Source organism: Bacillus sp. AFS053548, from assembly GCF_002575105.1.
Classification (GTDB): Bacteria; Bacillota; Bacilli; order Bacillales; family Bacillaceae_G; genus Gottfriedia.
Map to the genome: position 1 here is coordinate 1 of NZ_NUHI01000085.1, position 57,671 is coordinate 57,671.

At 31.0% G+C, this 57,671-nt stretch carries 57 protein-coding genes and 2 other RNA genes (1 of these 59 running past the window's edge); 16 read left to right on the forward strand and 43 right to left on the reverse strand.

What is annotated here, in order from left to right; all coding sequences use genetic code 11:
* Positions 1 to 249 precede the first annotated feature (249 nt).
* Complete coding sequence (locus CN946_RS21755) at positions 250 to 1,884, reverse strand: peptide ABC transporter substrate-binding protein (RefSeq protein ID WP_098862956.1); 1,635 nt, start codon at positions 1,882 to 1,884, stop codon at positions 250 to 252.
* 388 nt (positions 1,885 to 2,272) lie between these two features.
* Between CN946_RS21755 and pssA the strand changes: the two genes are divergently transcribed.
* Both pssA and CN946_RS21765 read left to right on the forward strand, forming a co-directional pair.
* Entirely contained in the window at positions 2,273 to 3,007 is a 735-nt protein-coding gene (gene pssA, locus CN946_RS21760; RefSeq protein ID WP_098428987.1) for a CDP-diacylglycerol--serine O-phosphatidyltransferase, read from the forward strand.
* 312 nt (positions 3,008 to 3,319) lie between these two features.
* Positions 3,320 to 4,258: a metal ABC transporter substrate-binding protein gene (locus CN946_RS21765; RefSeq protein ID WP_098862957.1), complete on the forward strand. Its 939-nt coding sequence runs from the start codon at positions 3,320 to 3,322 to the stop codon at positions 4,256 to 4,258.
* Positions 4,259 to 4,294: 36 nt separating this feature from the next.
* Here CN946_RS21765 and CN946_RS21770 read toward each other — a convergent pair whose 3' ends face one another.
* The gene (locus tag CN946_RS21770) at positions 4,295 to 5,578 is read right to left on the reverse strand and encodes an MDR family MFS transporter (RefSeq protein ID WP_098862958.1); all 1,284 of its coding nucleotides are present in this window, start codon (positions 5,576 to 5,578) and stop codon (positions 4,295 to 4,297) included.
* Between the two features lie 202 nt (positions 5,579 to 5,780).
* Here CN946_RS21770 and CN946_RS21775 point away from each other — a divergent pair, with 202 nt between their 5' ends.
* A complete protein-coding gene (locus CN946_RS21775) occupies positions 5,781 to 6,830 on the forward strand; it encodes a YkvI family membrane protein (RefSeq protein WP_098862959.1) in 1,050 nt (349 codons plus the stop codon).
* On the opposite strand, the gene CN946_RS21780 is transcribed toward CN946_RS21775, so the two are convergent.
* The 4 genes from CN946_RS21780 to CN946_RS21795 form a co-directional block, all read right to left on the reverse strand.
* Positions 6,827 to 7,195 carry a DUF3979 family protein gene (locus CN946_RS21780; protein WP_098862960.1) on the reverse strand — a complete coding sequence of 123 codons (369 nt, stop codon included), beginning with the start codon at positions 7,193 to 7,195 and terminating at the stop codon, positions 6,827 to 6,829. The genes CN946_RS21775 and CN946_RS21780 overlap by 4 nt on opposite strands.
* 137 nt (positions 7,196 to 7,332) lie before the next feature.
* Positions 7,333 to 7,710 (reverse strand): hypothetical protein, encoded by a 378-nt coding sequence (locus CN946_RS21785; RefSeq protein WP_069031962.1) that lies wholly within the window; start codon positions 7,708 to 7,710, stop codon positions 7,333 to 7,335.
* A gap of 81 nt (positions 7,711 to 7,791) precedes the next feature.
* Positions 7,792 to 9,957, reverse strand: coding sequence for a DNA topoisomerase III (locus tag CN946_RS21790; protein ID WP_098862961.1), 2,166 nt, complete (start codon positions 9,955 to 9,957; stop codon positions 7,792 to 7,794).
* A 166-nt stretch (positions 9,958 to 10,123) separates the two neighbouring features.
* On the reverse strand, positions 10,124 to 10,348 hold the full coding sequence (locus CN946_RS21795) for a hypothetical protein (RefSeq protein WP_098862962.1): 225 nt from the start codon (positions 10,346 to 10,348) through the stop codon (positions 10,124 to 10,126).
* A 307-nt stretch (positions 10,349 to 10,655) separates the two neighbouring features.
* On the opposite strand from CN946_RS21795, the gene cspD reads away from it, so the two are divergent.
* Both cspD and CN946_RS21805 read left to right on the forward strand, forming a co-directional pair.
* On the forward strand, positions 10,656 to 10,853 hold the full coding sequence (gene cspD, locus CN946_RS21800) for a cold-shock protein CspD (RefSeq protein ID WP_056466512.1): 198 nt from the start codon (positions 10,656 to 10,658) through the stop codon (positions 10,851 to 10,853).
* A gap of 156 nt (positions 10,854 to 11,009) precedes the next feature.
* Entirely contained in the window at positions 11,010 to 11,255 is a 246-nt protein-coding gene (locus CN946_RS21805; RefSeq protein ID WP_098429803.1) for a DUF2564 family protein, read from the forward strand.
* 617 nt (positions 11,256 to 11,872) lie between these two features.
* Here the strand turns inward: CN946_RS21805 and CN946_RS21810 are convergent.
* A complete protein-coding gene (locus tag CN946_RS21810) occupies positions 11,873 to 12,058 on the reverse strand; it encodes a zinc-finger domain-containing protein (protein ID WP_098862963.1) in 186 nt (61 codons plus the stop codon).
* 16 nt (positions 12,059 to 12,074) lie between these two features.
* A complete protein-coding gene (locus CN946_RS21815; protein ID WP_098862964.1) occupies positions 12,075 to 12,731 on the reverse strand; it encodes a reverse transcriptase-like protein in 657 nt (218 codons plus the stop codon).
* A gap of 120 nt (positions 12,732 to 12,851) precedes the next feature.
* On the opposite strand from CN946_RS21815, the gene CN946_RS21820 reads away from it, so the two are divergent.
* Both CN946_RS21820 and CN946_RS21825 read left to right on the forward strand, forming a co-directional pair.
* On the forward strand, positions 12,852 to 13,232 hold the full coding sequence (locus CN946_RS21820; protein ID WP_098429800.1) for a reverse transcriptase-like protein: 381 nt from the start codon (positions 12,852 to 12,854) through the stop codon (positions 13,230 to 13,232).
* A gap of 16 nt (positions 13,233 to 13,248) precedes the next feature.
* Complete coding sequence (locus CN946_RS21825; RefSeq protein WP_176547411.1) at positions 13,249 to 14,184, forward strand: DMT family transporter; 936 nt, start codon at positions 13,249 to 13,251, stop codon at positions 14,182 to 14,184.
* Between the two features lie 7 nt (positions 14,185 to 14,191).
* Here the strand turns inward: CN946_RS21825 and ssrS are convergent.
* The 6 genes from ssrS to CN946_RS21855 form a co-directional block, all read right to left on the reverse strand.
* Positions 14,192 to 14,374, reverse strand: a non-coding RNA gene (gene ssrS, locus CN946_RS21830) — 6S RNA.
* Between the two features lie 48 nt (positions 14,375 to 14,422).
* On the reverse strand, positions 14,423 to 15,259 hold the full coding sequence (locus tag CN946_RS21835; protein ID WP_286134022.1) for a sulfurtransferase: 837 nt from the start codon (positions 15,257 to 15,259) through the stop codon (positions 14,423 to 14,425).
* A 20-nt stretch (positions 15,260 to 15,279) separates the two neighbouring features.
* Entirely contained in the window at positions 15,280 to 18,876 is a 3,597-nt protein-coding gene (locus CN946_RS21840; protein WP_098862966.1) for a dynamin family protein, read from the reverse strand.
* Between the two features lie 288 nt (positions 18,877 to 19,164).
* Positions 19,165 to 19,668: an isoprenylcysteine carboxyl methyltransferase family protein gene (locus tag CN946_RS21845; protein WP_098863003.1), complete on the reverse strand. Its 504-nt coding sequence runs from the start codon at positions 19,666 to 19,668 to the stop codon at positions 19,165 to 19,167.
* On the reverse strand, positions 19,668 to 20,759 hold the full coding sequence (locus CN946_RS21850) for a type III polyketide synthase (RefSeq protein ID WP_098862967.1): 1,092 nt from the start codon (positions 20,757 to 20,759) through the stop codon (positions 19,668 to 19,670). Before CN946_RS21850 ends, CN946_RS21845 begins: the two co-directional genes overlap by 1 nt.
* Before the next feature lie 291 nt (positions 20,760 to 21,050).
* Entirely contained in the window at positions 21,051 to 22,580 is a 1,530-nt protein-coding gene (locus tag CN946_RS21855) for a carboxypeptidase M32 (RefSeq protein WP_098862968.1), read from the reverse strand.
* Positions 22,581 to 22,804: 224 nt separating this feature from the next.
* Between CN946_RS21855 and CN946_RS21860 the strand changes: the two genes are divergently transcribed.
* Entirely contained in the window at positions 22,805 to 23,116 is a 312-nt protein-coding gene (locus CN946_RS21860; protein WP_025671541.1) for an ArsR/SmtB family transcription factor, read from the forward strand.
* Positions 23,117 to 23,246: 130 nt separating this feature from the next.
* The gene (locus CN946_RS21865; RefSeq protein ID WP_098862969.1) at positions 23,247 to 23,765 is read left to right on the forward strand and encodes an SRPBCC family protein; all 519 of its coding nucleotides are present in this window, start codon (positions 23,247 to 23,249) and stop codon (positions 23,763 to 23,765) included.
* A 54-nt stretch (positions 23,766 to 23,819) separates the two neighbouring features.
* Here CN946_RS21865 and CN946_RS21870 read toward each other — a convergent pair whose 3' ends face one another.
* The 3 genes from CN946_RS21870 to CN946_RS21880 form a co-directional block, all read right to left on the reverse strand.
* Positions 23,820 to 24,281 (reverse strand): RDD family protein, encoded by a 462-nt coding sequence (locus CN946_RS21870; protein ID WP_098429793.1) that lies wholly within the window; start codon positions 24,279 to 24,281, stop codon positions 23,820 to 23,822.
* A 219-nt stretch (positions 24,282 to 24,500) separates the two neighbouring features.
* Positions 24,501 to 24,704 (reverse strand): aspartyl-phosphate phosphatase Spo0E family protein, encoded by a 204-nt coding sequence (locus CN946_RS21875; RefSeq protein ID WP_069031948.1) that lies wholly within the window; start codon positions 24,702 to 24,704, stop codon positions 24,501 to 24,503.
* Between the two features lie 368 nt (positions 24,705 to 25,072).
* Positions 25,073 to 26,587 carry a carboxypeptidase M32 gene (locus CN946_RS21880; protein ID WP_098862970.1) on the reverse strand — a complete coding sequence of 505 codons (1,515 nt, stop codon included), beginning with the start codon at positions 26,585 to 26,587 and terminating at the stop codon, positions 25,073 to 25,075.
* Positions 26,588 to 26,756: 169 nt separating this feature from the next.
* On the opposite strand from CN946_RS21880, the gene CN946_RS21885 reads away from it, so the two are divergent.
* Positions 26,757 to 27,377, forward strand: a complete 621-nt coding sequence (locus tag CN946_RS21885; RefSeq protein WP_098862971.1) for an NAD(P)-dependent oxidoreductase — start codon at positions 26,757 to 26,759, stop codon at positions 27,375 to 27,377.
* 23 nt (positions 27,378 to 27,400) lie between these two features.
* Here the strand turns inward: CN946_RS21885 and CN946_RS21890 are convergent, their stop codons facing one another.
* Both CN946_RS21890 and CN946_RS21895 read right to left on the reverse strand, forming a co-directional pair.
* Complete coding sequence (locus tag CN946_RS21890; RefSeq protein WP_098862972.1) at positions 27,401 to 29,332, reverse strand: ATP-dependent DNA helicase; 1,932 nt, start codon at positions 29,330 to 29,332, stop codon at positions 27,401 to 27,403.
* 230 nt (positions 29,333 to 29,562) lie between these two features.
* Positions 29,563 to 30,489 (reverse strand): Gfo/Idh/MocA family protein, encoded by a 927-nt coding sequence (locus tag CN946_RS21895; protein ID WP_098862973.1) that lies wholly within the window; start codon positions 30,487 to 30,489, stop codon positions 29,563 to 29,565.
* 171 nt (positions 30,490 to 30,660) lie between these two features.
* On the opposite strand from CN946_RS21895, the gene CN946_RS21900 reads away from it, so the two are divergent.
* Positions 30,661 to 30,879: a hypothetical protein gene (locus CN946_RS21900; protein ID WP_098862974.1), complete on the forward strand. Its 219-nt coding sequence runs from the start codon at positions 30,661 to 30,663 to the stop codon at positions 30,877 to 30,879.
* A gap of 144 nt (positions 30,880 to 31,023) precedes the next feature.
* Here CN946_RS21900 and CN946_RS21905 read toward each other — a convergent pair whose 3' ends face one another.
* From CN946_RS21905 to CN946_RS21920, 4 genes are all read right to left on the reverse strand, one after another.
* Positions 31,024 to 32,175, reverse strand: coding sequence for a THUMP domain-containing class I SAM-dependent RNA methyltransferase (locus CN946_RS21905; protein ID WP_098862975.1), 1,152 nt, complete (start codon positions 32,173 to 32,175; stop codon positions 31,024 to 31,026).
* A gap of 150 nt (positions 32,176 to 32,325) precedes the next feature.
* An RNA gene (gene rnpB / locus CN946_RS21910) (RNase P RNA component class B) lies at positions 32,326 to 32,711 on the reverse strand.
* Between the two features lie 78 nt (positions 32,712 to 32,789).
* Complete coding sequence (gene gpsB / locus CN946_RS21915; protein WP_025671532.1) at positions 32,790 to 33,095, reverse strand: cell division regulator GpsB; 306 nt, start codon at positions 33,093 to 33,095, stop codon at positions 32,790 to 32,792.
* Positions 33,096 to 33,171: 76 nt separating this feature from the next.
* On the reverse strand, positions 33,172 to 33,738 hold the full coding sequence (locus tag CN946_RS21920; protein ID WP_098862976.1) for an SLOG family protein: 567 nt from the start codon (positions 33,736 to 33,738) through the stop codon (positions 33,172 to 33,174).
* A gap of 665 nt (positions 33,739 to 34,403) precedes the next feature.
* On the opposite strand from CN946_RS21920, the gene CN946_RS21925 reads away from it, so the two are divergent.
* On the forward strand, positions 34,404 to 35,132 hold the full coding sequence (locus CN946_RS21925; protein WP_098862977.1) for a GntR family transcriptional regulator: 729 nt from the start codon (positions 34,404 to 34,406) through the stop codon (positions 35,130 to 35,132).
* Positions 35,133 to 35,191: 59 nt separating this feature from the next.
* Here CN946_RS21925 and CN946_RS21930 read toward each other — a convergent pair whose 3' ends face one another.
* Positions 35,192 to 36,034 carry a YppG family protein gene (locus CN946_RS21930; RefSeq protein ID WP_098862978.1) on the reverse strand — a complete coding sequence of 281 codons (843 nt, stop codon included), beginning with the start codon at positions 36,032 to 36,034 and terminating at the stop codon, positions 35,192 to 35,194.
* Between the two features lie 200 nt (positions 36,035 to 36,234).
* Here CN946_RS21930 and yppF point away from each other — a divergent pair, with 200 nt between their 5' ends.
* Positions 36,235 to 36,411, forward strand: a complete 177-nt coding sequence (yppF, locus tag CN946_RS21935) for a YppF family protein (protein ID WP_084006691.1) — start codon at positions 36,235 to 36,237, stop codon at positions 36,409 to 36,411.
* Positions 36,412 to 36,547: 136 nt separating this feature from the next.
* Here yppF and CN946_RS21940 read toward each other — a convergent pair whose 3' ends face one another.
* The gene (locus tag CN946_RS21940; RefSeq protein ID WP_098234187.1) at positions 36,548 to 36,799 is read right to left on the reverse strand and encodes a hypothetical protein; all 252 of its coding nucleotides are present in this window, start codon (positions 36,797 to 36,799) and stop codon (positions 36,548 to 36,550) included.
* Positions 36,800 to 37,358: 559 nt separating this feature from the next.
* Positions 37,359 to 38,366 carry a DUF2515 family protein gene (locus tag CN946_RS21945; protein ID WP_098862979.1) on the reverse strand — a complete coding sequence of 336 codons (1,008 nt, stop codon included), beginning with the start codon at positions 38,364 to 38,366 and terminating at the stop codon, positions 37,359 to 37,361.
* A 94-nt stretch (positions 38,367 to 38,460) separates the two neighbouring features.
* Between CN946_RS21945 and recU the strand changes: the two genes are divergently transcribed.
* Both recU and CN946_RS21955 read left to right on the forward strand, forming a co-directional pair.
* Positions 38,461 to 39,063: a Holliday junction resolvase RecU gene (recU, locus tag CN946_RS21950; RefSeq protein ID WP_098862980.1), complete on the forward strand. Its 603-nt coding sequence runs from the start codon at positions 38,461 to 38,463 to the stop codon at positions 39,061 to 39,063.
* A gap of 50 nt (positions 39,064 to 39,113) precedes the next feature.
* The gene (locus tag CN946_RS21955) at positions 39,114 to 41,816 is read left to right on the forward strand and encodes a transglycosylase domain-containing protein (RefSeq protein ID WP_098862981.1); all 2,703 of its coding nucleotides are present in this window, start codon (positions 39,114 to 39,116) and stop codon (positions 41,814 to 41,816) included.
* 101 nt (positions 41,817 to 41,917) lie between these two features.
* Here the strand turns inward: CN946_RS21955 and CN946_RS21960 are convergent, their stop codons facing one another.
* The 17 genes from CN946_RS21960 to CN946_RS22040 form a co-directional block, all read right to left on the reverse strand.
* The gene (locus tag CN946_RS21960; protein WP_098429782.1) at positions 41,918 to 42,421 is read right to left on the reverse strand and encodes a YpoC family protein; all 504 of its coding nucleotides are present in this window, start codon (positions 42,419 to 42,421) and stop codon (positions 41,918 to 41,920) included.
* Positions 42,411 to 43,073: an endonuclease III gene (gene nth / locus CN946_RS21965; RefSeq protein ID WP_098862982.1), complete on the reverse strand. Its 663-nt coding sequence runs from the start codon at positions 43,071 to 43,073 to the stop codon at positions 42,411 to 42,413. Before nth ends, CN946_RS21960 begins: the two co-directional genes overlap by 11 nt.
* 228 nt (positions 43,074 to 43,301) lie before the next feature.
* On the reverse strand, positions 43,302 to 44,012 hold the full coding sequence (locus tag CN946_RS21970) for a DnaD domain-containing protein (RefSeq protein ID WP_286134023.1): 711 nt from the start codon (positions 44,010 to 44,012) through the stop codon (positions 43,302 to 43,304).
* Positions 44,013 to 44,295: 283 nt separating this feature from the next.
* Entirely contained in the window at positions 44,296 to 45,483 is a 1,188-nt protein-coding gene (locus CN946_RS21975; protein WP_098862984.1) for a pyridoxal phosphate-dependent aminotransferase, read from the reverse strand.
* A gap of 15 nt (positions 45,484 to 45,498) precedes the next feature.
* The gene (locus tag CN946_RS21980; protein WP_098862985.1) at positions 45,499 to 45,963 is read right to left on the reverse strand and encodes a cell wall elongation regulator TseB-like domain-containing protein; all 465 of its coding nucleotides are present in this window, start codon (positions 45,961 to 45,963) and stop codon (positions 45,499 to 45,501) included.
* A gap of 11 nt (positions 45,964 to 45,974) precedes the next feature.
* Positions 45,975 to 46,145: a YpmA family protein gene (locus CN946_RS21985; protein ID WP_082459338.1), complete on the reverse strand. Its 171-nt coding sequence runs from the start codon at positions 46,143 to 46,145 to the stop codon at positions 45,975 to 45,977.
* Positions 46,146 to 46,252: 107 nt separating this feature from the next.
* Positions 46,253 to 49,042 (reverse strand): ATP-dependent DNA helicase DinG, encoded by a 2,790-nt coding sequence (gene dinG / locus CN946_RS21990; protein ID WP_098862986.1) that lies wholly within the window; start codon positions 49,040 to 49,042, stop codon positions 46,253 to 46,255.
* A gap of 198 nt (positions 49,043 to 49,240) precedes the next feature.
* On the reverse strand, positions 49,241 to 49,624 hold the full coding sequence (panD, locus tag CN946_RS21995; RefSeq protein WP_025671415.1) for an aspartate 1-decarboxylase: 384 nt from the start codon (positions 49,622 to 49,624) through the stop codon (positions 49,241 to 49,243).
* A 26-nt stretch (positions 49,625 to 49,650) separates the two neighbouring features.
* A complete protein-coding gene (panC, locus tag CN946_RS22000) occupies positions 49,651 to 50,496 on the reverse strand; it encodes a pantoate--beta-alanine ligase (protein WP_098862987.1) in 846 nt (281 codons plus the stop codon).
* Positions 50,493 to 51,335: a 3-methyl-2-oxobutanoate hydroxymethyltransferase gene (gene panB, locus CN946_RS22005; RefSeq protein ID WP_097978873.1), complete on the reverse strand. Its 843-nt coding sequence runs from the start codon at positions 51,333 to 51,335 to the stop codon at positions 50,493 to 50,495. The genes panC and panB overlap by 4 nt, the downstream gene beginning before the upstream one ends.
* A 379-nt stretch (positions 51,336 to 51,714) precedes the next feature.
* On the reverse strand, positions 51,715 to 52,698 hold the full coding sequence (locus CN946_RS22010; RefSeq protein ID WP_098862988.1) for a biotin--[acetyl-CoA-carboxylase] ligase: 984 nt from the start codon (positions 52,696 to 52,698) through the stop codon (positions 51,715 to 51,717).
* The gene (locus tag CN946_RS22015) at positions 52,683 to 53,876 is read right to left on the reverse strand and encodes a CCA tRNA nucleotidyltransferase (RefSeq protein WP_098862989.1); all 1,194 of its coding nucleotides are present in this window, start codon (positions 53,874 to 53,876) and stop codon (positions 52,683 to 52,685) included. Before CN946_RS22015 ends, CN946_RS22010 begins: the two co-directional genes overlap by 16 nt.
* 1 nt (position 53,877) lies before the next feature.
* A complete protein-coding gene (gene bshA / locus CN946_RS22020) occupies positions 53,878 to 55,008 on the reverse strand; it encodes an N-acetyl-alpha-D-glucosaminyl L-malate synthase BshA (protein ID WP_098862990.1) in 1,131 nt (376 codons plus the stop codon).
* 30 nt (positions 55,009 to 55,038) lie between these two features.
* A complete protein-coding gene (gene bshB1 / locus CN946_RS22025) occupies positions 55,039 to 55,740 on the reverse strand; it encodes a bacillithiol biosynthesis deacetylase BshB1 (RefSeq protein WP_141546963.1) in 702 nt (233 codons plus the stop codon).
* 20 nt (positions 55,741 to 55,760) lie between these two features.
* Complete coding sequence (gene mgsA / locus CN946_RS22030) at positions 55,761 to 56,123, reverse strand: methylglyoxal synthase (RefSeq protein ID WP_098862991.1); 363 nt, start codon at positions 56,121 to 56,123, stop codon at positions 55,761 to 55,763.
* A 15-nt stretch (positions 56,124 to 56,138) separates the two neighbouring features.
* Positions 56,139 to 56,942 carry a 4-hydroxy-tetrahydrodipicolinate reductase gene (gene dapB / locus CN946_RS22035; protein WP_098862992.1) on the reverse strand — a complete coding sequence of 268 codons (804 nt, stop codon included), beginning with the start codon at positions 56,940 to 56,942 and terminating at the stop codon, positions 56,139 to 56,141.
* A 1-nt stretch (position 56,943) separates the two neighbouring features.
* The gene (locus CN946_RS22040) at positions 56,944 to 57,273 is read right to left on the reverse strand and encodes a nucleotide pyrophosphohydrolase (RefSeq protein ID WP_049819716.1); all 330 of its coding nucleotides are present in this window, start codon (positions 57,271 to 57,273) and stop codon (positions 56,944 to 56,946) included.
* A gap of 136 nt (positions 57,274 to 57,409) precedes the next feature.
* On the opposite strand from CN946_RS22040, the gene CN946_RS22045 reads away from it, so the two are divergent.
* Positions 57,410 to 57,671: the start of a YitT family protein gene (locus CN946_RS22045; RefSeq protein WP_098862993.1), read on the forward strand. Its footprint extends 611 nt past the window's final position; only the first 262 of its 873 coding nucleotides appear in the window; the start codon lies at positions 57,410 to 57,412; its stop codon lies off the right edge, out of view.

Below are 57,671 nucleotides of genomic sequence, written 5' to 3' on the forward strand. Positions count from 1 at the left end.
GATTAAAGTTGGACAAATATGTATTTTTTTTAAAAATTTTCAAAAAAAAATCATATTTTAAAATTTAATTTCTGCTATGCAAGTTCAAAACAAAACCATATCCAGCTAAGAAAATAATCATCTGGACAACTTTTAACATTTACTTTTAAACTTTTTCTTATACACAAAAAAAGAAAATAAACCCTTTAGTTTATAACATAAAACTTCCTAAAAAAGAGAAGGGTGATCCCTTCTCCTTTTTGTTTGATATTATTTTTTTTCGTTAGATGCCCATTTGTAAGAGAAATCTCCGCCAAATTTGTGAGCAATAATACCTTTAACTGAATCTTTTTGTAAATATGCACGACCGCGTTGGTAAATTGGTGAAATACCAGCTTCATCCATAATTACTTTTTCAGCTTCAATCATATCATCCCAGCGTTTTTGTGGGTCTGCTTCTTTCTTAGCAGCATTTACAAGCTGATCATACTGTGGATTGTTGTATGCCATTTCATTGAATGGGCTGTTAGATAAGAACATATCAATAAATGTCATTGGATCTGGATAGTCTGGACCCCAACCTGAGAATGAGAAGTCATAATCTAATTTTTTCTCGTTATCAAGTTTAATTTCAAACGGTTGTGGAGCTACCGTAATTTTTAAACCTGGTAAGTTCTTCTCAAGCTCTCCAGCTACATACTCAGCAGCTTTTTTGCGAGTTGTATCATCATAAGAAAGCATTTTTAACTCAAATGTATCTTTACCAAGTTCTTTTTTAGCTTCTGCCCATAATTTTTTAGCTTCTTCGACATTATATTTGTTAAAGTCACCATTATGATCACGGAAATCTTTTGAATCCGGTCCTTTTACCCACTCAGAAGGTACTAACCAGTATGCAGGTTTAGAACCATCATTTAAAATCGTAGATGTAATAGCTTCTTTATCATATGCTAAGTCAAATGCTTTACGAGCATTAGCATTTTTAAAGATTGGTAGTTTTTCATTGAAACGGAAGAATACTAAACGAGCATCTAATTGCGTTTGGTATTCAGGGTCATTTTTATATTTATCAACGTACTCAGAATCAAGCATTACTTTATCAATATCGCCGTTTTCATATAAGTTAACTGCCGAAGAAGTATCTTTAACTACATTGTATTTGATTTCATCTAACTTAACTGAATCCTTGTCCCAATATTTTGGATTCTTCTTTAATGTAAAGCTTTGCTCATGCTTCCATTCACTTAAAGTAAACGGACCATTGTATAATTGAGTATTTGCTTCTAAGCCATATTGATCCCCTTTAGACTCAACCCACTTTTGATTTTCAGGTAAGTATGTCCCAAAAGTAGTTAATTGTAAGAAATAAGGAGTTGGTTGTTCTAGTGTTACTTGTAATGTTTTATCATCTAGTGCTTTCACACCTAATTGGTCTTCTGGCATTTTACCATTGAAAATTGCTTCAGCATTTTTCACATAGTATAAAATGAATGAATATTCAGATGCAGTTTTTGGATCTACAGCACGTTGCCAACCATAAACGAAATCATTAGCAGTTACTGGCTCACCATTTGACCATTGTGTATCACGTAAATGGAATGTATATGTAAGACCATCTTTACTAACTTCAACCGAATCTTTCTTAGCAACTCCGTCTACTACTTCGTCACCCTCTCCTAAACGAAGTAAACCTTCATTTACGTTGTCTAAAACTTCAAATGACATTGAATCAGTAGTTTTTGCTGAATCCATTGAAGGAATCTCAGTAGTTGTAGTTAACCTTAACGTTTGCTTCTTATCCTTCTGTGAGTTAGTTGCTGTTTTTTCTGTGTCTTTGCCACAAGCTGCTAGTACCGTACTTAGTACCAATAAACTTGAAACAGTTGTTGCTAATCTACGCTTCATTAGAGCACCTCCATATATTAGTGATTATTCATTTTATAATTTACTTATTTTTCTGAAAAATCACTTTTTACTTTTTCAATATACTACACATTTTTCAGAAAAAAAAGTATTTTTTTAATATTTAATTTATTTTTTATTAAATTCCCCCAAATTCCTAGTTCAAATATCATAATTTTTATTATTTTTAGTGTAGTGCAATATGATTGTAATACTATTCACATATTTTTTCGGTGCAAAATACGACATTTTTTAAAAGACTTTATGTCGATTCTACAAACATTTTATGAACTTAATTATTAGTTTCCATTATTACTAAATTTTGGGTTATAATATATCTTATTGAATTTGAACATATCTATTTTTTATATCAATTTTAGGAAGTGAATGTATGATAAGAAAAAGTATTCCAAACCTATTTACTCTAGGGAATTTGTATTGTGGGTTTCTATCGATCGGCTTTGCAGCTAAAGGAGAATTTAGAAATGCCGCAATTCTTATTTTAATAGGAATGATGCTCGATAGTATGGACGGTCGAGTTGCTAGAGTTTTAGGAGTCCAATCACAATTAGGAAAAGAACTAGACTCTTTAGCTGATATAGTTACTTTTGGAGTTGCACCTTCCTATTTGGTATATTGTACACAATTTTCAACTGAAGGGATCTTTGGTCTAGGAATTGCTGGTTTATTCCCTCTGTTTGGGGCATACAGATTAGCAAGATTTAATGTTACACCGATTTCAACATCACTAAAATATTTTACTGGAGTACCAATTACAGCAGCTGGTGGTCTTGTTGCCTTCTTAACATTATTTGGAAGTCGTATACCGCAAATAGTCATCATAACAGTTTTTGTTGCATTAGCATTCTTAATGGTTAGTAGAATTAAAATTCCAAGCTTTAAAGATATTCCGATTCCTAAATATGCTACAATTATTACGATTTTTTTAGGATACGCATTATATCTAGTATGGCATGCTAAAAAAGTACAATGGCCATTCTTTATTTATATAGCAATTCCGCTTTATATCTTCTTTATTTTCTTTCAATTTTTCAAAAGTAAAAAGAAACAATCAAGTAATGAAAATAAGAAACCACGTAAATTCCGTTTAAAAAGAAAGTCTTAATAAAAAGTATGTTTTGATGCATTGTTTCTCATCAAAGCATACTTTTTTTATCTATTTATCCTTTAAATCGCATTTTTCTTGCAGATTAATAATTACTGTTCTATAATGACAAAGGATTAAATCGTATTTATTACGATTTTGAATATTTTAAAAAAATATGTACTAAATTGTTTGATAAGAATTATCTTACATTTTTTTTAAAAGTTAAAAAGGAATGATTACGAATTAATTAAAATTTTTTAACTTTATTCGTTTATTAACAACCTCATTATAAAATACTAAAATGATTAACTTTTTTAGGGAGAGAAAAAAATGAAATTTAAAAAATTAGCAATCACGACATTGCTATTAACAAGTGTAGTTCTGTCAGCTTGCAATAAAGACACGCATCAGCAAAGTACTAAAAATAAAAATAAACTAACAATTTATACAACTATTTATCCTTTACAAGATTTTGCTAAAAAAATTGGTGGTAAATACGTTGATGTACATTCCATATACCCTACTGGTGTTGATACTCATGATTTTGAACCAACTTCTAAGCAAATTGTACAAATCGCAAACTCCGATTTATTTGTTTACAATGGTGCAGGTATGGAACCTTTTGCAGATAAAATCAAAGATACACTTAAAAATAATCATGTTGCAATCTTAGAGGCAACTAAAAATATTGAATTAATAAAGTCAAACGAAGAAGAAATTGAGGAAGATGAAGATCATCATGACGTTGATCCACACGTTTGGTTAGATCCATCTCGTGCAAAAATTGAAGCACAAAATATTAGAGATGAATTAGTTAAATTAATGCCAAAAAACAAACAATACTTTGACGCAAATTATGATAAAATTGAAAATCAATTTGATGAACTTGATAACGAATTAAGAAATTTAGTTTTACATTCTGCACGTAAGGATATTGTCGTTTCTCATGCAGCATATGGATATTTGGAACAACATTACGGAATTGAACAAATCCCAATCACAGGACTTTCCCCTTCTCAAGAGCCATCACAGAAGGATTTAAAGAAAGTTGTTGATTTTGTTAAAGAACATCATGTCAAATATATTTTGTTCGAAACGTTTGCTACACCAAAAGTAGCAACAGTTGTAAAAAATGAAACCCATGCTGAAATCTTAAGACTTAACCACCTAGCAACTATTTCAGAAGATGATTTAAAGAAACACAAAGATTATTTCGACTTAATGCAAGAAAATATCGACACGCTAGATAGGACATTAAATAACCGTTAAAAAGAGGACCCAGTTTGATGGGTCCTCTTTTACTACTTATCCTACCTTCATATTATCAGAAAACGGTTCAGGTTTTTTCTTGATTTCTTTAAACATCAATTCAAATAAATATGCTCCTATCAAGGCTAGGATCGAAATTATGCTAAATGTCCATTTATATCCGATTAGCCCGGCTAGTGGAATCGTTAATGGTGCAATCGTTCGTCCGAGTGACCATCTTAAACCTGCTGCCGCGAAATACTGTCCACGTTGATTTTCGGGAGCAATTTTTGCAATAAATGAGTTCTGATTTCCTACAACTAATATCTCACCCAAAGTGAAGAGCGCCATTGCAATAAAAATAACATAGGCTGATAGCGTGAATCCAAACAATAACATAGATAAAGCATAACAAACAGATGATGCAAAAAATAAAAATCTTTCATTAAACTTATTGGCAAATTTCGTTATTAAAACTGTAAATAATGCTACGATTAAACCGTTTTCGGCAATGACCCAGCTAAATAATGTTCCACTATTTGTCTTTAAAGTAAAATCACCAAAACTAAATAATGTTTGAACAGGAATACTTTCTTTTATATAAACCGCTAGTAATAAATCTAATTGAGTAAAAGTTTGAGAGATTAATATACCAGCTGCAACAAATAAGAAAAAAACCTTATCAGTAAAAATTACACGATAATTCTTTACTTGTTTAATTAAAACTTTTGAAATAGACGCTTCTTTTTCTTGTCTAACAGAGTCTGGTAATGACTCCTTTATTAAAAGTAGAATCATAAAAGCGACAATTAAAAAGATCAATGAAGATGTAGTAAATAATAAAAATCTTGCTTTGAAAAATAAAATCCCACCAATAATTGGTCCGATTACTACATTAATATTTATCATCGTATAAAAAACAGCGAAGACTAAGTTTCTTTCATCTTTATCCTCAACTGTATCTGCCACCATAGCCGAACTTGCTGGATTATACAGCATTCCTGTGACACTAATAATTGCAAATCCTAAAAAAGTTAGCCATGGCGAATTTAAAATTGGTGAATTTGCAATTGTTAGCAAAATCATTCCTCCAGCTTGAATGAAAGCTGAAATTACCATCATTCGTTTTCGGCCATACGTATCAGCTAAATATCCTCCGATTAAATTTGCAAATACCCCAACAGCTTGAGAGCACATAAGTAAGATCCCTGCTGTCACTTTACCTAGTTCTTCAGCAAAATAAATTGCTAAAAATGGTAAATACATCCAAAAGAATAGTCCAAAGAAGAACTCAGCAACAAGCCTGATCTTCATATTAAAATTCCATTTAAGTATATTCATGATGTCCGTCCCCCTAACCTTCTCACTTTAACATAATTAAAAAATTGCGTAAATTGAATTTTAATTGGTACTTCCTTCTTCTATGAAATCTATAACAAAAAAAAGCATTTAGTTGATTTGTTTATAAACTTTTACTAAGGGAGCATGTCTATTTTCCTAAAATGTATCATACAATTTAGTACTACATTTAGGAGGACTTCCTATGAAATTCAACTTTAGTAAAGAAGCTCGAAATATAGCCTTTACGTATGTCGGAACAGTGATTGGAGCAGGGTTTGCCACGGGTAAAGAAATTGTAGAGTTCTTTTCAATTAACGGGGTATTTGGTGCAATGGGGATCCTTTTTGCCACTATATTATTTTGTTGGTTTGGAACTAAAATTATGACAATTGCTCATACATATAAATTAAATTCTGCTCAGCAATTTAATGTACTTTTGTTTGGAGAACTCGGAGGAAATATTATTAATGGGCTATTATTCTTTGTTTTAATTGGCGTTACAAGCGTCATGTTGTCTGGTGCTGGAGCTGTATTTAAAACTTACTTACATTTTGATTCATTTATCGGATCATTACTTTTTATTATTTTGACTTTTATGGTTTTAAGAAAAGGGACAAGTGGTTTATTCAGTCTAAATAATACGGTAGTCCCAATTATGTGTGCTTTTATTCTCGCAGTTTTCATAAACTCACATTTACCATTTACGATGCATGAAATAACACTAGACCATATTTTACCTTCTATTAATACGCTTAACTATACAGTGTTTACAAAACCAATAACCTATGTTTGTTTAAATATGGCATTAGCCCAGGCAGTTTTAGTACCCATTGGTTTTGAATGCAAAGAAAAATCTTCTATTGTTCAAGGCGGTGTATTAGGCGGTCTAATATTAGGCACTATTTTATTACTAATTCACCTGAACGTATCAGGTGTAACCAATTTTCAACAATATGAAATTCCAATGGTAGAAGTAATCAAAAAAATCCATCCAATTTTCTATTACTTTTTCCTAATGGTTATTCTAGCTGAAATTTTCACCACACTAGTTGGGAATATATATGGGATGTCTAGACAAATTAATTCATATATCCGATTAAATACAAATTTAGTCGTTATCTTATTATTAATTTGCTGTCTGTTCATTAGCATTATCGGCTATGGTCCATTATTAACATTCCTTTATCCACTTATCGGCTGGATTAGTTTTCTTGTAATCCTAACCTTACTAAAACCTAAAAAATCATCTTAATCGCAATCATCGCAAACTTCATAATATAAACCAAATTCAATGTGTAACTTTGGCTTCCATTGAATCTTAAACATCCTACTTTGCCAACGTTCTAATACAAATTGAATTGAATTTTCATCATGATCGTTTATTAAGATCATTTGATGAACTTGTAGGCTTTTTACTGAGAAGCGATTTTCATTTTCGATATACCAATCAATCGTTAACTCATCGTATTCATTTATAATAAACTTAACATAAGTGCTCGGTTTATCTTTCAGGCTCATCTCGCTAAATATACCTTCGTCAGTCACAATAATCGGATAATCACCTTTATCATCTTTTTCTAATTTTATTTGAAAGGTATTTTCTAAAAAACAAATCATTTTATCACCTTCTAATTTATGATATGTTGATAGTTTAACAAATAAAGACAGGAAAAGACAGGAATATGCCGGTGCATGGATTTTGATTCTTAAATTGAAAAAGGATTACTTCTTATTTAAAAGAGTAATCCTTTTTTTTATTTTCGATTGTATAAAGCTTTATATTTAGACCATGTATTTCTTCTTTCTTTCATTAAACTAATGAATTCCGGTTTACATTCATCCAAATTAGTTAACGCTACAAGTTCGTTATTTTTCCATTTTGTTACAATACCTTCTGTCGTATAAATTAAGTATTGGTATTCTAAGTAACTTCCTAACGTTGATAAGCTTATTTGTTCAAAAATATTTTCTGCAAAACTGTTAGAAAATGATACACATACCGGCCTTGTGCCCACTCGATCCAAGTCAAGGACATGTACAATTTTCCGATTACAGTCTATACATAATGAATAGACGGAAGGAACAATTCCACCAGTTAGAAAAACTTGTTCATTGCTATAGAATTCCTTCACTCTAATCCTCCTATTATCATTGTATATAAGTATATGCAATAAAAAATAGAATTGACTAGTTAAATTACATTATGCCCCACTTTATTTAATGGAATTTTGGATAAACATAATCTTCCCTGATTCATTAAATTTTAAAGAAGCCTCAAATTCTTTACCATCCTTTGAAAATCCTTTAATAACTTCTGTAGTCTCACCGTTTAATAACTGCTTCATTAATGCCTTTGTAATTGTTTTTCCTAATATTTTTTTTGAAATTGTAACTCCACATTTTGTTTTTTGGAATTGATCACAACCATAAAATGAACCTTTATCGATCATTTTACCATCGCATTTAATACATTTTCCAACACTAGTTGATTTTTTCTTCGGCCCAAACTTAGAATTTTGCATTTCTTCAATTTTAAACTCTGAAAAATTCCATATCTTCTCGTTTTCATATGCATCAAGAATTATTTTTTCAGTTAATTTTTTTGTTTGTTCCATAAACTCAAGACTACTTGCTTTTCCTTCACCAATTTCACTTAATCTCTGTTCCCATTTTGCAGTCATTTCAGGTGAAGTTAAAATATTTTCCCCTAGAGCATAAATTATAAGCTTCCCCTTATCCGTAGCGAAAACTTGATTTTTTTTAACTTCAATATATTTTCTATTTTTTAAAGTACCAATAATACCAGCCCTAGTTGCCTCAGTACCTAGTCCTTCAGTTTTATTTAGTATTTTCGTTAATTCCGGATTATCAATATGTTTTCCGGCAGACTTCATTAATGTTATTAATTGTCCCTCTGTATATCTTTTAGGTGCTTGAGTTTTCTTTTCTTTTACCTCTACCTTTTTAACAATTCCTTCTTGTCCAGTTTCAACAACGGGTAAATTTTGTTCTTCTGTATTTTTTTCTTTTGATTTTTCGAATATGACTTTACGCCAACCTTCTTGAACCATTATTTTCCCTTTTGAAATAAAAGTCGCTCGCCCGTCTACTAACGTATGAATTGTTGTATAATCAAAAATTGAATTAGGATAATGTGCACTAATTAAACGATTTACAATTAATTCATATATTTTCAATTCCTCATCATTCATTTTATGGATATTTGGTACTTGCTCAGTAGGAATAATTGCATAGTGATCAGTGACCTTTTTCTCATTAACGTAGCGACTGTTATTTAATATAGATTGATTTGGCAGAGGGAAGAATTTTGAAAATTGCTCAATATTTTCAAGTTTCTTCAATATATCTGGGAGCATCATTGCTTCTTCTTTCGTAATAAAACTTGAGTCTGAACGTGGGTATGAAATATTTCCTTTGACATAAAGTTTTTGTGCAATCTCGAGAGTTTTTTGTGGTGAAAATTTATATTTACTGTTTGCATCAGCTTGGAGCGCCGATAAATTATAAAGAAAAGGTGGTTGAAACTCTTTTCTTTCTTGCTCAATATCAGTAATTTTTACATTTTTATTTTCACAAAAGCCAGCAATTTTTTCTGCTAATTCCTTTGACATAATTTTTGATTCTAATTCATTATGCCATTTCCCAAAAAACTTTTGCTTATCAAATTGAAATGTAGCAAAAACCTCCCAATAAGGTTCGGAATTAAACCTTTCAATCTCAAGTTCTCTTTTGACAATAAGAGCGAGTGTTGGGGTTTGAACTCTTCCTAACGAAAATACATCCTGGATTCCTTTTTTTTGTAAATGTAATGAATATACTCTTGATGCATTCATCCCAACTAACCAATCAGCACATGCACGGCTATACGCCTCAAAGAATAAGCTTTTTGTTTCACTTTCATCCAATAGTTGACTAAATCCTTTTTTAACAGCATTTTCTGTTAATGACGAAATCCAAAGTCTTCTCATTGGCTTTTTATTTCCAGCTAAATTTAAAATAAGGCGAACGATATGTTCTCCTTCACGCTCACAGTCACCTGCAAGAATTATTTCATTAACTTCATCTAAGTGGACTAAATTCTTTATGATTGAAAATTGATCCCATTTCCCTTTTGTTACTTTATGCCCAAAGCGATTAGGAATAATTGGTAATGTATTTAATGACCACTTTTTCCATTTTTCATCATATTCTTCAGGTGATAACAACTCACATAAATGCCCAATAGCCCAAGTTAAATAAGCACCTTTTGGAAAAAACTCGTTAGGTTGAATGACTAAGAACCCTTTTTTCTTTTGGAACTTAAAAGGGGCTGCAAGCTTTAAACCTTGATCGGGTTTTTCGGCAATAATTAATTTCATTTTTTTCCTCACAATTTAAACTAATTTTTGTATCACTTTATTTATTAGATATAGAGTTATTATATAACTTATGTATTGGTAGGGAAAGCAGGAAGAAACGAAAAAAGGCAGTGCCAAAAGAATTCATTCTCTTGGATTGCCTTTTATTCTTCTTGGTTAGATGCTTTTAACTACACGCTGGATTACGTGGTATTTGTATAAATTCTACTTCTTCTAATATTTTAATTCGTTTTGTTACAAGGACAACATAGTTAGCTGTCCATATATATTGAGGAAAGTTATTTTCGTCAACCATCATTGCTTGAAATGTATCATTCATCATTTCTTCAAATATTTCCTCTGTTATTAAATCATTTTCAATTTTAAATTCAATCCATTCACAATGAATCATGTTCATCTCTCCGTCTCTATATAAAGTGAAATCAAGATTGATTCTTAGTAGTAATAATTTAAACTACTTACTATGGTTGTAGTATATCATGTACTTTTCTATTTGTGAATATCTTCACAAACTTACATAAACTTTTTATTTTATTTATGAAATTTTTAAGTCAATTGAATGTATATTTTGATATTAAGCGCTTACTTGACTTATAATCTTAATAGTTGTATATTAATTTCAACATTTATTATTAAAATTATTAATAAATGGAAATTCTTTCGCGCTTCATGTGCAATGTTTTAGGAGGAAAAGAAAAATGCAAGGAAAAGTAAAATGGTTCAACAATGAAAAAGGTTTCGGGTTCATCGAAGTTGAAGGTGGAGACGATGTATTCGTACATTTCTCAGCAATCCAAACTGACGGATTCAAATCTTTAGAAGAAGGTGCTGAAGTTTCTTTTGACATTGTTGAAGGTAACCGTGGACCTCAAGCTGCTAACGTAGTAAAGCTATAAAATAAACTTGACTACATAAAGGACTGATTTATCAGTCCTTTTTTATTTTTTATTAAGAGAAAAATTATTCAGTATACTTAAACAAAAAAATCCTCTCGCTTTTCATGATTCCTATTTTATTTGGGAATAATACGAAGTGAAATAAGGAGGGTGTTTATGTCAAACTTTAATAATTTTGAGGATGTAGAAATGAAAGTTAAAGCTGCTCAAAAGCTTGTAGGCTATGCAACAATGAGCATGGACGAGCAACAATTAACAGATGCAACAACTGCAGTTAATCAAGCAAGAGAACAGCTTGAAAAAATGAAGGGCCTTGCTACTGATTTAGATGATGAGTTTTTAAAGAAACAAGAAGAAGACTTAATGCAAGTTGAGCAACAAATAAGAGAAGCTCAGATATAATGAAAAAGAGGTTGTCTCAAAAGTCAGGTTATCGGACTCAGAGACACCTCTTTTTTAATCGTTAAAATATTGTTTTATATACAAAATACGAACGTTTGGGAACATTATATTATCACTTTAACTATGTTAATTTAAGTAGTGAGGGTATCCCAATAGTACTTTTCATCTATAGTTAAAAAATCATTCCTTATTTATGATTATTAGAGTATTTTTATATGATGATTTAGTATGTGTTAGAGCATATTTTGTAGTTTTCCATTTCAATGATTCCACTATTGTACAATTATTAGCTCTTAATACCCTTACTGGTATAGGTAATAATTAAATTAATTTGCGATAATCTTGGATTTAATTGCAGTTTTGTAAATTTTATTTGCGGTTCTCAATTTTTAATTGCAGATTTGCTAATTTTTATTTGCGATTTCCGGATTTTATTTGCAGTCCAAGCTTCTTTTCTAACATTTCATTCTTAATTGCCGTTAAAAAGAGGGTTCCCATTATGTAATACATATGGGACACCCTCTTTTTTAATTTTGAATAACGACTCAGTCAATAATAGTAAATTTACGTAAACATTAGTTATCAAAGTTTGCTATATTCCATTTAATAATTAAGAGTTAACAATCAGAAGTTAATTGCTTACCGGTCGTTTTTATTTTTTCTCCAACTGTACATTTATTAATACAAAATGATTGTGCGAATTTTTGACTATGGTCTTTTCTAAAATGTTTATAGACAAAACAGCCATCGCAATAAGTCTTTATTAAAGAATCTATTTCCTCCAAGATTTCTTTACGTTCCATAATTCAATTCACCTCTTCATGTAACTTCAATCGTACTTACTATCTTATTCCCTTTAAGTGCTTGCGTTGCTAAATTATGAGCTTCTTTATTATCATTACGTTTAATAAGTTCTAATTGTAAGGTTAATTTTAAGTTTTTACATTTTCTTTCAACTCGATTTATGAATCGTTCATGTTGTTCTTCATAACAAGGCCAATCTCCATTTAATTGATTAATGACTACTTGTGAATCTCCTTTAAGAACAATTGTTTGTCCGGTTATATTCATTTCCTCTAATAATAGGATTGCATTTTCAATTGCAGCAAACTCCGCTTCATTATTTGTCATTAACCCATCTAATTTTTCATTAAACCTTTTTCGATAGTTTTTACCATTTTGACTAAAGTATAAGCATATACCTATTCCAGATATAGTGGTTGATAGATCAAATCCGCCGTCAAAAAAAATTGAAATATTATGAGGTTCTTCTTCGAGTTCTTTTAAGTATTTTATTACTTGTTTTTTAGTCCACTCTGTGTCGAATTGATCTAAAAAGATGATTTCTCTTGTTCTACCTGTACTTTCAAAATCTTCCGCTAAAAGAAGTGCTTCTTTTATTTCTAACCATTCAGTTTCAAGTGTAATTTGATATTTCTTTTTGGTTTGATACTTCCAACTGATCTTTAGCTTCATCCGACACACCTCTTCTATCGTTTATTTAGTTGAATATAAATTACTTCATTTCATATTTTAAGTTTTCATTTTTTTGAATATATACTAAAATGGTACATATATAAGTGTTGGAGGTTTACTATGATTGAAGTTTATATTGACGGAGCTTCCAAAGGAAATCCCGGGCCTTCAGGTGCAGGTATTTTCATAAAAGGAATTAAAGAACCTGTTTTTTTAAGTATTCCATTAGATTCGATGTCTAATCATGAAGCTGAGTTTCATGCATTGCTACTTGCACTAGATTATTGTGTCAAAAATAATTTAACAATTGTTTCATTCCGTACAGATTCAAAAATCGTTGAAGAAAGTATTGATAAGAAATATTCGAAAAACGATTTGTTTATTCCTTTATTAGAGAAATCACTAAAGTTGATTAATCAACTTGAACTTTTCTTTATAAAATGGATTCCATCAAGCGCAAATAAGGTTGCTGATGAACTTGCTCGAAAAGCTATCAAATAAAAAAGGAATGGACGATATGAAAAATAAATTAATCGCTTTTTCTTCATTACTCTTTGTGTCCTTCATTTGGGGTTCTTCGCTTTTCATTGTTAAAGAAACACTTAAGTTTGTCCAGCCATTTACATTTAATGCATTACGATTTATTGTAGCAGCAATTGTATTATTTACAGTTCAAACTTTATTAAATCGACAAAATAATAAAAGATATCGCGGAAAAGCTGGTTTTATTTTCCCCGGAATCGTAATAGGATTATTTTTATTTCTAGGTTTTGTATTTCAAACATTTGGATTACTTTACACTTCTATATCCAAATCAGGTTTTATAATAGGTATTAGTGTTGCAATTGTTCCATTTCTTTTATTCTTTAAATATAAGAAAAAACCTACTTTACGAGAAAATGTATGTGCAATTATTGCCTTCATCGGATTATTTTTATTAACACTATCAACAAATTCCAAGTTTAATTCTGGTGATATTATTTCCTTTTTCAGTGCGATTGCGTTTGCTCTTCATATTATTTATTCAACGATCTACTCACCTAGTTATAATTCACTACAACTGGCAACTGTACAAATAACTTTTGTAGGTTTAGCCTCATGGACATTTGCTTTAATCTTTGAGGATTGGCAAGTCATTTTCAACCATGCATTATGGACAAATAAATATTTTGTTTTTTCAATTCTATTTACTGCCATTTTTTGTACCGCTGCAGCTTTCTTTATCCAAATGTTTGCCCAACGTACAATAAGTGCAACTGAAGTAGGGATTATTCTCGCTACTGAGCCAGTTTTTGCTGCGATTACTGGGTATTATTATGGTGGAGAAAGATTACAAGAAATTGGTTTATTTGGTTGTAGCTTGATTTTAGTTTCTACGATCGTAACTCAAATTAGAAAGAACAAAAGTAAAAAACAATTATATAAAGAAGAAAAAACCATTCACAAAATGTGAATGGTTTTTTTTTCCCGCAAATGCCGTTGTTCTTTTTATGCCTAAAGTAAACCGAACTCCAAGGTGGATGTCCTCACAAGTAACTTTCATCCTCCTATAAATAGGCACGATGTTGCTACTTAAATATCGGTCTTCCTATACAAAATCATTGGTTTAAGGCATAAAATGACAACGCACACAGCAGGTTTTGTTAATTTGTATCCTCATTCTATACTAATTAAAACTATTTTGCAACTAATTATTTTTTCTTATTCACAACATTTTCTTCATAAGAAATCCAGTCACTAAAACTTCCCGGATAAAGTTTTACATTCGTATGTCCAGCTTCAACTAATCCTAAATAATTAACACAGCCAGTGACACCTGAACCACAATAAACAACAGTTTCATTGTTATTGTTAAATGGTTTAAAAAGAGTTTGTAATTCTTCTTTTGTTTTAAATTCTCCAGCTTCATTTAAAACATCTTTCCAAAATGAATTTTTTGCTCCAGGTATATGGCCAGCAATTCGGTCAATTGGTTCAAATTCACCAATATATCGAATAGATTCTCTAGAATCAATTAAATTGAAATTCTCTTTTTTACCACCATTCTTTTTAACTTCATTCATCGAAGTAATCATATACTCTTGAACATTAATCTCGAATTTTTTAGGTAATACTTCTTCAATTTTAGTAGTTACTTCAAAATTGTTTTCCAACCATTTTTTATAACCACCATTTAAAACAAATGTAAACTGATGCCCTACTAAATTACATAAAAACCAACATCTTGAGGCATTATCATTCGTACCATCGTCATAACAAATAACAATCGTATCATGATCGATCCCTAGATTTCCTAAAAGATTACCAAAATCATTTAAATTAGGAAACGGATGTCTGCCTCCATGCTTTTTTACAGGACTAGATAGGTCATTATTTAAATCAACATAACGAGATAGCGGAATATGATTTTTCTGATACTCACTTAAACCATATTCGGGATTTGACAATTGAAATCGACAATCTAAGAATACAACATTTTTATTTAAGCGCAATTTATTTGCAATGTTTACATCAATAATATTTTTCAATTTTAATTGTCCACCCTCATTTAAATTAATTTTTTGAATAAGTTTAATACTTTTTCATCTACTACTACTTCATTTAAGTTTTCAGTTGCTTTAATTGTTTGTTGAACATCATTTTCAATTTGATTGCTACAGTTATGCAATATAGAATTTAATGCATCAACATATTGAATGTGATAATGCTCTGCGAATAAGCTATTCATATTTGCTAAATAGTCTTTTAATGGTGTTCTCAACTCATTAATGCATTCATCAATCATAGTTTCTTTCATGTTATCAACAAAAAAGCTTTTTGGATTTTTGAAGTAATTCTTTAAACTTTCAAAACGATCTACATTAATAAATTGATCAGGATTTTTTATCGAAACAGGTAAGATCTCATTAATATCACTTTTTTGAACGATAAATTCAGATTGAATAGAATGTATTTCATCAATTACTCGATCTTGCGACATTGAAATTTCATTCGTTAAAAATTTCTCTAATCTAAATCCAGTTACTCTTAATTCCTTTAAAATCTCTTCCAATACTTCATAAATAAACTCACGAATTTTAGTTACAAATAATTGTTTAATATTTTTCGTTGTATTATTGAAAATACTTGGATTAAAGAAATAAGGGAATAAATCTCGCATTCTTAATTCGATACGCTTTTCGATAAAGAAAATCAATTGTTCGTTTTCTTTCATAAATGCTCTTGGTAAATTAGTTGGTCCTGCATTTTTAATCGCTTCATTAACTTTTTTCTGAATTTGCTCAATTTCGTTGAAGAATTGATCTTTTTCACGTTTTATTCTTTCAAAACGATTAATCGTATCACGTAAGATTTTTTCAATTGTTAATAGGTCATTAATAAATGTTTTAAAGACTTCATTCGCAATCTCAAATTGGAAGAAATTTTGGATTTTCGTATTTAATTTCTTATAATTATTCTGGATTTCTAAATTTAATTCTGAATCACCATATCCCTTCATCTGAAGCATACTTGAAATAGCAAACACAGATGGGAAACGAACCCCTAGTTTCGTTAATTGGTTTACAAAGAAATTTTGCACGATTTCGATTTCGTTTTGATCCTTTGCTAAATCCGATGCATTTAACACAAAGTAAACTTTATCACTATCAAAGCTTTCTCTCATTCGTCCGATTTGCATTAAGAAAGACTCATCTTGACGTGTAAAGGCATGTTGATAATGTGCAACATAAAGAATTAAATCAGCTTTTTTCAAATAGTCGAATGCTAGTTCAGTATGTCTTGAATGGATACTATTTCCCCCTGGCGTATCCACTAATACGATTCCACTTAACGTGATCTCACAATCGAAATAAACTGTACTTTCTTTTACAAAACACGCTCTATTTTCTTCACTTATAACAGTTACATACTCAATTAAGTCATATCGCTTAATTGTACCTAGTAAGCTTCTCATTTCTTCATAATTTTGACACACGCTTTCTGCATAAACGAAAGCATCAGTAGGAATTTTATCCTTTTGTTTCTTAATTAAATTTTGAAGGGTGTTAAACCACTCTTTTTCATTTGCTTCCACACCCCATTTTTTGAAGAAATCAAGAAACTCATCTTTTAAAGATTCTTCTGATTTATAACTCACATCAGCTTTCTTATTACCAGATTCAGCTGTTGAGCGTTTAATCTTACAAATTGCCGCTGTTGTTGGGTGTGGAGAAACTGGTAGTACACGATCGCCAAGTAAAGTATTTATATACGATGTTTTTCCAGAACTAAACGCTCCGAATAATGCAATTGTGTATTCGTTTGATTTTATTTGTTCTCTTTTTTCTTTTAGAATACCGATTTTACTCTGAATAAATTTATTTGAAGTTAATTCGTCTATTATAAAATCAGCGACTTCATATTTAACTTGAATTTCTTCGTTTGAATATTTTTTTGAATTAGTTTTTTCAATGTCAGAAATAAGTTCTTCTTTTATTTCTGGTGCTTGAACAGCTAATATTTTGTGATTAATTAATTCACTTACTGATATTAAAGTAGGCTTAATTTCTGGCAGGTCTTGATTCATTTCTTGATGATTATTTAAAATCGTCTTAATTTCTGAAACCATATGTGAAATTTTTTGATTATTAAACTCTAATTCATCAAATCCTTCTATTTTTGATTGTAAATCATTCTTTTGATTTTTTAATTTTAAAATAGTTGATTCATTTTGTACCTTAAGTTCCTTTGAAAGTGAGTAAATAAATTCAGCAATACTTTTACGATATACTGCCTTAATTCCTTCACTTACTTCCTTCGTATACTGTAATAAATAGTTACCGCCTGTATCAATCAAATGGGATGGCTTTGGACAAATTACATCTTCACTCAAATTAGGCTCTAAGATTTTATCAAAGTCACTGCTATCAATTTTATTATTTTCAATTTGTTTTACAGTTCGAATTGCTGCTTCTTTTACAAAATACTCAATTTGTTTACTTGTTAATTCTTGTACCTTGTGGATAAATTGACTTTTAGATTCATGTAATGCATTTTCAAGTTTTTTTCTTGATTGAAATAATCCTTTATTTTGCAATGCTTTTTCTGATTCTAAATATTTTGATGCTAATTCTCTCATCTCAAATGGTGTGATGTTTGAATTAGTAAGAACTTGTTGTGTAGACTGCAAACAATTTTCCTCAAATGAAGAAACTGATGTTTCAATAACGTCAAGTTCATTATTTAAATCATTGTAAACGGATCTAATCTCATCAGCATTTTGATCGAGATCAATGTAATCGTTCTCAAGTTGTTGTACTTGTTCGTTCATAATTGTTAAAAAGCTTGCATAGTCATTTTCAATTTGCACTACATCTTGATGACTGTATAAGTCATTTAAATAATTAATAAACTGGTTATATTCATTATTCTCTACAGATTTATCTCTTGTAGAAATATAAAAAACTTGTAAGTTGCCTAATCCTTGTTTTTTCAAATTTCCAATTACACCATGCTTAAATTGTTCAAACGTCAATTCTGTTTCATCGTGTTTATCAATACATGTAATGACTAAACAAACTTTATTATTTTTTTCAACTAAATTATGAATAAAATCAATATTTGTTTTCGAATGAACATGTTGATAATCCATTAAATAAAAAATACTATCCGCTAGATGAATGACTGAGTTTGTAGCCTCTAAATGATCCATATCAGTTGAATCAATTCCTGGAGTATCAATTAAAACAGATCCAGTTGGAATTTTAAATATTTCTTGTGCCCACTCGAGCTCAATAATTGAACCACTATCAGAAGCTAACTTTTTTAGTTCATCTACTTGAATATCCTCTTGAATCTGATACATTTCACCATCTTTAAGAGTAATTAACATTTTACTTTCGCCATTTTTTAATTTAACAACGTTTGCACTTGTAGGAATTGGGCTTGTAGGTAGTTTTTCTACTTGTAAAAGATCATTTAATAAAGATGACTTACCAGCAGAAAAATGCCCACAAAATACGTAATAACTTTCCTTATTCTGTATTTTGTATGCTAATTTTTTTAATTGAAATAATTCCTTCGAATTTCCTTGTTCAGAAAGTAAATTGATTCCTGAAGAAACCTTATTCAGTAATTCCCCTCTGTTAATCTTAGTGTTTTGCAACGTGATTTCCCCATTTCATTTCATACTCAAATAATTTCCCTAGCATTATTTTATCCCCATATATATTAATTTGGAAGAAGAATGTATAGGCATATGCATATAAAATAAAAAAAACTAGGTTACATCACCTAGTTTTGAACTTGTTTAAGTACATATTTAGTTAATAAAAAGTATAAAAGAATTGTAGCTGACACAAATCCAAGAACCATTTGACGCACAACCTTTCGAAGTTGATAATGATTTTCATTCTACATTAATCATAATCAGTTATTTTCCATTTGTCAATAGCTATTCGATTGATTGTAAAAGCGCTTTATTTTCTTCTCGGATTCTTACTTTTAATAAAATTAAATTACAAACAGAAAAGATTACAGTTGTTATATACGCATGAAACATAATAGGTATTACTAATAATTCAATTGTAACGATTATATAATTTGGATGCTTGATATATTTATAAAGCCCACGTTTTACTAATTTTTCATCAGGTAAAATAATGATTTTTGTATTCCATCTTTCCCCTAAGGTTGAAATAACCCATACCCTTGCTAATTGTAATATGATAAAAACGATTAGGAGCAAGGAAAAAAATCTAATTTCTATATAATGAATGAAATAATTCTCAATTAAAATTGAAATAAAAAACATGCTATGTAAGATGATAAAAAATTTATAATGCTCTTGGCCAAATTCAAGTGCGCCCCGCATTTTTAATTTTTTTTCATTATTCTTTGCTATACCTAGCTCAATCACTCTTTGTATGATGATGAATAAAAAAATAATCTTTAACATTAGCATTCTACCCACTTTAACAAAGATAACTCTGAGCTAAATCCTGGTCCTAAAGCACAAAGAAGACCGTACTCATTCGTTTTTCCTAACTTCATATACTCACTTAACACAAATAACACAGTACAAGATGACATATTTCCATATGATTTTAAAATATTTAAGGAAATTCCGATATCCGCTTCGGTAAGTTCTAATGAATCGATATATGCGTCCAATACTTTTTTTCCGCCAGGATGAGCAATGAAATGAGTTAGATCCCTTATTGTTAGTTCATTTCCCGTTAAAAAATTTGAAACAACTGGTTGTAACCAATTTTTAACGATTGATGGTATATCCCTAGAAAAAATGACAAATAAACCATCATTCCGAATATCCCATCCCATTACGTCTAATGAATTTGGCATAAGAGTTGAATTAGTTTGTTCGATTGACGGTAAAGATTTATGTATCGTTCGATTTTTCAAATCACTCTCATCGCCAATAACTAGAACCGCTGCTGCTCCATCAGCAAATAATGAAGTTCCTATTATATTACTTTTGGATAGATCTTCTTTTTGAAATGTTAAACTACATAATTCAACTGCAACTAGTAAAATATTTGACTTTGGATGGGCTTTACAATAATCAAATGCTCTAGAAATACCACTCGCACCACCGGCACACCCTAAGCCCCAAATGGGAATTCTTTTAATCGAAGAATTAAATGGCAGGATATTTGCGATATGAGCATCAATTGTAGGGGTTGAAATACCAGTTGAAGAGACAAAAATAATTCCATCAATTTTTTCATATTGAATTTCCGAAGATAGAAATTCATTACTTGTCAAACAATTTTTAATCGCTTCTATTGATAATTCAATTGAGATTTCAGTGTAAGCCTGATTTTTTTGCTCAAAGCTATGCTCTTCGCTGTACCAAGAAAGCTCCTTCGAAATATATCGACTTTGAATCTCACCATTTTGAAATACAGATAATAAGCGATCGATTGAAGGGTATCTTTTCAAAAAAAGCTCTCGAATAAAAGGTACTATATTTTCCTGATCGATTTTATATTTTGGTACAGCTTTCCCAACAGATAAAATTAAAGGCATAATTTCCCACTCCTTATATTCATTACCTTTTGTATTATATTGGAAAATTATTCTTTGAAAAATTCTAGAGTGGAAATAAGATGACATTTAGCCTCAAAATTTAAATAAAAAAAGACAATTCACTATTCATTCATGGACCATGAACAAATAATTGAATTGTCTAAGCGTTTCAAAGGAGTTTTCTTTCTGTTGTGCAGTTTTAGTATATCTCATTTTACTCGAATCTACATTCGCAATTATTTCCATAAAAATGCTTCTAAAATCCCCCCCACAACATTTCTAATTCATAAATTATGATTTATTTACTTCTTCCAACTCATACAATATTGTATATTTTGATTCTAAATATTCAACAAAATATTTCACATTCAATTCTTCACCAGTAACATCCTTCAAAATTTGTTGTGGTTCCTTCATTGCACCATATTGATGAATATTCACTTTTAACCAATCAAGAATTGTTTGAAAATCATTCGTTTCAACTAATTCACTAAAATTTGTTAATTCTTTTTCCATTGTTGCTTTAATTTGAGCAGCATACATTGCACCTAATGCATAAGTTGGAAAGTATCCAAAATGCCCCATTGACCAATGTACGTCCTGTAAAACACCTTCTCGATCAGTTTCAGGTATTATTCCTAGATACTCCTCCATTTTTTTATTCCAAATTGAAGGAAGCTCTGAAACTTGAATTTTTCCATCTAATAAATCCTTTTCAATTTCATAACGAATCATTACATGTAAAGGATAAGTTAATTCATCAGCTTCAATACGAATAAATGAAGGCTTACTATTATTTATCAATTTATAAAATTCATCTAGAGAAACATTATCTAACACTCCATTAAGTTGCTCTTTTAACTTTGGATAATTTGATTTCCAGAATTCATAGCTTTGTCCAATTATCTTTTCATATAAAAGTGACTGAGATTCATGAATACCTAACGACGCTCCTTGAGCGATCGGTAAACCTTCCAAATCTTTGGAAATGTTTTGCTCATATAGTGCATGACCACATTCATGAATTGTACTAAAAATGGCTTTTTCAAAATTATTTTCATGATATTTCGTTGTTACTCTAACATCACCTAAATTAAGAGAAGTAGCAAAAGGATGTGGAGTTGGATCTAATCTTCCGGCATCAAAATTATAACCAAGCGAAGCTAATAGTTGTTCACATATATCTTTTTGTTTTTGCGTCGAAACGAATGCTTTCATCTCTTCTTTTTCAAAGTTTTTCCCGCTAGTCGATACAGCTTTAACAATCGGTACTAGTTTATTTCTTACTTCCGAAAACACTTCGTCCAGTTTATTTACAGTCATTCCAGGTTCATATTGATCTAAATATGTATCATATTTACAGTCTTTATATCCTAAGTATTCAACGAACTTACGTTTATACTCAATTATTTCAGTTAAATAAGGTTCAAATTTAGCAAAATTATTTTCTTCCTTCGCTTCTGCCCAAACACTCTCAGAAATTGCTTGGCATTTAACAAAGGCTTCAAACTCATCAACTGGTATTTTCGTATTTTGATCGTATTGCTTTCTTAAGTATTTTACAGTTTTTTCAACTTCTAACGAACATTTACCTGCACTAATAGCTTCTTCCATTGTAATTAAATAGTGAGCCATATCTTTTGAAGTACTCATTTTAAAAACATCGGCTGATAATTGACCAATTACATTTGAACGCTGAATAACAGCATTTTTAGGTGCACCTGTTCGAAGATCCCAATACAAAACGCCAATTGCTTCTTCAATGTTTAACATTTTTCTCACATATTCTAAAAACGAAGCCTCATAATCTTTTAAGCTCATCAAAACACCCACCTTTTAATATCAAATTTTTGAGTCAGCTAAATAGTAACATAAAAAATATATGGATAAATAAGAATTATCTTATTTTTCAAATAATATTTCTCGACAAAATGAATATTGTTTAATCACTTCGTAAATACTACTTAAGTCTTTTTTAGATCAACACAAATTTATATTCCGAATATTCCTTGACAGGAATATTCCTAATGAGGTATATTCAATTTATGAATTCGACTTTAATTGCTCTTGCAGAGCCGAACCGGTTACAGATTGTCGAACTCTTACGTGACGGTCCACTATCAGTCGGTGAAATAGCTGAAAGCTTAGGACTTAAACAACCACAGGTTTCAAAGCATCTTCGCGTTCTAAGTGAAGCTGGGCTTGTCGAAGTTCAACCAATCGCCAATAAAAGAATTTATAAACTAAGACCCCAGCCGCTAAAAGAAATGGATTCTTGGATTAAGTCATTCCGACACGTCTGGGAACAGAGATTCGATCAATTGGACGATTATTTAAAAAAATTACAAGGCAAATAATCTTAGCTTATTCGGTGCACACAATTTAATTAGTACTAATTATTATCGAAAGGAGAAGTACCTATTTTTCTTTTTTATAGAAGGAAATAATGTCTAATTTATCAATATTAAATAAATGGAGGAATTAATAATGATTAAAAATACGTTTAATGTAGATGAACAAGGATTAGTTTTAACAAGGGTTGTTGATGCGCCTCGTGAATTAGTATTCAAGGTTTGGTCAGAAGCAGAACATCTTAAAAACTGGTGGGGGCCAACAGGCTTTGAAATGGATGTAACAACGTTAGAATTTAGACCAGGAGGTAAATTCCACTATAAAATGGAATCACCAGACGGATTCGTAATGTGGGGATTATTTGTTTTTGGTGAAATTATTGAACCTGAGAAAATTGTATTTGTTAATTCATTCTCTGATCAAGAAGGTAATATGGTTCGCGCTCCATTTTTTGAAGTTTGGCCATTGGAAATTCAAAACACTTTAACTTTAGAAGAAAATGATGGTAAAACAACAATTACATTAAAAGGTTTTCCGATCCATGCTACTGATGAAGAAGTTGCTGCATTTATTGCAAATAAAGATTCTATGCAACAAGGTTTCACTGGTACATTTGACCAGCTTGATGAATATTTAGCTAAAACATCATTATAAGATCAATACCCTTTAAAGCTTGAAAATAGCTTTAAAGGGTATTTTTTAATGCTATTAATAATAAACAACCTTCGTTTTAGCAATTAAATCATGCAATGTTTTCCGATCTTTTCGGAAGATAAAAAAGAGATCTATTAGATACAAAATTCCGATTGCTTCTATAAATATTGGCAAATTTAGCTGACAACCAAAAGCGAATATCGAACGTAATGTCATTGTTTTGAAATCAACTAAGTCATCTGTATCCCTCACAACCATAATACTTAATAATCTTTTTCCTATTGTTTGTCCGTTCCAAATATAGGTTGGTACTATGACATAAAATAGGAAAATAAATAGTAGCGACCAAATTGAATATAGAAACAGTTGCTTACTACTAAACATAAATAAATCTAAAATGTCTTTACTTTCTAACCCAAGTATTAGTAACCCCAGTTTAGAAAATAAAAGATTTATAGAGCCATCGATCCAAGCTGCAAACAATCTTCTAATACGACTTGCCAGTTCAAAATCCATCTAGAACCTCATTCCACATTTTTATAAAAAAATGGATATTAATCGATATACTCTATTATACTTATGGAATTTTGATTTTGATTAGTGATTTTTAACTATTTGTCTTAATTTTTTTATACAAGCTACATAATTAGCATTTTTGAATAAATGAGGTGATTTTTTTTCCATTACGAAAAAAATAAGACCACAAAAAATATTTTGTGGTCTATGTACTATTTTTCATATTGGTTTAATATTAATTTTTGATTGTTTAACTGCAACCGTTTTCAATAATTTCTGTAGTTCTCTTAAATCAGTGTCCAACTGATGACGAATCTTTACTACTTCTTGATGATTGTCATTATTTTGATTTTGAGCTTCTTGCAACTTGATTCGTTTTTCTTCAATATTTCGTTCTAAAGATCTGGCTGTCCTAAAAAACATTCAAATTACCTCCTTTTCAAAAAAGTATGAACACGCTTTCATTTTTATCTATAATACTATAAAAAAATATCTTAAGTCTTTCTAAATGTGAATATTTTTTGAACTTAATTTCAGTTACTTTAGATCTTCAATATTTCACCTAATTAAATTCAACTCTTCTTAATAAGCAATTTTGAACACGCTTTCATTTTTATCTATAATACTATAAAAAAGTAATTAATTAAATATCTAAATATGTCTATTCTTTGAACTTATTAAAAAAACATAAAAAAATAATAACTTGGAATTAATCATTTATTTATGATTTCTTTAATCTTTAATTATAAGTATGGGGAGGTTCTTAACAACCTCCATCCATACGAATTAGATTAAACTAAATTATACAATTTAGAGTATTTATCTTCTATGTAATCAATAAAGTATATTACATTTAAATCTTCACCTGTAACATCTACTAATAATTCTTTCGGTTCTTTTAGTTTTCCATATTGGTGAATATTAAGGGTTAGCCAATTAACAATTTGATGAATCTCACCGCTTTTTAAGATTGTTTCATAATCGCTTAAATCCTGTTTCATTTTATGCTTAAACTGTGCTGCGTACATTGCACCTAATGCATACGAAGGAAAATAACCAAAATCTCCACCTGCCCAGTGAACATCTTGAAGAACTCCTTCTCGATCGTTTGATGGAATGATACCTAAGTATTCTTCCATTTTATCATTCCATACTTTTGGCAAATCCTTTACTTGTAAATCACCATCAAACAGTTCTTTTTCAATTTCATATCGAACCATTATATGCAATGGGTATGTACATTCGTCCGCTTCAATTCGAATTAACGATGGTTCACTATGATTTATTGCTTTATAAAATTCTTCTACCGATAAATTTTTAAAATACTCACCAGTTTTTGCAATTAAGCTTTCATACTGAGCTTCCCAAAACTCTTTACTTCTTCCAATCATATTTTCAAAGAATAATGATTGAGACTCATGAATCCCCATCGATGCACCTTCACATAATGGTGTCCCAATTAAATTCGATGATAAATTTTGCTCATAAAGTGCATGGCCACATTCGTGAATGGTTCCAAAAAGCGAGCTCATAAAGTTATCTTCTATATATTTCGTTGTTACACGAACATCACCAGGATTTAAAGTAATCTGAAATGGATGAACTGTTTCATCTAAACGACCAGAATCGAAATTATAACCTAATTTTACAAGTATCTCTTCACTAACTTCTTTTTGAAGAGCAATTGAAATCGGTTGTGACAATTCTTCGCGAATTAGTTTAGTTTGCGAATTTGAAATTTTCGCAACTAATGGTACAAGACTTTCTCTTACTTTACCAAAAACTTCATCAAGCTTCCCAGTTGTCATACCAGGTTCATAAAAACTTAATAATGTATCATATTTCTTATCCTTGTAGCCCCAATATTCAATGAATTGCTTTTTCATTGCTACAATTTTCTCTAAATATGGTTGGAACTTACTAAAGTCACCTTCAGTTTTAGCGTCTTCCCAAGCATTTTCACTTAATGAACAAAGCTTTACATATTCTGCATATTCATTTTTAGGGATTTTACAGTTTAAATCATAATTTTTTCTACATTCCTTAACAGATTTTTCAATGATTTCACTTAAGTTTCCTGTGCCTATTTCTTTTTCCAATAAATTTAAATAGTTTTCCATCGTACTTGATGTTGTCATTTCAAATACTTCTGCTGAAAGCTCACTGATGACATTTGATCTTTGTTCAGCCCCATTTTTAGGCGCACCCGTTCTTAGGTCCCAATACATAACATTAATTGCTTCATTATAATTTTCGATCTTCTTTAAATAGTCAGTAAATTCTTCTTGGATTTTATTAATTTCCATATTTACCCCTCATTTCTAAATATTAGGATTTTAATTTCATTCTATCATAACTTTTAAAATGAATTAATATTAAGCTTCAAAAGCAATTTTATTATCAGAAATCATATGATTAAGTTTATATAAAAGACATAATCAATAAAAATATTGTACAATACAGCAAGGTGATGTTATGAAAATATTATTATTAGGAGCAACTGGAAGAGTCGGTACTTTTTTAGTGGATTTATTATTAGAAGCAAAATGTGAAGTAATTGCTTTAGTAAGAGATGAACAAAAAATAACGATTCATCATGAAGCTCTTACAGTTTTAAAAGGAAATACGCTAAATGAAAAAGATTTAAATTTAGCTTTAGAAAACGTTGATGGAGTAATTTCTGCCTTAAATACTGGAGGTGAGAATATTTTATCTAAAACAATGGGACTTCTAATCCCTCTTCTTGAAATGAAAAAAATAGGTAGGATCGTTACAATTGGAACTGCTGGTATTTTACAATCAAGAGTAGATCCAACCATTCTACGTTATAAAAGCTCTGAATCAAAACGCAAATCAACAACTGCAGCAACTGATCATGAAAAAGCTTATAACTTATTAAATGAAAGTCAGTTAAATTGGACGATTGTTTGCCCAACTTACTTACCAGATGGTCCAATAACTAAAAATATTCGTGCTGAAAAGAATTATTTACCGATTGATGGCCATCGTATAACAACTGGAGATACAGCTTTTTTCGCATTTAAGGAATTTTTTGAATGCAATTTTAGTAAAACTAGAGTTGGAATTTGTAATTAAAAAAGCTAGCGAATGCTAGCTTTTTAAGATGGATTAACTGGTAAACTGTTTAAGATTTTATCTTTCGTTTCATTGTTTAGATCATTCTCAATAAATAAAACGATTTTACCTTTATCTTCATGACTACGGATTAGTCGTCCAATACCTTGGCGTAATCTTAATAACATATACGGCTCATCAATCTCGAAGTAAGGGTTTTGTGAATTTTGACGTTTTGATTGGAATACAGGATCATTTGGCGGGAATGGTAGCGCATGGATTATCACTTGACTTAGTGACATTCCTTGAATATCTAATCCTTCCCATAAATGAACAGCACATAAAGACGCGTTAATATCTTCTTGGAATTTTTGTACAATCGAACTAATTTCTTCTTCACCTTCAAAGTATAAATTGAAGTCTAATTTTTCTTTTTCAACTTGCAGTTTAAATTTTTTCATTTCTTGAGTTGAATTGAAGAGAATTAATGTACTTCCGTTATTATCCATTAACTTCTCAATAATCTTTTCATTTTTTTCCTCAATTTTGGTTGGATCTACTTGATACAACTCTATTTTCATTTGTTCATTATAATCAAACGGAGAATTAACTGAAAATGATAAGTAATCTTTTATCCCTAAACTACCTGCAATATAATCAAAAGAACTATTTTGAGAAAGAGTTGCAGATGAGAATACAATCGGCATTTTTTGATTAAATACTTTTTCTTGTAAAAGCTCATTTACAGCCTTTGGCATGATGACTAATATTAATTCATTTTGATTATACTCAATCCATTGAATTGCTGTAATTTCATTAATAAATAAATTTAAGCAACGTTCAACATCATCTAAATGCTCATCAACAATATTTAACTGATATTCATCAATCGTATACATTTCACTTTCAAAGACTAACTCATCACCAATGCTACTAATTTGAGACTTTAATCTCCTTGCTAACTTAATTAATCTTTCATTCATATTCAGTTTAAAACGTCTAGATCCTTCAACCTCTTCAGTATTATTATCTAATTCAAAAAAGAATTGATCGTACGTTTCTAATGTATCTTCTAGTAACTGTTGGAAGCTTTCACGCGTACCTGATTGCATTAAAAATGATAAAAATGTATTTAATGTCTCTTGTTGCAGACGGTAAGTTAACGATTTTTGACTTGCAAATTCAAGTAAATGTCCTTCATCAAATACGACACAGCTTGGATTAGGAAGTAATGGCAATTGACCTTCACGTTTTCTAGATTCTACCGTCCAAATATGCTCCATATAAAATTCTTGTGAGCATACAATTAGGTCAGTTGCTTTACGATAATGTTCTCTTGATAGAGTTTGTCCACATCTATGTCTTTGTTCACAAGTAGAGCAATCCTGGAAATAATCATATGAAATTGTATCCCACTCTTCATCTGTTAAGTCCTTATATTCTGTACGGTCTCCATATGGAGTAAATTTTTGGAGTGTACCATAATCATTTACAAAGCTTGGTAAATTTTCATAAACACCTAAAACAGCATCCGAAACATCAATTTCTGAACGTTGTAAATCTAATTTTTTTAAACATAGATAATTTGTAGTTGATTTTGCTAATCTAACGTCAATTGACAAATTTAAAGCATTCGATAATTTTTCAATATCCCCATTTTTCTTTACTAGCTGTTCAATTAAAGATTCATCAGCACATGCGATAATAGCTGGCTTACCTGTATATCTTGCATAGCATAAACAATATAGTAAATAGACAAACGTTTTACCTGTACCAACGCCTGCTTCAGCAAAAATAACTTTCTTTTCTTTAAACGCTCTTTCAACCTGATAAGCCATAAAAATTTGCTCATCTCTTAATTCATAGCCTGCATCTGGTAATAAATCGTAAAAAACGTCCCCAATCCATTCCCCTAGCTTTTCAATGAATTGGTCTTGCTTTCCTACCTCAAAAGGTAATTTAGTTGAATGACTCATTGCTACCCCCAAAATGTAAATTAAAAAGAAAAAGTCCTCGTTTGAGAACTTTAATTTTGCAAATTTATTCGATCCATTATATTATTTAAAAATTGTCTCTACCCGCTATCATACAAAAAATGTGAGGGAAAGGCAAGGGAAATAAGGCATGATTACCTAAAGACTAAGTGAATTGTATATTTTGAACGAAATAAATTTGCTTTTAAATTCTTATAACTTTCTAGTTAACTTTACCAGCCTTTTGCCTGCTTTATCATTTCTTCAACAATCATTTGAGATTTTAATGCTTCTTCTCCATTGATTGATGGATTTTCATCAGAGTTTAAGCAATTGATAAAATGGTTAATGCAATCCTCAAAACCTCTTTGTTTTAATGTTGTGTCCCATGATGATGAAAAAGAATTATTTATTGAGTTATTTTGTTCTACTTCGAAGTTGTTCATATTTTTTACCCTTATAATCGAACCTTCAGTAATTAATTCTAAGCGCTCAAGATTTGTTCCTGCCATTCGGTGCATTACTGAATTAATAGTAGCTCCTTTTAACGATTCAAATTGGTGAGTAGCATACTCTAATTGATTAGTATGAGTAAGTTTGACTCTACCATTAATTAAGTTAACTTCTCCATCTGCAAACCATCTAATTGTATCAATTAAATGTAAATAATCATCTAGCATCGTAAACTCGAATGAATTAGACCCAACTTTATTCTCTCGATGTTTTTCAAATCTGATTACCGCTATATTCTTTGCCTGTTCTTTTGCCTGCACATACATTGGACAGAATCGGCGGTTGAATCCAACCATAAGTTTTCGATTTAGTTTAATACTTAATTCAGTTAATTTCTCTGATTCTGGCAATGTAGCTGCTAGAGGTTTATCAACATAAACATCTTTACCTTTATTTAGTAAATACGATACAACCTCAAAATGTGAACTAGTTGCACTATGTACAAAAACTGCGTCACTTTGTTCTGCCAGTAATTCCAAGCTTTCAAAATCTTGAATTCGATATTGTGAACATATTTTCTTACGTTTTTCTTTATTTGGTGAAAATGCACCGATAAAATCCCAGTTTTCTTCTTTTGTAAGAATTGGTAGATATGCTTTTTGTGCAATATTGCCTAATCCTACCATTCCAATACGTGGTTTTTTCATTTTTCATCAGTCCTTTAAATTGGCTTATTTTTCTAGATTTATTGTAACAAATTATCTTTCTTCATTTAAAAGAAAAATGATTATATTTCAAAATTATCTAATGGCAATAACATTCGAATTATCGGGAAATCTATAAAATAATCATAAAAATGGTAGTTTGGAGGTGTTTATTTGTACTTATATTCTTTAATACAGACTAATTTTGATACAAATGATGATATAAGTGTTGTAAGAGACCTTTATTTACTTCAGCATGAAAAGAGTTTCTCTAATGATGAATTCCATGATCTTGTCACTCAATATAAAAGTACTGCAGAAACGAATTGGCATGTTGCACATTCACTTGAAAAAAATCATGGCTTTAGAATTGTACCTGCAATAAATTTATAGTGCTAACAAAACGAATTCAATTTTTGTTCAAGTTTTGTTCGTAAAAACTATAACGAAATACGTTATTATAAATAAAAAGGTGCCCCAATCGTCTGAATAGACATTGGGAACACCTTTTTAACCTTTTTAACCTTTTTAACCTTTTTACTCTTCGATTCTTCTTGGAGGTCTTTTTCCAAAGTACTGATAATAGTCAGTTTTAATGAAACCATTAAATAATTTACGTTTCTTTGTTGCTGGTTTACCGTAAAATTGTTCAAATCCCTCATGACTAGTAAGTAGATACACTGACCATGTATCTAATTTTGTAAAAACATTCCCCATATCTGAATATAACTTTTCAACGTAAGGTCGATCGTTTAATCGTTCACCATATGGTGGGTTGGTAACAACATATCCATACTCAGATTTAGTAGTAAAGTCTTTTACTTGCATTTGTTTAAATACAATTGAATCTGATAATCCAACTTCATCAGTATTCGCTATTGAAACATTAATCATTCGATGATCAATATCTGAACCGATTATTTCTAGTTTTTGATCATAATTTGCTAAGTCTTCTGCTTCTTGTCTTGCTTCATTCCATCTTTTTTTACCGATCCAATGCCAATCTTCAGACGCAAAGCTTCTAAACGATCCTGGAGCGATATTATGTCCAATTAAGGCAGCCTCAATTGGAATTGTACCAGATCCACAAAATGGATCAACAAAAGGTAGATCAGCATTCCAATTCGTTAGTAATACTAATGAAGCCGCAAGTGTTTCTTTTAATGGTGCTTCACCTTGATCTACACGATACCCTCTTTTATGTAAGCCTTCACGACCAGTAGTATCAATCGTTAATGTTACGATATCTTTTAAAATAGAGACCTCTACTCGAAATAATGGACCATCTTCAATTAACATACCTTGAATATTTTGGATTGTTTTTAATTTATCAACAATTGCTTTTTTGACGATTGCTTGGCAATCTGATACTGAAAATAATTTTGATTTATGCGATTTTCCTGACACAGGAAATTGACCGTTTCTTGGTATAAACATATGCCAAGGTAGGGCTTTTGTTTTTTCAAATAATTCATCAAATGAGGTTGCCTTAAATTCACCAACACGAAGTTTCACTCGGTCAGCTGTTCTAAGCCACAAATTTGCTTTCACAATTCCAGCTTCGTCCGCTTTAAATAATACTCGACCATTTTCAACTACTACATCTTCAAACCCTAGGCTTTTTATTTCTCTAGCGACTAGAGCTTCGATCCCCATTGCAGCAGTAGCAATTAATGTATATTTCGCCAATTTAACCACCTATCTCATTCATATTAAGAATGAACTTTTCTTTTCATATTTTCATTTTGATTCCTATTTTCATTATGGACAATTTACGTCGAAATTACAAAAAACTCTCCATAGAATGAAGAGTTTTTAACAGTTTCATCATTTCATATGTTCTGTAAGCCATGTTCTGTACCATTCGTACTTCAAGCGGCTCTCGCCTCGTACTACTAGGTGGTAATCATCTATCTACAGAATAATCTGTCCCTTTCTCAGTTCAATTCCTTTGAAAGGATTCCCCTACCATAATTTGGGTTTCTCGCTCGTGGGGTTTACCGCGTTCCACTCCTCTCATTTCTTCGAGGACTACGTCACTGTGGCACTTTAAAGGTAGTAGAACCATATCCATAAAGGACTTAGGTCCGTTCCCTGCCGTTAGCTGATTACACAGCTACCCTATCTTATGACTTCGATGGGCACGAACACTACAGCCATCGCAGGACTGTGCGAGCATGGACTTTCCTCAACAACGTCAAGCGTTGCAGCGATTACCCGAACATATTGAAACGAACATTTATTAGTATAGTAAATAATACTTAAGTTTGCAATGCTTTCTTAAAATATAAATTAAGTTAAAATTATTCGAATAGTTTACTACCAAAAACATGCTTCTCTAAATTTGATAATCTTTTTAGAACATCAGTATTCGTATTATTAAAAGGTGATGGTGGAGGTGTAGCTGTGTTCTTTTGGTCCTCCAACAATTTTTTATACTTTGCATTTTCTTGTTGTAGGGCTACGATTTGATTTTGAAACGATTCATAATCTTTAATGATACTGTCTAAGTATTGGTCCACTTCTTCTTGATTATATCCTCGCATTGAAACTTTAAACTCTTTATTTAGGATATCTTTTATACTTAGTTTTATTTTTGTTGATTCCATGTGTGTCACCCCAAAACATTTAGAAATATTTACCTTCTATTTTTTCAAACTCTTCATAAATTGTCAATTATCTATTCTATATTTCCCTATATTTATTGTCATCATTCTCAAATGACTCTTCTGCAATCACTTGTAAATCGTCAAATGTGATGATTTCTACAGGATAATTAAATAGTTCATTTTTCTTGTATGCTAAATCATATAAATATCTAGAGCTCCCTTCTTTTTCATTATCGTAAAATAAAATACATCCGTCACTTTTACTAACTAAAAATTCATTTTTAGCTTTTAACTGAATTGGAGATTCGTATGGCTTTCTTGAAATTGAGTCGACGTGATCCGCCCCAATTAAGATTTCATTATAATATTCTTTATTTGCTTCATTCCAATTTTTCTCTTGATCTTCGTATGGTGTAAAAATACCCAACTTTATTTCGGGATAATCAAGCTGTAGTTCGAATACTACTTCTGCGGCCCATAATTCAGTACCCATTTGCCCTGAAATAATAATCCATTCTAGTTCATCTATAAATAAAAGTATTTTATTTTTTATTGCTTTTTTTATGTACTTAACTGCATCGTGTTTATTCGAAAAAATTCCTAATTCAAATGATTTATAACCAGATATAAGTAGTATCTTCATATTACCTCACAATAATAAATTAGGAAGAACTAAAAGTTCTTCCACAAATTAAATTTTATTTTATTAAATACTCTGCTTTATTTCAAATATTTAGTAACAAATATATATTGTAAGTATAAATTTATCTCGCAAAAATCATTTAAATAATATTCAAATGTAGAAATTTATATTGAGGGAATCTAATATTTAACTTTGAATAGTAGTCATAAGCTTAGTGGAAATCAACTATTAAGACCAATTAAAGATCAATATTTCAATATTTGATTGCTGCTCATAGAGGATATTTTATTCCCTTTTAGATTAGTTATTGTGATAGGAATATTATTGTTAAAATTTTTTCGTCGAAATTTTATGATAACATTACATATAAAGCTTGTTTAAAACTTGTAAAAATAATTAATGTTAATGTAATTGTGAAAAAAAATAAAAAAAGTATTTTGTTCAAAATTATCCTCTCCAATATCCTAAATATACTTTAATGTCAACTTTTTTATTTTATTAGGTTTGAACATATTTCACAACAATAAATTTAATAATGATTAAAAGTTTAAATATTCTGATTTTTTCGAGTATACACAATGATTGCCGAATGCATTTTATTCCTTTAAAATGAGTTATGAAATCGTTTTAAATATAGATAATTAATGCAATTCAAGGAGTAAAAAATGATTAACAAAAATTCCCCAATACCAATTTATCATCAATTATTAGAATACATAAAATGTAAAATCGCTTCAGGTGAATACCCTTCTGATGAATTGATTCCATCAGAAAGAGAGTTTTCAGAGAAATTCCAAATATCTCGTATGACCGTTCGACAAGCATTAAATAATTTAGTTCAAGAAGGAATTGTTTACAGACAAAAAGGTAAAGGTACATTTGTTAGTCGTCAAAAAGTTGAAAAAAAAATTAGTAGATTAAATAGTTACACTGAAGAAATGATTGAGAGAGGTTTAAAACCGAGTAGTAGATTAGTTCAATTTGATATTTTAAATTCTGATAAAGCATTATCCAATATACTAAAGATAAAAGAAAACGATCCTATTTATTTTATAAAACGGGTCCGTTTAGCAGACTCAATTCCTATGTCGATTGAAAGTATCCACGTGTCATGCGATATTGCTCCAAACCTTAATCAAAGTGTTTTAGAAAAATCATTCTTTGATTATGTAAATGCCAATATTCCAGATCCTATTCAATATGCTGATCAATCGATTCAAGCTAGAATGCCTTCTGAAGAAGAAGCGCAATTATTAGAAATTCCTCCGAATTGTCCCGTATTAGCAATTTATCGTACAACTTATTTAAGAAGTGGCAAAGTTTTAGAGTACGAATTAACTGTTTACAGAGCAGACCGCTACAAGCTTGTACACTCTTTATCTAGAAATGATTAATAGTATAGAAAGTAAATTCTTTTTACGATTTAAAAAAGCCAGGAGATCCTGGCTTTTTTTTACTTGAATAAAACCCCTATTTGTTTAAATAATCCACCTACTTGATTCATGGTATTCATCATTTGACCAGCAGTAGACATCATTTTTGGGACATCGTATGAACCTGAACCATTTTTAAATTGATTTAATATTGATGAAAACTGAAAAGATTGACCATTATTATTTTGTTGGTTTAATTTTTTGGGTTGAGTTGGATAAGGTGTAGTAGGCGCAAACATTGATGGAGTTGTAAATGGACCTTGTTGTAGCATTTGAGCATGTTGAGGTTGCATTGAATACTGGTGATTTTGAGGGCTGCTTAAATAGTCCGTTTGATTACCGAATTGTGAAGGATACATTGGCATATATGGATATTGGTTTTGCATCACTCCATAATAATTAGGATCGTATTGATACCCTTGGTTATATGAAACAGTAGGATGCTGCATTGGAAAGTGTTGTGGTGTTGCATACTGCATTTGACTTTGATCATAACTACCTGTTTGTATTGATGATCCCCCATAAGGAGATGGCTCAATCATCTGTGATTGTTGGATTGTTTGAGGTGATTGGGTTAGTTGAGTTGGTTGAGCTGGTTGTATTAGTTGAGTCGATTGTGCATGTTGTATTAGTTGAGTCGATTGTGCATGTTGTGTCTGTTGCGATTGAACTGGCGGTTGTAGTGTATTCATAGTAGGGTTTTGGGAAAAAGGTTGAATTGTATTTCCATAGTAACGCTGATTTTCATTAGATATTTGATTCATTTCTGGAAAATTAAAATTCTCATCAATCATTTGGTTTTGCTTTCTAAACCATTCAAAGCTGTTATCTGAATGATTTGGAGGAAACATTTGAGATTTCATATTCTCACATCCATTATAAGTTTTCTCATTTATAAATATGTTACAAATGCCTATTCTGTTACTTCTATTATCTTATGCGCTATTTGTCATAATATGTCGGAAGTTTAAATTTTTAAAAAAATTTAAATTTTAAATATTTATGGTACATTTTATTTAGTTATACAAGTTGTTAATTATATTTTAATGTTGGAGGGGTAATAATGACTTTACAAGAATTAAAGAGCAAGTTTATTTCATCAAAAAGTTTCGAACCAACTGACTTTAATCAATTAATGGACTTTTTACAACAAAATTACCTAAATGGTGAGGTTACTATTCAACATTACAGAGAATTAGTTAAAGAACTTGAACTATTTGGCGCTTGTAAGCCAATTTAGTTATCGGGAATATAATATTATAAGAAATAAAGCGATACACATTTACTAAATAGTAAATGTGTATCGCTTTATTTAATTCCATTATTCTCTTACCCCTTCATTAAAAACAAATATGTTTTACTTTTATATATATTTATTAAATATTAAATGCTAATTGTCTTCCTAAAAATGGTGTTGAGATCCAACTACCACCCTCTTTTGCTTGACTTACTTTCTTTTCAAAATGATGAAGATGCACTGTTGTTGACTGGATCTTATTTAAAAGTAAATTCTTTTCTTCATCACATTTTTGATCAATTCTTAAAGCTAAGGAGTGCTCAATAAATTCAACCTCATTTAAAAATTCATCAATTGCTCGAAAAAAATCATCTCTTTGAATTAACTCCATACAGTTCAACTCCTCTTCCTATTTTTCTAAATTTTCTTTACAGAATAAATTCAACAACAATTCATCTACCTCCTTCCCTAGTGACAAAACTAGAACTATTTCGCTAAACAAAGTGAATAAAGGTATTTTCATCTATAATTTCGACAAAAAAACTTGTAACGTTGAACAGAATTGGGAAAGGTATATTACATGGAGGTGTTTCAAATGGCAAAAAACAAAAATGAAAAAAAGAAAAAACAAGAAAAAAGTAAAAGTCAACAAACTGGTAATCCAAAATTAGATGGTCCTAATATCCCTGCTACATAACCAATGGGAACACTCGATTTTGATCGACATTCTTTCTATTGAAAAATCGATTAAAAAGAAAAAAGCTAGCATATTAGTGCTAGCTTTTTTCTGAATGTTGAAATATAAAATGGTCAATAGAGAAAACTGACATTAGCTGAACATTTATTAATGATGAAATTATCATTTTTTTTGGATGATCTATTAAATGGCTTTAATGAGTAATTAATTGACAAGGTTTGTTTTTCAACAGTGTGAAAAAAAGCTAACATTTTTATTGAAAAATCGCTTTCAATTTTAACAATGAACCAAGCAGCTCTTGCTTTATTAAAAAAGATTGTTTAAAACTATCTCCATTAATAACTTCCTCATATTCATACCATTCATTTAAAATTTTACTATTTGTATACCAATCATCTAGAGCAGTTCGTGTGTGAGGAATTATTGGATAAACATCTCTTAATTTCGGATTATTAGAACTTGTAATTCCAACTAACCCCTCATAATCACTTCTACTGCCTGTGTGATTAGTTTGCATAGCAAAAACGATAAATTCATTGTGTAAATCCTCGTGAAATAAAATTGAATATAATTGTTTACCAATTTGAATCCTTTTCGTTAAATCTTCAAATTGGTAAACACCGAGTCCATATAGTTCACCATTACTTGTCGGAAATATAACATAACTAAGTTTTAATTGTTCCTGTAGTTTAAATGCTAAAGAATTAAAAACTTCACTTTTAAAAAATTTATTTTGAATGACAGGTCTTTCAATCATATTTTGTTCGTTAATAATCAATGAATAAACTAGTCTTTTCTTATCACGATCCGTCCAATATTTCTCCCATTCAATTTCCATAAAACTAGATACTGAAAAATATTTCAATAAATAAAATAATGGCTTATTTTTCACTTTTGAATATTCAAAAAGAAGTAACTGTGGAAATGCATCTAAAAAAATAATCCAATTTGCCCGTTCATACGTCATAAAAAGCTGTTTTCTTTGTTTAAGACTTAGTCCATTAACGAATATTTGGTTTTCTAAATCAGTCATGTTATAGCCTGCATTACGTGACACCATACTTGCAAGAAAAGACCACTCTATTTCACTTTGTCTTAAAAAATATTCTTGGTATGCAATCGTTCTAGAAATATTATCTGCATTATATTTAACTGTTTCTTTCTTTATTAAATCAATAAGTTTTGCTTCTTCCTGTGATAAATTGTGATCTTCTCTTCTTTTTTTTATGAAACCTTTCCAGCTTTCATGGTTTGCATTCATTGACTCACCCCAAGCAATCTGGTATTTTTTTACACGAACATCTGTTTTAGTGCTATAATACAAGTTGTATGTAAATTAAGGTGGAGTTGGTTTTATGACAATAAGTTACCCAAATCGAAGAAATAATGTAGTTCAAAAAAATAACGAAATACAAGTAAAATCAAATAATACGTATAGTAATCGCGGAATGTCCCTTGAAGATGATTTAAATGCTACTAATACGTATTATTTATCAAATAACATCGCAAACATACATAAAAAACCAACACCTGTACAAATCGTAAAAGTAGACTATCCAAAAAGAAGTGCTGCAGTTATTAGAGAAGCCTATTTTAAGCAACCATCAACTACCGACTATAATGGCATCTATAAAGGGAAGTATATTGATTTTGAAGCTAAGGAAACCAATAATAAGACTAGTTTTCCTTTACAAAATTTCCATTTACACCAAATAGAGCATATGGAAAATGTACTGAATCATGGTGGAATTTCGTTTGTCATATTAAAATTTTCATTATATAATGAAATTTATTTTATGAAAGCAACTGATATTCTTACCTTTTGGAAAAGGCAAACAGATGGTGGAAGAAAATCAATTTCTAGAGAAGAATGCAAAGAGTATGGAACGTTACTTAAATCAAGTTATCCAATCATTGTTCCTTACTTAAAATGTATCGATGAACTTTTTGTAATTTAATATTTTAATAATTTCATTAAGTTCATTTGAAAGGCAGGAGAAACAAAAAAATGGCAAAAGAGTATAGTTCACGACAGGAACGAAAACAAATGGAAATGGAAAAGCCTTCAGATGTGAAACCCAAAAAACGTGAAGGTTTATGGAAAAAGATTACTTTATCAATATTAACTTTAGCGGTACTTTGTATTCTCGGGGGAGTTGGAACTTTCTATTATTTAGTAAGTGATGCACCTAAACTTGATGAATCAAAGCTTAAAGTACCTTTATCGTCTACGATTCTAGATAAAAATGGGAATGTTATTGCTGAGCTAGGAACTGAACAAAGAACGAAAGTTTCATATAACGAGATTCCTAAAGTAGTAGAAGATGCTTTTATTGCTACTGAGGACGTACGTTTTTATAAACATAAAGGTGTTGATATCCGCCGTGTGCTTGGCGCAGTTTTAGCTAATATTACTGGTGGATTTGGATCACAAGGTGGTAGTACAATTACTCAACAAGTTGTCAAAAACTCATTCTTGTCTCCACAAAAAACAATTAAACGTAAAGTACAAGAATGGTATTTATCATTCCAGCTTGAACAAAAATATTCTAAACAACAAATTTTAGAAATGTATTTAAATAAAGTTTACTTCTCTAATGGTCTAAAAGGCCGAGGAGTATATGGTGTAGCAAAAGCAAGTGAAACATATTTTAGTACAGATTTATCGAAAATTACGTTACCTGAAGCAGCTACACTTGCTGGTATGGTACAAAGTCCAAATAACTACAATCCAGCAAAACATCCGGCTGAATCAGAAGCTAGAAGAAATGTTGTATTAAGCCAGATGAAAAAATATGGTTATATAACGAATGAACAATATGCTAAAGCAAAAGCAATTCCGGAGAAATCAATAGTTAAAGTTCATGAAAGTGGACAAACAAAATATCAAGCATTCATTGATGTCGTTATGGATGAGGTTAAAAAATACGGTGATGCAGATATAAATACAGATGGATTAACAATCGAAACAACTTTAGATCCAAAAGCACAAGATAAAGCAGATGAAATTATTAATCGAGGATCTGAATTTTATCCAAGTGATGATTTCCAAACTGGTTTTGTATTAACTGACACTAAAACAGGTGAAATTAAGGCTGTAGGTGCTGGAAGAAATACAACTAGTGGCGGTTTAAATTTTGCAACAGATATTAAAAGACAACCTGGTTCAACTATTAAACCAATCCTAGACTACGGTCCAGCAATTCAATATTTAAAATGGTCTACTAACCATCAACTTGTTGATGAGCCATATCAATATTCTGATGGGACACCTATTCGAAACGCTGATAAATCATATAAAGGTAAATTATCGATTCGTAAGGCGTTAATCGGTTCAAGAAATATTCCTGCTTTAAAAACAATGCAGCAAGTTGGATTAGATAAATCACGTGAATTTGGTAACGGACTTGGATTTAACTTCCAAAAGGACAGTTTTTATGAGTCTCATGCAATCGGTGGTTTTACAGGTGTATCTGCAATGGATATGGCAGGTGCATATGCAGCCTTCGGTAATGGCGGTGTTTATATAAAACCACATGCTGTTACAAAAATTATCTATCAAGATAAAACTGAAAAAGTATTAGCTCCTGAACCAAAACAAGCAATGAGCGATTACACTGCATATATGATTACAGATATGCTACGTGACGTTGTTAAGGCTCCAGGCGGTACGGGTGGTAGAGCTAATGTACCTGGACTAGATATGGCAGGTAAAACTGGTACTACAAACTACCCACAAGAAGTAAAAGACAAATATGGCTTCCCTTCAAACGCAACTCGAGATAGTTGGTTTGTTGGTTATACTCCAGATGTTACTATTTCGGTATGGACTGGATATGAGAAAAATAAAGAAGGTCATTATTTAAGTAAGACATCAACAAATCTAGCTAAATATATTGCTAGAGATATGTTAGCAGCAACAGCTGATCGTTCATCTGAGTTTCATAAACCAAGCTCAGTTGTAAAGGTACAAGACGAATTATATATTAAAGGTGAAAAAATGGATGATCTACCTACACCTGATACATTAGATCCAGCTAAAAGTGTTACAGCGAAATATGATGAAAAAACGAGCAGTGTTTCGTTAAATTGGCAGTATCCTTCTGATTTACTTGCTTCTACTACTTTTGAAGTTAACTATGATATTAACGGTGTTAAAGGCCAAACTCAAAAAGTAAATGGAACATCAGCAAAAATTAATGGCATCGTAGCTGGAAACAAAGTAAAAATTACAATCGTGGCAACAAATGGCGAAACTAAGAGTGCTGCGGTTACTGTTACAGTCGATTTAACTACTACCCAAGAGCCTACTACCCCACCAGCTGATAATAATGGTAATGGTAACGGTAATAATGGTAATGGCAACGGTAATAATGGTAATGGCAACGGTAATAATGGTAATGGTAATGGTAACGGCACTGGCACTGGTGACGGCACTGGCACTGGTGACGGCACTGGTACTGGTGACGGTGGTACTGGTGACGGTGGTACTGGTGACGGTACTGGTGACGGTACTGGTGATGGTACGGGTACTGGTGATGGTGGCGGTACTGGTGATGGTAATACAAATCCAACTACACCTCCTACTACACCAGATCCAACTAAACCATCAAAACCATCAAAACCAACTAATACGAATCCAACTTCGTATAACTCAGATTCATACACTAATAATCGATTTAATAAGTTGGAACGTAATATTATTGCATAAATTAAAAACCTCCTCGTTTTTTGAGGAGGTTTTTCTATGTAATTAATCTAAACATTGAGCCTAAGTATAACCAATTTACTCTAAATCTAAAATAAGCCTCCTCATCTTGAGGAGGTTATTTTTTGCTTATAATAAAGCTTTTCTAACTCTGTATATAAGCCAGAAAGTTGAATGAAAGAGTGATAGTGATCTGGTTGATTTAATACAAAACTAATACGCTCGTCTAAATTGATTGGCTTAATCTTTAATTTATCTAACTCAAGTAATAAATTATTTAAATTAAGAAGCATTTGGCCATTTATCCATGTAAGAATTGATATAAAATTAGCTAGGCCTCTTATCATCGGCTCACACGCAAGTTTTCGATTCCGTTGCTTAAAGTAGTTAGAAATGTGTTCAGATTCCTCTTTCCATTCATTAATCATCTCTTTAATAATTTCATCGCTTTCATTCGGGATGTTAAAGCTCTTATTAACTAGAATCTGATTGCTTTCATAAAAAAACGGTTTATTTTTAATTTTGATTTCTTCATTGATTATTTGTTCATTAGCATTGTCTTTATAAAATGGCGTAACAATAAAATCCTTATAAATACTATTTGTCATTTACTTTCTTCACTTTCATTCGTTTTTTCCCTTCTCTACACATATCAAGTAAAGGACATACTTCACAACTCGGCCTTTGAGCTTTACAATGGTATCTACCAAAAAATATGAGTCGATGATGAGTTACTCCCCAGTCTTCGATCGGAACTTTTTTCATTAATGTCTCTTCTACTTCTAAAACAGAATCTTTCCAACGGCATATAGCTAATCTTTTTGAAACTCTCTCAACATGAGTATCTACTGCGATTGCTGGAATATTAAATGCGACTGACATTACTACATTAGCTGTCTTTCTACCAACTCCAGGCAATTTTACAAGTTCTTCTCTAGTTCGTGGAACTTCTCCATTAAATTCATTAATAATCATTTCACTTAATTTTTGGATATTTTTTGCTTTATTCCTGAAAAGTCCGATTGAGCGAATATCATTTTGTAATTCCTCTAAAGTAACATTTAAATAATCCTGAGGTTCTTTATATTTTTCAAATAGATTTTTTGTTACTTTATTTACTAAAACATCAGTACATTGAGCGGATAAAGCGACCGCTACTACTAATTCAAACGGATTCTTATGGTTTAATTCACAATGTGCATCGGGGAACATGTCACCAATTATATTAAGAACCTCATTTATTTGCTGTTTATTTAACATCTCAAAACACTCCTTACTTAAACAAAAGCGAGGAGTATATCCACGCTTCAGACTGCCCGCCAACCGCTCGCTTTCTTCGTTGATTCGCATGTCTGTGGTACTCATTACCGTTTAAAGGTAACTCCCTCCTCACCAGGCTTCACGCCTCGAAAGACAAACGCTTTCAGACAGTCTGATCAAATTTTTTGTACATTGTTTACACAATAAAGCGAGGAGCATGTCCTCGCTTTATTTTTCAAGCCAATTATAAAAAGGAATTGATCCTGTATACTTTGTTTCGTTTTGTGGTTCTCTTGTTTCTTTCTTTCTAAAATGCTTACTATAATTCATTGCTTGGTCTACTTGCTTTATTCCATTTTTCTTCCACTCAAAAAGAATACGATCTATATAACGAAAATTTAATTTCCCACTTATAACTGCTTCTTTAAGTGCAGTTTTTATTAGTTTTTCATTATGATCATCTTGGTCCATCCACATTGTTAAAGTTTCAATTTCAAAAGGAGACAATAATCTACCAAATTCTTTTTCAAATACTAAGTAAATTGATTCTTCTTCTTGTTCAATAATTGAAGGAATAGTAAGTTTTTCATTTGATTGTTGACCCTTCTGGGTCAAATCAATTAATTTTAACCATAACGGAGAAAGTGAATATGCCTCACATCGTAAATTATGATGGTCAATCTCTTCCGTAATTTCTAATAAACCCTTTTTAAGAAGTTCTCGAATAACTTCCATACATTTTTGTTCATTTATTGACATAATATTTGCTAATTGAGTAGGTGTTGGAAACGTATGACCTTGTTGTTGAAAAGAGTAAAGCTGTAGAATCATGACTAGTTCTTCTTCATTTATGTTTAAAGAAGAATAATGACTGAGAAGTAGATTTGGAATACTAATATTCCCAAATTGAATCCAGTTTAGAATGCTATTATTATTCACTTCGAACACCTCTAGCATAGTATAGCATGATTACATAAATTATACAGTAAAAGAAACTCGTGAAATAAAAATAAATAGAGGCATGTAAATCACACCTCTATTTTAGTATATCTATTTAGTATTTAAAAAACCAACTAATAAATTATTTAATTAAGGATATGTCTGTTTAATAAAGTGGGAATAGTTTTTGCTTAGTGGTGCTTAAAATTCAAACAAAAAATGTATAAAAAAAGCTAAGCATATGCTTAGCTTTAGTGTTTAAAAATATGTGTTTCCACTAAAATTAACTTAAGATACTTGCTTTCATAAATTGCTCAATACGATCTAAAGCTTTATCTAACTGTACTTGAGATGTTGCATATGATAGGCGGATATTATCAGGTGAACCGAATCCTGAACCAGGGATTACCGCTACATTAGCTTTTTCAAGTAATTCAGTAGAGAATTCATCTACATTTTGATATCCAGCCATTTTAGCTGCCTCAGTCACATTTGGGAATAAATAAAATGCACCATTCGGTTTAACACAGCTAAATCCTGGAAGTGAAATTAAACGCTCATAAGTTTTATTTAAACGATCTTCAAACGCTACTCTCATTTCTTCAACAGGAGCATCGCCTAACTCGTATGCTTTAATCGTAGCGATTTGAGCCATTGTTGTAGGATTTGAAGTAGAGTGACTAGCAAGATTTGTCATGGCATTAATTATTTCTTTATTACCAACAGCATAACCAATTCTCCATCCTGTCATTGAATGAGATTTTGATACACCGTTGATAATAATCGTTTGCTCTTTAAGCTCTGGGCTTAATGAAGCAATTGAAACATGTTTTGCACCATCATATACTAATTTCTCATAGATTTCGTCAGAAACGATTAATATATCATGTTTTAAACAAATTTCACCGATTGCTTTTAATTCTTGCTCATCATAAATCATACCAGTTGGATTACTTGGTGAATTAATAATGATCGCTTTTGTATTCTCTGTAATTGCTGCTTCGATTTGTTCAGGTGTTACTTTAAATTGTTGATGTTCATAACCTTCAATAAATACTGGTACACCTTCTGCTAATATAACTTGCTCGGGATAGCTTACCCAGTAAGGTGTCGGAATAATTACTTCGTGACCAGGATCTAAAATCGCTTGGAAAAGTGTGTAAAGTGCATGTTTTGCACCATTTGTTACAACAACCTCACCTGGAGAATAAGTTAATCCTTGATCTTTCAATAACTTATCACAAATAGTTTTTCTTAAAGCTGGTAAACCGTTTGAAGGAGTATATTTAGTTTGGCCTTTAAGCATTGCTGAATAAGCTTCTTCAATAATTTCAACTGGTGTATTGAAATCAGGTTCACCTGCTCCTAATCCAATTACATCAATTCCTTGATCTTTCATCTCTTTTGCTTTTGCTGTAATAGCTAGTGTTGTAGATGGTGTTAGTGCACTTACTCTTTTTGCTAGTTTCATCTTGTTAATTTCCCCCTAAATACTATAACGTTTTAAAAGCTCTCCATTTTCGAAAGCAGCGTAGTAAAAATTATATCGGCCGTTTTGGTCTATATATACTACTTCCCAAAGTGGTATTTTGTTCTCTATTCCTAACTTTACTTTATGTATTTTTTTTGGGTTTCTCTCACTGACTACTTTGTCAATGATTTGTTTTTGGGTCAATCCTTCACTTTTCTTTCGTGTAATAACTTCTCCATCCTGTACCCACGCGATCATTTCATTATTTGCATCATCTTTACCACTTACAACAATCGCTTGTTCTTTTCCATGGAAATAATCAGAAGTTTCCACAGATTTTAAATACCGTTGATGTAAAACAAGCTCTTCGGCGTGTTTTTTATCATCATTTAGCTTTGAAATTGATGATTGATAAGTGGCGATTAAAAATAATGAAAGAAAAATGATGCTTAATCCAAGGATGACTAACCATTTTTTCATATATACCTCATTTATGTTCGATAAATTGTAAATACCGCATATTCTTGATCTTCTTTATCAAGTGCAAGTCCAAACATTAAATCTTTTTCTTTTAAAGTACGATTTAAACTATCAACAATTTTGTATAAATCTCTAGTATATTCAATTTTTGTTGTTGATAATACTTCAATATTTGAATTCATGTTGCTCCTCCTAAAAATGTATTATAAATACATTACAATTTATGTCATTATACCATACGTCTAACCTTAAATCCCCTACTATTCTCATGCTAAATTTTGAAAAACTACTAAAAATCTTTTAATAATTCATCAATTGTATTAATTTTTATTTTGTTTTTCGGGATTAACTTTAAAAATTCTGATCCATAACTAGTATTTATTATGCGATTATCTAAAACAAATAATGAACCATGATCTTTTTCATTTCGAATTAGACGACCATAACCTTGTCTAAACTTAAATACAGCTAATGGTAAAGCCAAACTTGAGAAAGAATTTTCTCCAGCTTTTTTTAATAAATTTGATTTAGCAATAAACATAGGCTTTTCAGGGTTTGTAAACGGTAAGCGTACAATGATTAAACAATCTAATTCTTCATTAGGTAGGTCAATTCCTTCCCAAAAAGTGTTCGTACCTAATAAAATTGTTTGTTTAGATTGTAAAAACTGTTTTATTAACTTTTGTTTTCCTCCAGGAGAAACACCTTGAGCTAATACAGATGAATTCAGTGAGTCTAAATCTTGTATTAATTGATCATAAGTCTGTTTTAATAAATCAAAAGCTGTAAATAAAACTAATGTTCTACCTTTTATTTTGGTAACAATTTTTCGAATCGTATTCGAAGTTTGTAATGCATACCCTTCTTGCGTGATCTCTTTTATTCCCATTAAATCTGAAGGAATATAGACTCTCATCCCTTGGGCAAAATCAGTTGGGACGGGGTATATTTTTTCAATAACATTGATATTTTCACTAATTCCTAATGATGACTTTATAAATGAAAATGATGAATCAATCGACATCGTAGCGGATGTTAGTACAATAGAATTTCTTTCACTAATTAAATAATTTTGTATTAAATCTGCATTTTCAACTTTCTCACAATAAAGCATCGTTGTATGAAATGAGCCTTTTGCTTCTGTTTCCATCCAGCAAATATAATGATCATTTTTATCGAATAATATTTCATAAAGACCATTTTTCATGCTTTTTAATTGTTCAATAATCATTTTAAACTCCGAAACGATAGAACGATGAAACGCTGATCCCTTTTTATCTTCAATTAAATTCAAATATTGCTCGCAACCCGAGAATAAAGTATTATTCACATGAATTAATCGATTTGCACATTCTTGAATAACCTTCCAATTTTGGCTAGAAGTATTTTTATCATTTAGTGTAATTGACTGTCTAATGTTTTCTTTATCAAGTTCATTTTGTTTACTTAAAATAAAATCACGTAATAACCTAAATAACTCTTCTGATTCATACTTTATTTCTTTTACTAAATGATCAACTTTTTTCCACCATTTTTCACGATTTGGTATTCCCTCATCAAATTTATATAATCGGTGAACTAGCTCATTACTATCAGTAGTACTTAATCTACTTAAATATTGATAATATTTTAAGCAAGAAAAAGTGATTCCAAAAGTTTTTGATGCTGTCTCCTCAAGAGCATGTGCCTCATCGATTACAATCGTTTTGACAGAATTAATTAAGTGATCTTTATTTTTTAAAGTAGACATTAAATATGCATGGTTTGTAATAATTATATCGGCTAACATTAATTGATTTTTAGCCTTTTGATAAAAACATTTATGAAACCAAGGATTTGTTCTTTTATTTTCACTTTCTTCGTTACAACAAACACGATCCCATAAATGTAAGCCACCTGAAGGAAGTGATAATTCATCTAATTCTCCATTTTCAGTTTCAGTTAACCAAACAGTTATCATTGCCTTCGATAAAATACTATCGTAATTATCATCAAATTGTTCGCCAACAATATATTCAAATTTTTGCAGACATAGATAATTTCTTTTACTTTGTATAGAAGCTATTTTCAACTGAAATGGAACTATTTTTTCTATCGTTTTTATGTGTTTTTTAAGTAATTGTTTTTGTAACGAAATGGTACTTGTACTAATCACCACTTGTTTGCCAAATTGTTTTGAGAAAAATGCTGATGGAATTAAATAACCAAATGTCTTGCCAACACCTGTTCCAGCCTCAGCTAATAGAATATTATTCTGGCTAAATGCATCGAACACATCGTGCATATATGCAAACTGTTCATCTCTTTTTATAAAATTTGGAATTTCTACAGCCATCTGATCTACAAGTTCACGTTTAAGATGCTCGTCGAATTCTACGAAATCCTCTTCCTCTTGAGGTAAACTAAAGCTTCTTTTTTTAAGAGCTATTCGTCTAAATTCCTCATAATCAACAGATTCATTTGAAAATGATTCAGATTGCTTTTGAAGTAGATCCGAAATATAGTATGTAATGTCACTTTTAAAACTAGTGCTAAGTTTTTCTAATATTTTTAATGATGCATATGGCAAGCTCTCAAGTTTTTTTAATAAAATTGTTAATAATTCGGCAGTTACTTCAGCATCACTATCAGCTTGATGAGGGTTTTCATGTTGTATATTGAATACTTTTGCTAAATCAGATAATTTATAACTAGTTAAAGTTGGATATAAAATTCTTGATAACTCCACTGTATCAATAGCTAACGGTGAAATTTTTGGTAAACCAATTCTCTCAAATTCTTTTTGCAAAAAAGTTAAGTCAAAATGCACATTGTGTGCAACAAAATAGGCGTCATTAAACATCGGGTATAATTCTTCAACTATTTGTTCAAATTGAGGAGCATATTGAACCATTTCATCTGAAATTCCTGTTAGTTCGGAAATAAAGGTTGGAATATTCATGTTTGGATTAATAAAACTTGAAAACTGTTCAATAACTTCTCCACTTTCCAATAAAAAGGCTGCAATTTGAATAATTCGATCTTGACCTCTATTATTATTTCCTGTTGTTTCTAAGTCAACGACCACAAATTTATTCATATTTTGCCACCTCCAAATTCTCTATATAGATATTATTTTGCATAAACAGATTAAACAATACAACCAACAAAAAAATCCCCTAAAGAAGGGGATTTCAAATTGCCCTCAAACGCTCGTTTTCTTCGCTGTTTCTCTTGTCTGTTAAATACTTTTGATTCTCATCAAGTAACTTCATGCTACAAATTCAAAAGTTGACTATTATTTAACTGTACCTGCAATTTCTTTGCCAATCATTTCGACAATTTCATTTGCATCATTTAAAATAGCAATCTTTGGTTCATGTTGATCTAGTTTCTCTTCCTCTACCTGACCATATGCAATAATAATTACTTTGTCGCCTTCTTGCACCAATCTAGCCGCTGCACCATTAAGACAAATTACACCACTTCCACGTTTTCCTGGAATAACATATGTCTCAAGTCGTGCACCATTATTATTATTTACAATTTGGACTTTTTCATTTTCAAGTACATCAACAGCGTCCATTAAATCTTGATCAATTGTAATACTTCCAACATAATTTAAATTAGCTTCTGTAACTGTAGCTCTATGAAGTTTCGCTCTCATCATTGTGCGAATCATGTCATTTCCCCCTAATTGTTCAATCCTTAAATAGTAATTAAAATATTATCGATTAAGCGAGCATTAGAAAATTTTACTGCTAACGCAATAATTACTTTTCCATTTATTTTATTTAAAGGCTCTAAATCTGGATAAGAATAAATACTTACGTAGTCTACTGTTCCAGATGTTTCGCTTTGTATTGTAGAAATAATATTTTGTTGCAGTTGATCTGGATTTAAATTCCCATTATTTATATCTTCAACTGCTTTTTGTAAACTTTTATAAAGAACTGGTGCTTCTTGTCTTTCTTTGTCTGTTAAATAGACATTTCTAGAACTTTTAGCTAATCCATCTTCTTCTCTAATAGTTGGAACTGGATTAATTTTTACAGGAATATTAAAGTCTTCAACTAAACCTTCAATTACAGCGACTTGCTGAGCATCCTTTAATCCAAAATAAGCCTGGTCTGGTTGAACAATATTAAATAATTTTGTTACAACTAATGCAACACCATCAAAATGTCCAGGTCTTTTTTCACCACAAAGGACATCTACGCGTTTTGTTACTTTCATTGTTGATTTTAATTCATTTGGATACATTTCTTCAACTGTTGGATAAAAGAGGCAATCTACACCAGCATTTAGTGCAACTTTTTCATCTCTTTCAAAGTCCCTTGGATATCGATCAAAATCTTCATTTGGGCCAAATTGAGTCGGATTAACAAAAATACTTAAAACGACGATTTCATTATTTTTTCTAGCTTCTTCTAATAATGATGCATGACCTTCATGTAAAAAACCCATCGTTGGAACAAATCCAATCGATTTTTCATTTTTTCTATGAATTTTTAATTCATTTCTTAAATCATTTATTGTGTGAAACACTTTCATTGCGAACTTCCCCCGTATAATGCCTTTAACTGTTCTTCTTTCATCGTAAACGAATGTTTAGTATCTGGAAATTGTCTAGTTTTAACTTCTTGAACATATGAAGCAATTGCATTTTCAATTGTTGTAGATACATTTGCATACTGTTTAACAAACTTAGCTACTCGACCAACACCGTATGTTATTAAATCATGGTAAACAAGTACTTGACCATCTGTATCAACACCTGCACCTATTCCTATTGTTGGAATTGAAAGATCCTTAGTAATATCCTTTGCAATTTGCTTTGGTACACATTCAAGTACGATTGCAAAAGCTCCTGCTTCTTCACATTTTTTTGCATCGTTAAACAATTTCATCGCACTTTCAGAGTCACGTGCTTGAACTTTATACCCACCTAATACACCTACTGATTGAGGTGTCAATCCTAGATGAGCTACAACTGGTACTCCCGCGATTGTTAATGCCTTAATTACATCTAAAACATTTTCATCTGCCCCTTCAACCTTAACAGCGTGCGCATCACCCTCTTGCATAATACGACATGCACTACGTAAAGCCTCTTCTTTTGAAAAATGGTAAGACATGAATGGCATATCTGTCACAATAAACGTATTTTTTGCCCCGCGTTTAACAGCTTTTGAGTGATGAATCATGTCATCTACAGTAACCTTAATTGTAGAATCATATCCTAGGACAACATTCCCAAGTGAGTCACCGACTAAAATCATATCTACTTCACTAGCTTCTGCTAATAGTGCTGATGGATAATCATAAGCAGTAATCATGACGATTGGGTCATTGTTTTGTTTCATGTTTAAAAAATCTTTTGTTGTTTTCATCTTTTTTCCTCCTTTTAAATGAGAGGAAATGGGGGCTACAATAAAAAAACTTTGCTCAAAAGAGAACAAAGGAAAATTGTAAACCGTCTCATTCCTCTGTCCCAGTCCTTTTAGGATCAAGGCAGACACATTTTTAGAATTGATTTTTTAAAACCTGGTGTAGTTCTTCTTAGGATACTAAAGTTTGATTGACCCTATTCAGATACCACCCTTGAAGCATCAGCGAAAGTCGCGACCCTTCCACTACAGTTTATAGTAAGAATAGCAATTAAGTAAAGAAAAAACTTGGTATTATTTACAAATATACGTGACAATAATACTGCAAATAAAATAACTCCCTTTCAAATATAAAAAGAGAGTTGTTTTATTTCGTTTTACTTTATTTATTTATCGAAATGTCCGCTGAATAGATTGTATGAACATTACCTAAGTGATCTTCAATCAATAATTGACCTTCATCAGTAATCCCAATGGCATTACCGACAATTTCTTCGGTTAAAGTCGTGGCTTTTATTTGTTTCCCTAACGAAATTGCATAGCTTTCCCATAAAATTTTTATCGGTTTAAATCCTTTTTCTAAAAATATTTCATAGAACTTTTCAAATTCAACTAAAATAGCTTGAATTAAATTAGCTCTCATAAAGGTTTGTCCTTTTTCAATACGTAATGATGTAGCGATATCTGACAGTTCTAATGGGTAATCTTCTTCTACTTGATTTACATTGATGCCAATACCTATGACAACGCTTTTAATGCAATCAGCGTCACCTTGCATTTCAGTTAAGATTCCACAAACTTTTTTATTATTGATTAAAATATCATTTGGCCATTTTATATTGGGATGTAATCCGGTCACTTTTTCAATGGCTGAAGCAATGACTACAGCTGTTAATAATGTTAGCTGAGGTGCTACCCTAGGTGAAATAGCTGGTCTAAGGATAACACTCATTGCTATTGCTTTTCCATCTGAAGTTAACCAGTTTCTTTGTAATCTGCCTCGACCTAATAATTGACGCTCAGCCAAAACAATCGTACCTTCTGGAGCATCATTTAGCACTAATTCATTAGCTATCGTTTGGGTTGAATTAGTTTCTTCTTGGTATACGACATTTCTGCCAAATTTTTTCGTTTCTAAACCAAGTTGAATATCCGTTGGAGTTAATCGATCAGATTTGCCTGTTATTTTATATCCAACCTTCCTAACTGCTTCAACTTCAATTCCCTCATCTTGCAATTCTTTCATGTATTTCCAAATTGCAGTACGTGAAATTCCTAATTGATCACTCAAAAATTGACCTGATAAATATTCTTTACTATTTTCCGTAAATAATTGTATAATTCTTTCTTTTACTTTTGAAGCCAATTTATGAACCACTCCTTAATAGCAAGTTGGTTATTCTCAAGTTGGTTCTCTACTATTTGAAATTCTATTTCACTTAATACTTCTTTCAACCATGGACCACCTTTTAATTGTGACCATTCTAATAAATCATTACCTGTAATACATAGATCTGACTTTGAATAAATCGGTAATTGATTATATAAAGTCTTTAATAAATCCTCATTAAATTCATTTACATCAATATTATCAATGACACACTGTAAACGCTCATATTTTATTGCATCCGGTAATCCAACTTGATATAACTTTGTATTGTTCCATTTAATTTTCGTTTCATTTATCAAATTATAAACCTTTAATATTTGTTTCATGCGATTATTTGACATCTTCCAATTTCTTAAAACCTGTTCTGGGTTGTCAAAATTACATTTATATAATATTAACGCCCAAATCTCTTCAATTGTTTTTAATGATTGAATAGGAAGTTCTAATAGATCATGAATCTGATTTGTATATTCTTTTAAGCTTGGAAGATGATTTATAAGATTTGTTTGTATTAATAGTCCGATGCCTTTTTTAGGTGACTTTCCTAATAACATTTTTTCTATTTCAACCGAAATGCGTTCGATTGCTATATTTTCAATTAAATGTTTATTTGATTTAATTGCGTTAAACGTCTCATCATGTAAACGAAAATCTAATTGGCTTACAAAACGTATACCTCTTAGCATTCTAAGAGCATCTTCTTGAAATCTTTCCTTAGCTTCACCGACACATCTAATTAACCCATCATAAAGATCAATTGTACCATTAAAAGGATCTATTAATTCATTTTTCGTCGTCATAGCAATGGCATTCATTGTAAAATCTCTTCGTTTTAAATCTTCTTCGATTGATTTTACGAATGTAACCTCAGATGGTCTACGAAAATCTTGATATGTTGATTCAGTTCGGAATGTTGTAATCTCATATGACTCACTATTTTGTATAACTAAAACCGTTCCATGCTGTAATCCGGTAGGAACGGTTTTTGGAAATATTGACATAACCTCTTCAGGTAAAGCTGAAGTTGCAATATCAATATCTCCAATTGTTCTATTTAATAATTTATCTCTTACACAACCGCCGACAAAATAGGCCTCGAAACCATTTTTTAATAATTTATCTAATATCGGCTTTGCTTTATCAAAAATTTCCATATTATTTCATTCCTAATAACTCATTATAAATGGATAGATATTGGGAAACGATTTTATTTGATTGAAATCTTTCTTTAACAATTTCAATCGCGCGACTTGATATGCGTTTATATAATTCTTCATCTTGTAATAAGTTCAGTGTATAATAAGCGATTTGTTCAATATCTCCTAGTTCACAAATAAATCCGTTTTCACCATGTTCGATTACTTCTGGAATCCCACCAACTCTAGTACCGATACATGGAACTCCACAAGCCATCGCCTCAAGTAATACTAATCCAAAGCTTTCTTTTGACGAAAGAAGTAATTTTATATCGCTCATTGAAAGTAACTCTTCAACATTCTCTTGCTTTCCTAAAAATAAAACATCATCCTCAATACCAAGCTCTCTTACTAATTTACATAAACTTGAGATTTCCGGACCATCACCAACTAATAGTAACTTGGATGGAATTTCTTTTCTTACTAAGTTAAATACATCTACTACATCTTTTGTTCGTTTAACTTGGCGGAAATTAGAAATATGTATAATGACTTTTTCATGCTCTGGAATCCCGTACTCTGCTTTTAATGCCCGGCAATTTCTTTTGTAATACACTCTTTCATCAATAAAATTATACACAGTTTGTAATTCTTTATCAGGGTTAACTAATTCCTCTGTTTGACGTATTAAATCATTTGAGACCGCAGTTACAACATCTGATTTTTCAATCCCGAACTTAATTAACTCTGTTAAAGATGAGTCATAACCAAGAACAGTTATATCTGTACCATGTAATGTCGTTACAATTTTAATATCATGATGAATCATTTGTTTTGCTAGAACAGCACATATTGCATGCGGAATCGCATAATGTACATGTAAAATATCTAATTTTTCACGGTTTGCAATTTCAGCCATCTTACTCGCCAATGCTAAATCATATGGTGGATATTGAAAAACTGAATATTGATTTACTTCAACTGCATGATAATAAATATTAGGATATACTTTATTTAAACGAAACGGCATACTTGATGAAATAAAATGAATTTCATGTCCTAGTTCTGCTAATAACTTTCCTAGCTCAGTCGCAATCACACCAGAACCGCCTACTGAAGGATAACATGTAATCCCAATTTTTAATTTCATTTTATCTCTCCTAAACTTCTTCATTTCTTCTTAAACTAACCAATCTGCATTTAATAGGAGTGGTCTCTTTGTCATAAAACCTTCCCCATATGGCACTCCAGCTTCTTTCCCAAAAATTTTCTCTCTTGCAATTACGCTATTTACATAGTCGTTTGTTAAAGGCGTAACTACACCATCTGGACCGGGAGTAAATTGACTTTCATATGCTTCTAAAGCTGCCCTTTTGACTTCAATCGTTTCTGAAACATCAACTATAAAATTAGGTCGATGAAACCCATTAATCATATATTGAAAAACGTGTTTTACCTTGTGAGAATCATGATTTGTATTTACGTTAAATTTTCTAATCCCAGATGAAAATACAGCTTCTTCTACTATTTTTGTACAATTACCATGATCAGGATGACGATCCAATTCATATGGCGAGAAAATAATACTAGGCTTCGTCATTCGAATTAAAGCAGCTACTTGTTTAATCGCTTCCTCAGATAAGTATAGCCCCCTATCTGGTAATGATAAATTAAAACGCTTTGAAACCCCTAAAATCTTATCTGCTTCTTCAGCTTCTTTTCTTCTAATAAAAGTATCCCCATTTGATGAGAGTTCCGCTTCAGTTAAATCACAAATAGCAACCTTATAGCCTAACTTAGTAAACTTAGCAATCGTGCCTGCCATTCCAATCTCAACATCATCTGGATGCGCTCCAAATGCTAGTACATCAAAATATTCCACTTATCTCACTCTCTTTCAAACTAACTAAAAAATTTCACAACTGCCTTAGCGGTTTGAATGTTCGTTGCCACCGGGACATGAAAAACATCGCATAGCCTTAATAAAGCATTTACATCTGGTTCATGCGGTTGAGCAGTTAATGGATCCCTAAAAAAGAAAATCGCGTCCATTTTGCCTTTAGCAATTAATGCACCTATTTCTTGATCTCCTCCGAGTGGACCTGATTGAAAACGAAAAACTTTTAAAGTTGTATTTTCCATTACACGAAGTCCTGTAGTACCTGTTGAAAATAGTTCATGCTGCTGAAAAAAAGATTCATTTTCTTGAACGAAAGTTACTAATGCCTCTTTTCTCTTATCGTGAGCAATCAGAGCTATTTTCACTACCTAACACCACCTTTAGTCCATTATATTTTCTAAACCGTAAACTAGCTCAGTAAGCTTCATTACTTCCTCAACGGCTACTTTAACTCCAGACATAAAAGAAGCTCTATTCATTGAATCATGTCGAATTGTTAATAGTTGACCATCTCCACCGAATAAAACTTGTTGATGCGCAACTAAACCAGGTAATCTCACGCTATGAACTCTCATTCCATTTAGTTCAGCACCTCTAGCTCCAGCTTCGGTTTCAACTTCATTTGGATGTCCTTGTACTTTAGCTTCACGAACTTCCTCAATCATTTGAACTGTTTTAAGAGCTGTACCTGAAGGCGCATCTAATTTTTGGTCATGATGTAGCTCAATGATTTCGATATCTTTAAAATATTTCGCTGCCATTGCAGAGAACTTCATCATTAATATAGCACCAATTGCAAAATTTGGCGCAATAATACAACCTAGCTCATTATTTGAAGCTAACTCTTTTAAATCATCAAGCTCCTCTTTTGTAAAACCAGTTGTACCAATTACAGGTCGAATACCATTTTTTAATGCAAAAAATGCATGTTTTTTTCCAACTTCAGGTGTTGTTAAATCAACTAGTACATCAAAACTTTCATTTTCAATACATTGCTCTAATGTTTCATATATTTTTGCTTCACCTTTAAAGCCGGGGCTAACCTTTTGGATTTGTTCTCCACCTAATTTATAATCTACTGCAGCTACCAGGTGAAAATGCTCAGTTCGATCAATTAATTGTAAAGCTTCAATTCCCATTTTACCTCTTGGTCCTGCTAATACTACTCTAATTACTTTTTCCATTTTAAACTTCCTTCCTTGTCCAACGATCTTTATCTCGAGTATTAAACTTCTTCATTACCATATCATGAGCTTCTTGTAGGTCTATATTTAGGCTATTTGCTAAACAAATCATAACAAATAATACATCACCTAATTCTTCTTCAATTAGCTTTTCTTCTTCAGTGCTTTTCTTAGGCTTTTCACCATAGGTATGATTAATTTCTCTAGCTAACTCACCCATTTCTTCAGTTAACCTAGCCATCATTGCTAATGGACTAAAATACCCTTCTTTAAATTGACCTATATATGTATCGACTTCTTTTTGCATTTCTTTCATCGTTTTTTCGTGCATACTAATATCAACTCCTCAATTAAATCTTATCGAATTGACCACTTTTTGACAAATTATATATTATTTTACTTGAAAAAAATACAAGATAAGATAAAAATAAGAGTTTAGGGTAATTTTTAAAGTATGGAGGAAGTATATGATTTTTAAATTGAAGTTACGCAATATCTTATTTATTATTTTAGGTTCTGCAATTTTTTCTTTTGGAATTATGAATATTAATATTCCAAACAATCTAGCTGAAGGTGGCTTTACGGGAATTAACCTAATTCTTTTAGCTGAACTAAATATTCCCGTTTGGATCTCAAACTTAGCCTTAAACATCCCTTTATTTTTTATTGGTTGGCGATTACTTGGAACAGTGACAATGCTTTATACAATCATCGGAACTGTTGCAGTCT

Bases quoted from the DNA above. Each gene is read 5' to 3' on its own strand.
- panD (WP_025671415.1), bottom strand. From the start codon at position 49,624: ATGATTCGCACAATGATGAGAGCGAAACTTCATAGAGCTACAGTTACA.
- CN946_RS21930 (WP_098862978.1), bottom strand. From the start codon at position 36,034: ATGAAATCTCAAATGTTTCCTCCAAATCATTCAGATAACAGCTTTGAA.
- nth (WP_098862982.1), bottom strand. From the start codon at position 43,073: ATGTTAAATAAACAGCAAATAAATGAGGTTCTTAATATAATTGGTGAC.
- CN946_RS21940 (WP_098234187.1), bottom strand. From the start codon at position 36,799: ATGGAGTTAATTCAAAGAGATGATTTTTTTCGAGCAATTGATGAATTT.
- CN946_RS22040 (WP_049819716.1), bottom strand. From the start codon at position 57,273: ATGCACGAAAAAACGATGAAAGAAATGCAAAAAGAAGTCGATACATAT.
- bshA (WP_098862990.1), bottom strand. From the start codon at position 55,008: ATGAAATTAAAAATTGGGATTACATGTTATCCTTCAGTAGGCGGTTCT.
- CN946_RS21860 (WP_025671541.1), top strand. From the start codon at position 22,805: ATGAATTCGACTTTAATTGCTCTTGCAGAGCCGAACCGGTTACAGATT.
- CN946_RS21765 (WP_098862957.1), top strand. From the start codon at position 3,320: ATGAAATTTAAAAAATTAGCAATCACGACATTGCTATTAACAAGTGTA.
- CN946_RS21925 (WP_098862977.1), top strand. From the start codon at position 34,404: ATGATTAACAAAAATTCCCCAATACCAATTTATCATCAATTATTAGAA.
- gpsB (WP_025671532.1), bottom strand. From the start codon at position 33,095: ATGGAATCAACAAAAATAAAACTAAGTATAAAAGATATCCTAAATAAA.
- CN946_RS21945 (WP_098862979.1), bottom strand. From the start codon at position 38,366: ATGAATGCAAACCATGAAAGCTGGAAAGGTTTCATAAAAAAAAGAAGA.
- CN946_RS22015 (WP_098862989.1), bottom strand. From the start codon at position 53,876: ATGGAAATTTTTGATAAAGCAAAGCCGATATTAGATAAATTATTAAAA.
- CN946_RS21805 (WP_098429803.1), top strand. From the start codon at position 11,010: ATGTCAAACTTTAATAATTTTGAGGATGTAGAAATGAAAGTTAAAGCT.
- CN946_RS21815 (WP_098862964.1), bottom strand. From the start codon at position 12,731: ATGAAGCTAAAGATCAGTTGGAAGTATCAAACCAAAAAGAAATATCAA.
- CN946_RS21850 (WP_098862967.1), bottom strand. From the start codon at position 20,759: ATGCCTTTAATTTTATCTGTTGGGAAAGCTGTACCAAAATATAAAATC.
- CN946_RS21960 (WP_098429782.1), bottom strand. From the start codon at position 42,421: ATGACAAATAGTATTTATAAGGATTTTATTGTTACGCCATTTTATAAA.
- CN946_RS21885 (WP_098862971.1), top strand. From the start codon at position 26,757: ATGAAAATATTATTATTAGGAGCAACTGGAAGAGTCGGTACTTTTTTA.
- recU (WP_098862980.1), top strand. From the start codon at position 38,461: ATGACAATAAGTTACCCAAATCGAAGAAATAATGTAGTTCAAAAAAAT.
- CN946_RS21865 (WP_098862969.1), top strand. From the start codon at position 23,247: ATGATTAAAAATACGTTTAATGTAGATGAACAAGGATTAGTTTTAACA.
- CN946_RS21770 (WP_098862958.1), bottom strand. From the start codon at position 5,578: ATGAATATACTTAAATGGAATTTTAATATGAAGATCAGGCTTGTTGCT.
- CN946_RS21780 (WP_098862960.1), bottom strand. From the start codon at position 7,195: ATGATTTGTTTTTTAGAAAATACCTTTCAAATAAAATTAGAAAAAGAT.
- yppF (WP_084006691.1), top strand. From the start codon at position 36,235: ATGACTTTACAAGAATTAAAGAGCAAGTTTATTTCATCAAAAAGTTTC.
- CN946_RS21880 (WP_098862970.1), bottom strand. From the start codon at position 26,587: ATGGAAATTAATAAAATCCAAGAAGAATTTACTGACTATTTAAAGAAG.
- CN946_RS21980 (WP_098862985.1), bottom strand. From the start codon at position 45,963: ATGAAAAAATGGTTAGTCATCCTTGGATTAAGCATCATTTTTCTTTCA.
- CN946_RS21795 (WP_098862962.1), bottom strand. From the start codon at position 10,348: ATGATTCATTGTGAATGGATTGAATTTAAAATTGAAAATGATTTAATA.
- panB (WP_097978873.1), bottom strand. From the start codon at position 51,335: ATGAAAACAACAAAAGATTTTTTAAACATGAAACAAAACAATGACCCA.
- CN946_RS21975 (WP_098862984.1), bottom strand. From the start codon at position 45,483: ATGAAACTAGCAAAAAGAGTAAGTGCACTAACACCATCTACAACACTA.
- dinG (WP_098862986.1), bottom strand. From the start codon at position 49,042: ATGAATAAATTTGTGGTCGTTGACTTAGAAACAACAGGAAATAATAAT.
- CN946_RS21890 (WP_098862972.1), bottom strand. From the start codon at position 29,332: ATGAGTCATTCAACTAAATTACCTTTTGAGGTAGGAAAGCAAGACCAA.
- dapB (WP_098862992.1), bottom strand. From the start codon at position 56,942: ATGGAAAAAGTAATTAGAGTAGTATTAGCAGGACCAAGAGGTAAAATG.
- CN946_RS21875 (WP_069031948.1), bottom strand. From the start codon at position 24,704: ATGTTTTTTAGGACAGCCAGATCTTTAGAACGAAATATTGAAGAAAAA.
- CN946_RS21775 (WP_098862959.1), top strand. From the start codon at position 5,781: ATGAAATTCAACTTTAGTAAAGAAGCTCGAAATATAGCCTTTACGTAT.
- CN946_RS21985 (WP_082459338.1), bottom strand. From the start codon at position 46,145: ATGAATTCAAATATTGAAGTATTATCAACAACAAAAATTGAATATACT.
- CN946_RS21810 (WP_098862963.1), bottom strand. From the start codon at position 12,058: ATGGAACGTAAAGAAATCTTGGAGGAAATAGATTCTTTAATAAAGACT.
- CN946_RS21755 (WP_098862956.1), bottom strand. From the start codon at position 1,884: ATGAAGCGTAGATTAGCAACAACTGTTTCAAGTTTATTGGTACTAAGT.
- CN946_RS21820 (WP_098429800.1), top strand. From the start codon at position 12,852: ATGATTGAAGTTTATATTGACGGAGCTTCCAAAGGAAATCCCGGGCCT.
- panC (WP_098862987.1), bottom strand. From the start codon at position 50,496: ATGAAAGTGTTTCACACAATAAATGATTTAAGAAATGAATTAAAAATT.
- CN946_RS21955 (WP_098862981.1), top strand. From the start codon at position 39,114: ATGGCAAAAGAGTATAGTTCACGACAGGAACGAAAACAAATGGAAATG.
- CN946_RS21920 (WP_098862976.1), bottom strand. From the start codon at position 33,738: ATGAAGATACTACTTATATCTGGTTATAAATCATTTGAATTAGGAATT.
- CN946_RS21870 (WP_098429793.1), bottom strand. From the start codon at position 24,281: ATGGATTTTGAACTGGCAAGTCGTATTAGAAGATTGTTTGCAGCTTGG.
- CN946_RS21845 (WP_098863003.1), bottom strand. From the start codon at position 19,668: ATGTTAAAGATTATTTTTTTATTCATCATCATACAAAGAGTGATTGAG.
- CN946_RS21895 (WP_098862973.1), bottom strand. From the start codon at position 30,489: ATGAAAAAACCACGTATTGGAATGGTAGGATTAGGCAATATTGCACAA.
- CN946_RS21790 (WP_098862961.1), bottom strand. From the start codon at position 9,957: ATGAAATTAATTATTGCCGAAAAACCCGATCAAGGTTTAAAGCTTGCA.
- CN946_RS21855 (WP_098862968.1), bottom strand. From the start codon at position 22,580: ATGAGCTTAAAAGATTATGAGGCTTCGTTTTTAGAATATGTGAGAAAA.
- CN946_RS21825 (WP_176547411.1), top strand. From the start codon at position 13,249: ATGAAAAATAAATTAATCGCTTTTTCTTCATTACTCTTTGTGTCCTTC.
- pssA (WP_098428987.1), top strand. From the start codon at position 2,273: ATGATAAGAAAAAGTATTCCAAACCTATTTACTCTAGGGAATTTGTAT.
- cspD (WP_056466512.1), top strand. From the start codon at position 10,656: ATGCAAGGAAAAGTAAAATGGTTCAACAATGAAAAAGGTTTCGGGTTC.